This window comes from Mesorhizobium sp. C277A (assembly GCF_040324395.1).
Classification (GTDB): Bacteria; Pseudomonadota; Alphaproteobacteria; order Rhizobiales; family Rhizobiaceae; genus Mesorhizobium.
In genome coordinates this window covers 402,848-460,518 of record NZ_JAMYVW010000004.1, presented here as the reverse complement: position 1 = coordinate 460,518, position 57,671 = coordinate 402,848, and the positions used below count along the sequence as shown (strand labels likewise).

At 60.2% G+C, this 57,671-nt stretch carries 40 protein-coding genes and 1 pseudogene (1 of these 41 cut by a window edge); 18 read left to right on the top strand and 23 right to left on the bottom strand.

The genetic code is table 11. The features are described 5' to 3' along the window. From NKK52_RS31720 to NKK52_RS31660, 13 genes are all read right to left on the bottom strand, one after another. Positions 1-46: the start of a DUF2274 domain-containing protein gene (locus tag NKK52_RS31720; protein ID WP_023685997.1), read on the bottom strand. The gene continues 233 nt to the left of window position 1, outside the view; 46 of the gene's 279 nt are visible here — the first part of the coding sequence; the start codon lies at positions 44-46; its stop codon lies off the left edge, out of view. Positions 47-59: 13 nt separating this feature from the next. After that, on the bottom strand, positions 60-1,277 hold the full coding sequence (locus NKK52_RS31715) for a TraB/TrbI/VirB10 family type IV secretion system protein (RefSeq protein WP_023685996.1): 1,218 nt from the start codon (positions 1,275-1,277) through the stop codon (positions 60-62). Positions 1,278-1,287: 10 nt separating this feature from the next. Further along, a complete protein-coding gene (gene trbG / locus NKK52_RS31710) occupies positions 1,288-2,316 on the bottom strand; it encodes a P-type conjugative transfer protein TrbG (RefSeq protein WP_031204545.1) in 1,029 nt (342 codons plus the stop codon). Next, positions 2,306-3,037 (bottom strand): conjugal transfer protein TrbF, encoded by a 732-nt coding sequence (gene trbF, locus NKK52_RS31705; RefSeq protein WP_023685994.1) that lies wholly within the window; start codon positions 3,035-3,037, stop codon positions 2,306-2,308. The genes trbG and trbF overlap by 11 nt, the downstream gene beginning before the upstream one ends. After that, on the bottom strand, positions 3,038-4,357 hold the full coding sequence (gene trbL, locus NKK52_RS31700; RefSeq protein WP_352463428.1) for a P-type conjugative transfer protein TrbL: 1,320 nt from the start codon (positions 4,355-4,357) through the stop codon (positions 3,038-3,040). Between the two features lie 36 nt (positions 4,358-4,393). Continuing rightward, positions 4,394-5,119: a P-type conjugative transfer protein TrbJ gene (gene trbJ, locus NKK52_RS31695; RefSeq protein ID WP_023685498.1), complete on the bottom strand. Its 726-nt coding sequence runs from the start codon at positions 5,117-5,119 to the stop codon at positions 4,394-4,396. Further along, positions 5,116-7,566 carry a conjugal transfer protein TrbE gene (gene trbE / locus NKK52_RS31690; protein ID WP_023685499.1) on the bottom strand — a complete coding sequence of 817 codons (2,451 nt, stop codon included), beginning with the start codon at positions 7,564-7,566 and terminating at the stop codon, positions 5,116-5,118. Before trbE ends, trbJ begins: the two co-directional genes overlap by 4 nt. Further along, positions 7,560-7,832 carry a VirB3 family type IV secretion system protein gene (locus NKK52_RS31685; RefSeq protein ID WP_023685500.1) on the bottom strand — a complete coding sequence of 91 codons (273 nt, stop codon included), beginning with the start codon at positions 7,830-7,832 and terminating at the stop codon, positions 7,560-7,562. Before NKK52_RS31685 ends, trbE begins: the two co-directional genes overlap by 7 nt. After that, on the bottom strand, positions 7,832-8,140 hold the full coding sequence (locus NKK52_RS31680) for a TrbC/VirB2 family type IV secretion system protein (RefSeq protein WP_023669260.1): 309 nt from the start codon (positions 8,138-8,140) through the stop codon (positions 7,832-7,834). The genes NKK52_RS31685 and NKK52_RS31680 overlap by 1 nt, the downstream gene beginning before the upstream one ends. Positions 8,141-8,151: 11 nt before the next feature. Further along, complete coding sequence (trbB, locus tag NKK52_RS31675; protein WP_031204376.1) at positions 8,152-9,120, bottom strand: P-type conjugative transfer ATPase TrbB; 969 nt, start codon at positions 9,118-9,120, stop codon at positions 8,152-8,154. Continuing rightward, entirely contained in the window at positions 9,117-9,530 is a 414-nt protein-coding gene (locus NKK52_RS31670; protein WP_031204377.1) for a hypothetical protein, read from the bottom strand. Before NKK52_RS31670 ends, trbB begins: the two co-directional genes overlap by 4 nt. 118 nt (positions 9,531-9,648) lie before the next feature. Continuing rightward, positions 9,649-11,679: a conjugal transfer protein TraG gene (locus tag NKK52_RS31665; RefSeq protein ID WP_031204378.1), complete on the bottom strand. Its 2,031-nt coding sequence runs from the start codon at positions 11,677-11,679 to the stop codon at positions 9,649-9,651. Positions 11,680-12,475: 796 nt separating this feature from the next. Further along, the gene (locus NKK52_RS31660) at positions 12,476-13,942 is read right to left on the bottom strand and encodes a serine/threonine-protein kinase (RefSeq protein ID WP_023685505.1); all 1,467 of its coding nucleotides are present in this window, start codon (positions 13,940-13,942) and stop codon (positions 12,476-12,478) included. A 179-nt stretch (positions 13,943-14,121) separates the two neighbouring features. Here NKK52_RS31660 and NKK52_RS31655 point away from each other — a divergent pair, with 179 nt between their 5' ends. The 8 genes from NKK52_RS31655 (at position 14,122) to NKK52_RS31620 (ending at position 25,442) form a co-directional block, all read left to right on the top strand. After that, positions 14,122-15,894, top strand: coding sequence for a KAP family P-loop NTPase fold protein (locus NKK52_RS31655; protein WP_023685506.1), 1,773 nt, complete (start codon positions 14,122-14,124; stop codon positions 15,892-15,894). Between the two features lie 54 nt (positions 15,895-15,948). After that, positions 15,949-16,665: a Qat anti-phage system associated protein QatB gene (locus tag NKK52_RS31650; protein WP_031204379.1), complete on the top strand. Its 717-nt coding sequence runs from the start codon at positions 15,949-15,951 to the stop codon at positions 16,663-16,665. Next, positions 16,662-17,972: a Qat anti-phage system QueC-like protein QatC gene (gene qatC, locus NKK52_RS31645; RefSeq protein ID WP_023685508.1), complete on the top strand. Its 1,311-nt coding sequence runs from the start codon at positions 16,662-16,664 to the stop codon at positions 17,970-17,972. Before NKK52_RS31650 ends, qatC begins: the two co-directional genes overlap by 4 nt. Beyond that, positions 17,969-18,703, top strand: a complete 735-nt coding sequence (qatD, locus tag NKK52_RS31640) for a Qat anti-phage system TatD family nuclease QatD (protein ID WP_023753792.1) — start codon at positions 17,969-17,971, stop codon at positions 18,701-18,703. The genes qatC and qatD overlap by 4 nt, the downstream gene beginning before the upstream one ends. A 310-nt stretch (positions 18,704-19,013) precedes the next feature. Continuing rightward, on the top strand, positions 19,014-19,901 hold the full coding sequence (locus NKK52_RS31635; protein WP_245263155.1) for a restriction endonuclease: 888 nt from the start codon (positions 19,014-19,016) through the stop codon (positions 19,899-19,901). A 364-nt stretch (positions 19,902-20,265) separates the two neighbouring features. Then, positions 20,266-21,252, top strand: coding sequence for a hypothetical protein (locus NKK52_RS31630; protein ID WP_023796275.1), 987 nt, complete (start codon positions 20,266-20,268; stop codon positions 21,250-21,252). Continuing rightward, entirely contained in the window at positions 21,245-24,862 is a 3,618-nt protein-coding gene (locus NKK52_RS31625) for a DEAD/DEAH box helicase (RefSeq protein WP_156939305.1), read from the top strand. The genes NKK52_RS31630 and NKK52_RS31625 overlap by 8 nt, the downstream gene beginning before the upstream one ends. A gap of 331 nt (positions 24,863-25,193) precedes the next feature. After that, positions 25,194-25,442 carry a hypothetical protein gene (locus NKK52_RS31620; protein WP_023685513.1) on the top strand — a complete coding sequence of 83 codons (249 nt, stop codon included), beginning with the start codon at positions 25,194-25,196 and terminating at the stop codon, positions 25,440-25,442. A gap of 199 nt (positions 25,443-25,641) precedes the next feature. On the opposite strand, the gene NKK52_RS31615 is transcribed toward NKK52_RS31620, so the two are convergent. Both NKK52_RS31615 and NKK52_RS31610 read right to left on the bottom strand, forming a co-directional pair. Next, positions 25,642-27,057, bottom strand: a complete 1,416-nt coding sequence (locus NKK52_RS31615) for a mannose-1-phosphate guanylyltransferase/mannose-6-phosphate isomerase (RefSeq protein ID WP_023753786.1) — start codon at positions 27,055-27,057, stop codon at positions 25,642-25,644. 212 nt (positions 27,058-27,269) lie between these two features. Then, complete coding sequence (locus NKK52_RS31610) at positions 27,270-28,256, bottom strand: nodulation protein NodZ (protein WP_023685515.1); 987 nt, start codon at positions 28,254-28,256, stop codon at positions 27,270-27,272. A gap of 995 nt (positions 28,257-29,251) precedes the next feature. Between NKK52_RS31610 and gmd the strand changes: the two genes are divergently transcribed. The 3 genes from gmd (at position 29,252) to NKK52_RS31595 (ending at position 33,038) form a co-directional block, all read left to right on the top strand. Then, the gene (gene gmd / locus NKK52_RS31605) at positions 29,252-30,322 is read left to right on the top strand and encodes a GDP-mannose 4,6-dehydratase (RefSeq protein ID WP_023685517.1); all 1,071 of its coding nucleotides are present in this window, start codon (positions 29,252-29,254) and stop codon (positions 30,320-30,322) included. Further along, entirely contained in the window at positions 30,322-31,266 is a 945-nt protein-coding gene (gene fcl, locus NKK52_RS31600; protein WP_023685518.1) for a GDP-L-fucose synthase, read from the top strand. The genes gmd and fcl overlap by 1 nt, the downstream gene beginning before the upstream one ends. A 350-nt stretch (positions 31,267-31,616) precedes the next feature. Then, on the top strand, positions 31,617-33,038 hold the full coding sequence (locus tag NKK52_RS31595) for a phosphomannomutase (RefSeq protein ID WP_031204385.1): 1,422 nt from the start codon (positions 31,617-31,619) through the stop codon (positions 33,036-33,038). 186 nt (positions 33,039-33,224) lie between these two features. Here NKK52_RS31595 and NKK52_RS31590 read toward each other — a convergent pair whose 3' ends face one another. The 4 genes from NKK52_RS31590 to pdxR all read right to left on the bottom strand — a co-directional run bounded on the left by NKK52_RS31590 (position 33,225) and on the right by pdxR (position 38,785). Further along, positions 33,225-35,621, bottom strand: coding sequence for a transketolase (locus NKK52_RS31590; protein ID WP_023685520.1), 2,397 nt, complete (start codon positions 35,619-35,621; stop codon positions 33,225-33,227). 51 nt (positions 35,622-35,672) lie between these two features. Beyond that, positions 35,673-36,623, bottom strand: a complete 951-nt coding sequence (locus tag NKK52_RS31585) for a PDR/VanB family oxidoreductase (protein WP_023685521.1) — start codon at positions 36,621-36,623, stop codon at positions 35,673-35,675. Positions 36,624-36,629: 6 nt separating this feature from the next. Further along, entirely contained in the window at positions 36,630-37,121 is a 492-nt protein-coding gene (locus tag NKK52_RS31580; protein WP_023711837.1) for an MOSC domain-containing protein, read from the bottom strand. A 158-nt stretch (positions 37,122-37,279) separates the two neighbouring features. Continuing rightward, positions 37,280-38,785 carry a MocR-like pyridoxine biosynthesis transcription factor PdxR gene (gene pdxR, locus NKK52_RS31575; RefSeq protein ID WP_033000523.1) on the bottom strand — a complete coding sequence of 502 codons (1,506 nt, stop codon included), beginning with the start codon at positions 38,783-38,785 and terminating at the stop codon, positions 37,280-37,282. A gap of 74 nt (positions 38,786-38,859) precedes the next feature. Here pdxR and NKK52_RS31570 point away from each other — a divergent pair, with 74 nt between their 5' ends. The 5 genes from NKK52_RS31570 (at position 38,860) to NKK52_RS31550 (ending at position 48,082) form a co-directional block, all read left to right on the top strand. After that, on the top strand, positions 38,860-40,092 hold the full coding sequence (locus tag NKK52_RS31570) for a trans-sulfuration enzyme family protein (protein WP_023685524.1): 1,233 nt from the start codon (positions 38,860-38,862) through the stop codon (positions 40,090-40,092). Positions 40,093-40,144: 52 nt separating this feature from the next. Next, positions 40,145-41,047, top strand: a complete 903-nt coding sequence (locus tag NKK52_RS31565; protein ID WP_023685525.1) for a dihydrodipicolinate synthase family protein — start codon at positions 40,145-40,147, stop codon at positions 41,045-41,047. A 1,158-nt stretch (positions 41,048-42,205) separates the two neighbouring features. Next, a complete protein-coding gene (locus tag NKK52_RS31560; RefSeq protein ID WP_023689394.1) occupies positions 42,206-42,664 on the top strand; it encodes a (2Fe-2S)-binding protein in 459 nt (152 codons plus the stop codon). A gap of 3 nt (positions 42,665-42,667) precedes the next feature. Beyond that, positions 42,668-44,878 (top strand): xanthine dehydrogenase family protein molybdopterin-binding subunit, encoded by a 2,211-nt coding sequence (locus NKK52_RS31555; RefSeq protein WP_023685528.1) that lies wholly within the window; start codon positions 42,668-42,670, stop codon positions 44,876-44,878. Positions 44,879-46,018: 1,140 nt separating this feature from the next. Beyond that, entirely contained in the window at positions 46,019-48,082 is a 2,064-nt protein-coding gene (locus NKK52_RS31550) for a carbamoyltransferase family protein (RefSeq protein WP_023685529.1), read from the top strand. 644 nt (positions 48,083-48,726) lie between these two features. On the opposite strand, the gene NKK52_RS31545 is transcribed toward NKK52_RS31550, so the two are convergent. After that, entirely contained in the window at positions 48,727-49,365 is a 639-nt protein-coding gene (locus NKK52_RS31545; protein WP_023672382.1) for an FMN-binding negative transcriptional regulator, read from the bottom strand. Positions 49,366-49,414: 49 nt separating this feature from the next. After that, complete coding sequence (locus NKK52_RS31540) at positions 49,415-50,059, bottom strand: helix-turn-helix domain-containing protein (protein ID WP_031197303.1); 645 nt, start codon at positions 50,057-50,059, stop codon at positions 49,415-49,417. 89 nt (positions 50,060-50,148) lie between these two features. Here NKK52_RS31540 and NKK52_RS31535 point away from each other — a divergent pair, with 89 nt between their 5' ends. Continuing rightward, positions 50,149-51,294, top strand: a complete 1,146-nt coding sequence (locus NKK52_RS31535; protein WP_023685532.1) for a trans-sulfuration enzyme family protein — start codon at positions 50,149-50,151, stop codon at positions 51,292-51,294. Positions 51,295-51,842: 548 nt separating this feature from the next. Beyond that, entirely contained in the window at positions 51,843-53,489 is a 1,647-nt protein-coding gene (locus NKK52_RS31530; RefSeq protein ID WP_023704122.1) for an MFS transporter, read from the top strand. A 407-nt stretch (positions 53,490-53,896) separates the two neighbouring features. Here NKK52_RS31530 and NKK52_RS31525 read toward each other — a convergent pair. Next, a pseudogene (locus NKK52_RS31525) lies at positions 53,897-54,291 on the bottom strand (nodulation factor fucose acetyltransferase NolL); the annotation flags it as partial. A gap of 1,293 nt (positions 54,292-55,584) precedes the next feature. Further along, a complete protein-coding gene (gene rlxS, locus NKK52_RS31520) occupies positions 55,585-57,552 on the bottom strand; it encodes a relaxase/mobilization nuclease RlxS (protein WP_023685536.1) in 1,968 nt (655 codons plus the stop codon). Positions 57,553-57,671: the final 119 nt, after the last annotated feature.

Below are 57,671 nucleotides of genomic sequence, written 5' to 3'. Positions count from 1 at the left end.
TCGAAGGCGTCCGGTCCGGAAGTTTTCCGAGTTTCAAATTAGCCATCAAGTCCTCCTGTTCACCCCGTATATGGCCGCAACACGAGGTCCTTGTGCACGACGACGCGCAACGGCCAACCAGGGCGGACGGTGATCGTGGGTTGGACGTTCAGGTTCTTTTCCGTGATCCGTTGGCCGGCTTGACTGACGTTCTGCTGGGCGGATTCACGAATTGCCTTGACCAAGTCGCTTTCATTTTCCCCAAAGCTCAACTCGGTACCAACCCCCAGCAATGTGGCCACCGCGACGCCCTTGATCAGCTGCCAAGTATGGAAATCCACTTTGTCCTCGAGCCCGGCATAGCCGGCCGCGTCGGTCACGGGCAGATTGTCGATTTCGATAGATGAGCCGTCCGGCATCACGATGCGTTGCCACACCAACAGAGCGCGCCTTTGCCCAAAGGCTACAACGCTGTCGTAGGTGCCGATCAGCCGTGAGCCCTGCGGGATGAGCAGGATGCTGCCGGTGACGCTGTCGTGCACATTCTCGGTGATCTGGGCGACGACAAGGCCGGGCAGATCGGAATTGATGCCGGTGATCAGGCTTGCAGCGATCACGCTACCGGCCATGATCTGATAGGGCGAAGCCGGCGTCTGCAGTGTATGCGGGTTGTAGATCCCGCCGGTGTTCCGTTGATCGATGAAATCGAGCTTGCGCTGTTGATTGTTCGGGTCGCCCTCGGCCGGCGCGACGGAAGCTCGCTGGCCTTCTGTATTTGGCTGCGGAGACGCCGTCTCGAAAGGCGAACGTCCGCCCTGCCCATTGCCAAAAGCTTCCGTCTGCTGGGGCCGGTTTTCGATGCGGAAGAGGACTTGCGACTCGCGCGCCTCAACCGCTTGTTGTGCAAGCCGCTGGGCCTCGGCGGAAACGTCTTGCCCTGGTGCGATGCCAAGCTGGCGCTGGTGCTCGAGAATAGGACGGCCGAGATCCCCAGGCAGCGGCGGTCCAAGCACCGGAGCCTTCGGCTTGCTCCCGGAATAGTCCTTGGGCAGCGTTTCAAGTCCCTCGGCGGTCGGCTTGCGGTCCGTGCTGTAGAGCTCTTCGGCCTGCTGTTTCAGGCGCAATGCGGGTCCCCGCAGCGCCATCATCGTGACGCCAAAAACAGCGCCGGAACCAACAGCAGCGATCGCAACGATTATGCCGCGCCTGAACCGCACCGCTCGGCGGGGCGAGGCTCTCAGCTGCAGCTGTTCGGGATTGAGCTTCGGCAGAGCATTCGGATGGGAAGTATCGTTCATGAGCCTCCCCTTATCTGCCAACACGCGAAAACAGCGAAACCCGCCGCGGCGGTTGCCGACCGTCGGTTCTCGTAATGCGCACCACCTGCTGCTGTTTGGTGCCAAGCCGCAGTTCGGCGGCAGCAAAGAGGCGATCGACGACGTAGTAGTTGCCGCGCATCCGGTAGTTCACGAGCTGGTTATCGCCGTCGGCTCCGACGATGAAGAGCGGCGGCGCCTCACCTTGGTCGATGCGGCGCGGGAACTCGATATAGACCTTGCTGCCATCATCGAAGGCGCGCGTCGGTCTCCACGGCGGCGTGTCGCCGGTGATCGAATAGCGGAAGCGGATGTTTTCGAGTGCCACGTTCGAGGCCGCGGGCATTTCAGCCTCGGCCTGAGCGTTGCGCCGCCGAAGCGCCACGAGTTGGTCTTCGCTGTAAATCCAGGAGAGCGCCGCCATGGCAGTTTTCTCAGTGCTTTGAAGCTGCAGGTGATAGGATCGCCTGTCCGTCGTGATGACCAGATTGGTGGCAAGCCCCGGCGCGAATGGCTTCACCAGCACATGAGTGCGCTGGTCATCGCCTGAGCCACTAACGGTGTCACCGATCACCCAACGGACCGTATCGCCGGCTGAGACCGAGGTCAGCTTCTCGCCCCGCTGCAATGAGATATCGGTGACGCGCTCCGGCGCGGCGTAGAGCTGGTAGAGCGCGCCGTCGGCAAAGGGGTAAACCTGCACCGCATTGACATAGCCAAACTTGGTGGGTTGTTGCGTCGCCGCCTTGTTGGCATCGGCGACCTGTTCTTCCGGCGAGCGCTTATCTGGGGCGGGCTTGCCGGGTGCGGGCATCAACTGACCAGGCAACGGTAACGGTTTCGGCACTTCCACGACCTTGACCGGCTTCTCCGGCGCCTTCTCGATCGCGGCTGGTTTGAAGTCCTCGTGGTCATAGGAAATCTGAGGCGGCGGCACTGGCTTCGAGGCACAGGCCGAAAGAACCGCAACAGACGCCGACAGGATCGAGGCAGCACGAAGCAATGGGGCTCTATTTGTCATTGGCGGGCTCCTTAGGGGAAACGGGGGTTGGCGCGGCGCTGTCGAGCTCGCGCGACCAGTCGATGGCGTTGATGAAGACGCCGAGCGGGTTCTTGCGCAGCTGCTCGGTTGTCCTAGGCGGGCGGATGAGGATGGTGAGGATCCCGATCCAGCGCGTCGTGCTGGCGAGGCTGCCGCGCTCGAACACCTGCTCGGTCCATTTGACCTGGAACGAGCTGTCGGAAGCCCTGACCACGCTGGTCACCTGTACTGACACGCTGCGCGTGCCGATTTGGCCGAAAGGGTCGTTCGCCTTGGCATATTCGTTGAGGAAGAGCGCCGCTCGGTCGGTGGCAAAGTCGTAGGCCGACAGCCAATTCTGCCGCACCAGAACCGCATCGGTGGAAACCGAACGAACATTCTGGATGAAGCGGCTGAGATGCCAGGCGATCTGGGCATCGTCGGGCTGGTAGTTTTGGACTGCCGGCCCGACCGCGTGCGCCTCGCCAAAGCGGTCGACCTCGACGACATAAGGCACGACGCGGCCCTGCATCGACTGCCACAGAAGCCCACCGGAAAGCCCCGTCGTCAGAGCCAGGCAGCCAAAGGCCATGAAGCGCCAGTTCTTGGCCTGGACGCGCGCCGTGCCGATGCGCTCATCCCAGAGTTGGCTGGCCTTCTGGTAGGGTGTTACGGGTTCGGGCGTCTTTCCATAACGCTGAACGGGTCGCTTGAAGAGCATCTAGTCTTCCTTGTCATTGAGGGAGGGATTGGCGCCGCTTCCGCCCCGATCTCCATCGCGCACCGCCTGCGTGGCAGCATTGCGATGGGCGCGTGCGGTCTGTTCGGAACGCAGACGCCTTGCCCAGGCAGGCGCGGCCGCGGGAGCTACAACTGGAGAGCTTCCGCTCATCGAGCTGGTCGGCATGCCGCCGGTCATCCAGCCGGCATCGCGACCGGCGTCGGCACTACGGCGGAATGGTTCTGCTGCGGATCGCATTCCCCGCATCGCGGCGCCGCTAGCGGCACTCGCAACCCCCTGCAGCCCAGCAGCTACCCCGGACAGCCCGGACTCGGGCGATGTCGCGCGCCCCGTTTGCCAGGCGACGGTGGCAGCGGACCCCATGGCGGCGCCGGCACGGACTGCGGCGAGGCCGCCGCCTGTTGCCATGCGCGCGCCGGCAAACGCAGCGCCTCCGGCAACGAGCGTTGATCCAGCTGCGGCCGCCGTTGTTCCAAGTGCCGCGCCGGCGCCAAGCTGCGGCGCGCCGGAAACGAGACCCGAGGCAATCCCGGGGCCGAAAATGCCGAGCCCAAGCAGCGCCAGCGCACCCAGCACCTGAGACATGGCCGCCGCCAGGTCCGGCTCCTGGCCCTGCAGGGCGGAAGCGAACTCGCCAAAGAGCGTGGAGCCGATGCCGACGATGACGGCAAGCACCATCACCTTGATGCCCGACGAAATCACATTGCCGAGCACGCGCTCGGCCAGAAACGCCGAACGGTTCCAGAGCGCGAAGGGCACCAGGACGAAGCCGGCCAGCGTGGTGAGCTTGAACTCGAGGATGGTGATGAAGAGCTGGATGGAAAGAATGAAGAAGGCGATGAGGACCAGGAACCAGGCCAGAAGCAGCACGAAGATGGTGAGCGCGTTACCGAAGATCTCGGGGAAGCCTACTAGCTGGCTCGCTTGATTGAGGAGCGGCCAGGCGCCCTCGAAGCCGGCCGCGGCAATGCGGCCTGGCCGCAGGAGACTGTCGGCGGACAGGTTGCCGGCCGATGCGTTGATGCCGAGACCGGCAAAGGAGCGGTAAATTATGTCGGCGAGGTTCTTGAAACTGTTCAGGACGAAGGCGAAGGCGCCGACATAGAGCACTTTGCGAACAAGCCGGCCGAGAATGTTGGGCTCGCCGCCGAACGCCCAGACCAAGCCCGCGAGCGTGATGTCAATGCCGATCAGAATTGTGGTGAGAAAGGCGACGTCGCCCGAAAGCAGACCGAACCCGCTATCGATATAGCGGGTAAAGGTCTCCATGAAGCGATCGATGACTCCGAGGTCGTTCATGTAGCCGCCTTCCTCGTTGTCTTAAAGAACTGCCGATCAGTTGCCGGGATAGGCCGTGCCGGTGCCCAGGAAACGCTTCGTCGTCTCGCGAGCGGCTTCCTCAGACTGCGCCTTGCGCGCCGCATCCTCGGCCTCGGCCCGGAACTGGGTCGCAAGCAGCGTCTGGATCTGCATCTGCTGCTTGGTCGAAAGCGCGATCAGCTGATTGGTAGCCTGGCTTGCCTCGAGGGCACCTGCCGCGCCCTGACTACGATTGACGAGATCGGTAAGCAGGTCGCCATCGGCCTGCACGTTCTCGACGATCTGCGACTGCGCGCTCATGGTCTGGCGGAACGCCTGCATGGCGCTCTGCCAGCGCTCGCGCGCGGCGCTCGCCACATCGCTGACCTTGATGGTGGCGTCGTAGCTTTCCGGATATTGCTGGAGCCACTGGTCCTGCAGCTTGTCGAGATCGAAGCTCAGGCCGCTCGCCTGGGTCATCAGACCGTCAATCCGTTGGAGCGAGCCGGTAAGCTGGCCCACGGAAGAGAAATCCAGGCGCTGAAGGTTGCGCGCCATGTTCTGCAGCATGGTCGCCTGGTTCTGAAGCGACTGGATTTGGTTGTTGATCTGCTCCAATGCGCGTGCTGCCGACAGCACATTTTGCGTATAGTTGGACGGGTCAAACACGATGAGCGCATAGGCCGGCTGGACGTAGTCAGCCATCGGTTTGGCAATCAGGGAAACGGTGACCAGGCTAGTAAAAAGGCGGCGTCCGATCATGACGATTGCTCCTTGTTAGGTTGAGGAAATTGCTGGAGAAGCTCGGCAGCCCAATCCAGGCCGCGCGCACTGAAGAAACGGGCGGCAAAGCTGCCCTGCCCTTCTTCGGAAAGAATATTGTCGATCAGGGTCTGCGCGGCCGGGTCGGAGGCGCCGCAAAGCGCAAGAGCGATCGGGCCTAGCCCGAGCTCGAAGAGGCGATTGCCGCGGCGCGACTGCAGATAGTAGTGGCGCTTCGGCGTGGCGCGGGCGACCAATTCGATCTGTCGCTCATTAAGACCGAAGCGCTCATAGGCTGCCCGTGCCTGCGGCTCCACCGCACGATCATTGGGGAGAAAAATGCGCTGCGGGCAGCTCTCGATGATTGCGGGTGCGATAGAAGAGCCGGCGATGTCGGCAAGCGACTGCGTCGCGAAGATGACGGAGACGTTTTTCTTACGCAGCACCTTAAGCCATTCGCGGATGCGGGCGGCAAAGAGCGGGTTGTCGAGATAGACCCAGGCCTCGTCGAGCATGAGCAGCGTCGGCCGCCCGTCAAACCGGTCCTCAAGACGATGGAACAGATAGGTGAGCACAGGCAGCACAGCGCCTTGGCTGTGCATCAGCTCCTGGGTTTCGAAACACTGCACATCCGAGATGGCCAGCCGGTCGTCATCGGCATCGAGCAGTCGGCCGAATGGTCCGTCGAGCGTGTAGGGCATCAATGCCGATTTGAGCGCATTGGACTGAAGCAGGACCGACAGGCCAGTCAGCGTGCGTTCCTGCGCCGGCGCGGTGGCGAGGCTGGTGAGCGCCGACCAGATTGCCTCCTTCACCTCCGGGGTGACGGTGACATTCTCGTGGGCAATGAGGCCGGCGATCCATTCGGCCGCCCAGCTCTGTGTGGCCGGGTCGTCGATGTGGCGCAGCGGCTGGAAACCAAGCGCACCATTCGCACCCAACGCATGGTGGTCGCCGCCCATGGCAAGCGCGGCGGCGCGGGCCGAATTGCCTTTGTCGAAGACATAGATTTGCGCGCCAGCGTAGCGCCGGAACTGCAAAGCGATCAGGGCAAGCAGAACCGACTTGCCGGCACCGGTCGGCCCGACAATCAGCATGTGGCCGACATCGCCGATATGGGTCGAAAGCCGAAACGGCGTCGAGCCGCTGGTTTCGGCGAAAAGAAGCGGCGGAGCGTGATCGCCGGTGACCTCGGCAAGGTGCTCGTTCTCCGCTGGACCTGCCCACACGGACGACAGCGGCACGAGATGGGCAAGGTTAAGCGTGTGAACGAGCGGCTGGCGAACGTTGGCGTAGACATGACCCGGCAATGAACCAAGCCACGCTTCGACGGCATTGATGCTTTCGCGAATGGTGGTGAAGCCGAGCCCGTTGACGATCCGCTCGACGGCGCGAAGCTTTTCCGCGGCGGCTTTACGGTTCTGATCCCACACCGTCACCGTTGTGGTGAGATAGCCGAAGCCGACATGATCGCCGCCCAATGCCTGCAGTGCTGCATCGGCATCGAGCGCCTTGTTGTCGGCGTCGCTGTCGACGAGAGGCACCGGTTCGTTGGTCACCACCTCGCGCAGAATAGCCGCGATCGATTTGCGCTTGGCAAACCACTGCCGCCGGAGCCGAGTCAGCGTCTTCGTGGCTTCCGCCTTGTCGAGTGGAATGAAGCGCGTCACCCAGCGATAGGCGAAATCCTGGTTATTGAGCGCATCAAGGATTCCTGGCCGGGTGACGTTCGGAAAGCCGAGAACTGTGAGCGTGCGCAGATGCTGCTCGCCCAGCATCGGCTCTAGGCCGCCGGTCAGCGGCGCGTCAACCAGGACGCCGTCGAGATACATTGGCGTTTCCGGCACGGCGACCGGATGACGGCGTGTCGAGATCGTGCCGTGCAGGTACGTCAGGGTCTCGGCATCGTCGAGCGCGCGCACCTCGGGCACGAAGCCCGAAAGAAGATCGAGAACGCGGTCAGTCTCGTCTCGGAACCGGGCAAGCTCCTGGCGCCAGTCTCTTTCCCCTCCCAAGTCATGCGAGTCGACGAGAGCACTTTCCGCGCGCGCTTGGCCATCGGGCCCAGGCATGAAGACCAAGGTCAGATGATAGATGCTCTCGAAATGCGCGACCTTGCCCTCGAAGGCCGCGCGCCGTTCCTCATCGATCAGCCATGAGGCAGCATCGGGAAGGGCCGAGCTCGCATAGCCCAGCGCTTCGATGCGCTCGGCCTCGAAGAATAATGCCCAGCCAGAGCCGAGCCTTCTCAGCGCATTGTTTGCCCGCGCGCATATGCCGATGAGTTCGGCCTCCGTCGCGCTTTCAAGGTCGGGGCCACGAAACCGCAATGTCCGTTGGAAGCTGCCATCCTTGTTGAGCACGATGCCGGGCGCGACGAGTGCTGCCCAGGGCAGATGGTCGGCAAGCCGGTCGGCTTTGCCGCGGTATTCGGAAAGCTTCAGCATGCAAGCCAGCCCTTTTGACGAAGATGACGGACAAGCACGCTGGCAAAATCCGGATCACGCCGTGCGGCAAAGACCGCGAGCGTGTGGCCGGCGATCCAGAGGATCAGACCGGCAATCCACTGCTGCAGGCCTAGGCCGATGGCCGCGGCCACCGTGCCATTGAGGATCGCCACCGCCCGCGGCGCGCCGCCGAGCAGGATCGGCTCGGTGAGCGCCCGATGGACCAGAACCTCGAAGCCTTCGATATGCTGCTCTTCGGTGCTCATCAGACGACTGCCCCGCCGCCAAAGGAGAAGAAGGAAAGAAAGAAGCTCGAGGCCGCGAAGGCGATCGACAGGCCGAAGACGATCTGGATCAGCCGGCGGAAACCGCCCGCCGTGTCGCCGAAGGCAAGGGTCAGACCGGTGGTGATGATGATGATCACCGCGAGGATCTTGGCGACCGGCCCCTGCACCGATTCCAGAATCTGCTGCAGCGGCTGTTCCCACGGCATGCCGGAGCCGGCAGCGTGGGCCTGGGCCGTGAGAAGAAGCGCGACGGCGGCGAACGAAAGAAAGCGAAGCTTCTTGCGCATGAGGTGACCTTTCAGAGCTGCTGGAGTTGCGGAAGTGTGAGCGGGGTGACGGCGTAATCGCCGCTGCCGTCGAGACCCGTGACCTCGGCGATCGCGTCAACGCGGCGCGCGGGTCCTCTTCCGGCAATAAAGATGACCAAGTCGACGGCATCGGCGATCAGCCGGCGGGGAACGGTGACAACGGCTTCCTGGGCGAGCTGCTCAATACGATAGAGTGCGGAGCGTGCCGAATTGGCGTGAACGGTGGCAATGCCGCCGGGATGTCCGGTGTTCCATGCCTTCAGCAAATCGAGCGCTTCCGCGCCTCTGACTTCGCCGACGATGATGCGGTCGGGCCTCAGTCGTAAGGTCGAGCGTACGAGATCGGCGAGTGTGATGGAGCCCCGCCTCGTCCTCATGGCAACGCAGTCCTTGGCCGCGCATTGCAGCTCGCGGGTGTCCTCAATCAGGATCACCCGCTCATCGCATTCGGCGACTTCTGCCAGTAGAGCATTGGTAAGTGTCGTTTTGCCCGACGATGTGCCGCCGGCGACCAGGATGTTGCGCCGCTCGCGCACTGCCTTCCTCAGGGCATCAGCCTGCAGCGGGAGGATGACGCGATCGGCGACGTAGTTGGCCAGCGTGTAGAGTTTTGCCGCCGGTTTGCGGATGGCGAAGCATGGCGCCAGCACGACCGGCGGTAGCAGACCCTCGAAGCGCTCGCCTGATGGCAATTCGGCACTGACAATCGGACTATCTGCATGCGCCTCGGCGCGTACATGGGAGGCGACGAGCCGGATGATGCGTTCCGCCTCGGCAGGATGCATATGCACGCCTGTATCGACCCGGCCTTCTCCCAACCGGTCGAGCCTCAGCGCGCCGTCGGGGTTGACCATCACCTCGATGACGGTCGGATCGGCAAGGGCCTCGGTGATCGCGGCGCCCATGGCTGTGCGCAGCATGGCTCGGCGGCGGTGGTCCGCTGCGGGATGAGAGCTCATCCTTCGCCTCCATTGCCATTGCCGTTGCCAAGCGAGCGCTTCCCGGAGGCTATCTGGCGACCGACCTGCTCGACGAATTTGTCAAAGCGCTCTTGGGCGATCGCCTGTGTCGCCCGATCCGGAATTGGCGTGTGCGCATGAAGCGTGATTGAAAAGCGGATTAAGAGCGCCAGGCTCTCCAGAGTTATTTCGGCGTCGCGCCTGACATGGTCGAGATCGCGGGAAAGACGGTCCAGCCGCTTGCCGTAGCGCTGGTCGAGCTCGTTTTCACCACGCCGTTCGATGAAGGCCTCGACCGCTTTCGCGACGATCGCCGATTTTGTGGTCGACGGGTTGCTACTGAGGGTTTCCAGCTTCGCGCTTAACGCGGGTTCGAGCAGAAACTGGTGGCGAATGCGATGCGGCTTCATGGGGCTCGTTCCGACTGGCCGGCCTGATGCGCCGGCGGCGGCAACGAACATCGTCGAGATCCGCAAAATCGCTTATGGGCGTTATCTACGCTGAGCTACGCCTGAGCTGCGAAAGCGCTTAGAAGCCGGGGATGATGTCCTTGTCGTCGCCCCTTCCCTCGTTGATACCGTAGGCGCTGGCTGCGGTGGAAACCCGGTCCATGACGCGCTTGTCTGCGAGTGCCTCGGCGTCATCGTCCGCCAGATTGAAGAGGTCGTCTTGATCAGGCTCCTGAGAGACGACGACGTGTTCTTCAGGCAGGCCTGGATGACGCTGCTGTTGCACGCCGCCCTCTTCTTCGATTGCCTCGCCGGCGTTTTCGTCATCGGCAGCGAGACGGCGGTCAACACTGCGGACTAGTCCGCTCCAATCGTCGGGGCGCGACGCAGGACAGTCCGCGTACAGACCGTCGCGCAACACCGGCGCCGGCAGCACCCGTTCGGTGAAATTCGGATCCTGATAATAACGCAACTTCTGGGCGCGGATCGGCGGCAACCCCGAAACAAGGATTAATTCGTCAGCTTGCGGCAACTGCAGCACCTCGCCAGGCGTCAGCAGCGGGCGAGCGGTCTCCTGGCGACTGACCATGACGTGCGAGAGCCAGGGCGCCAGCCGGTGGCCGGCGTAGTTGCGCATGGACCTGAGTTCCGTCGCCGTACCGAGCGCATCCGAGATGCGTTTGGCCGTGCGCTCGTCGTTGGAGGAAAAGGCAATGCGCACATGGCAATTGTCGAGAATGGCGTTGTTCTCGCCATAGGCTTTGGAGATCTGGTTCAAGGATTGCGCGATCAGATAGGCGCGGATGCCGTAACCCGCCATGAAGGCGAGCGCGGTCTCGAAGAAGTCGAGGCGGCCAAGAGCCGGAAATTCGTCCAGCATCATTAGCAGTTGGTACTTGCGGCTCTTCTTCGGGTCACCTTCCAGCCGCTCCGTCAGTCGCCTGCCGATCTGATTGAGCACCAGTCGCACCAGTGGCTTGGTGCGCGAGATATCCGATGGCGGCACCACTAGATAGAGCGACATCGGTCGTTCCGCATCCATGAGATCGGCAATGCGCCAGTCGCAGGCCGATGTTGCCGCGGCCACGGTCGGATCACGATAGAGACCGAGAAACGACATGGCGGTCGAGAGAACGCCTGAGCGCTCGTTCTCTGATTTGTTAAGCACCTCGCGAGCCGCCGAGGCCACGACGGGATGGACCCGAGGTTTGTCCGCCGTGCCGAGGTGGTTGGTGGTCATCATCCGCAGCAGTGTCGTGGCAAACGAGCGTTGCGGATCCGACAGGAAAGTGGCGACGCGGGCGAGCGTCTTTTCTTCTTCCGCGTAGAGCACGTGCAAGATGGCCCCGACCAAGAGTGAATGACTAGTCTTCTCCCAATGATTCCGCCGCTCCAGCGCGCCTTCCGGATCGACGAGAATGTCCGCGATGTTCTGAACGTCGCGGACCTCATCTGAACCCCTGCGCACTTCCAGCAGCGGGTTATAGCGCGCCGTTCTCGAGTCGGTCGGATTGAACAGGAGGCAGAAAGAGAACTTCGACCGCCAGCCGGAAGTCAGCTGCCAGTTCTCGCCTTTGATGTCGTGAATGACGGCCGAGCCGGTCCAGGAAAGAAGCGTTGGAACGACCAATCCCACGCCCTTGCCCGAACGTGTCGGCGCAAAGGCCATGACATGTTCCGGCCCGTCATGTCGCAGATAGTGATCCTTCAGTTTGCCAAGGAAAACGCCGGCCGGCTCAAACAGGCCTGCCTTCTCGATTTCCCGAGCCACGGCCCATCGTGAGGAACCGTAGGTGGTGACCAACCCCCTCTGCCGCGCGCGCCAGAGGGAGCCAGCTATTGCGGCCGCACACCCCAAGAATCCGCTGGCTCCGGCAAGCATGCCGGCCTTGTCGAAGACCTCAGGCGCATAGGCGTCGAAGTGAAACCACCATTCGAACAGTTTCCACGGCTTGTAGATCGGCCGGGCCGCCGCGGCAAACCATGGCGCGCCAAGCTGCGGCTGATAGTCCAGCATGTGGGCGCACCATTGCGTTGCCGCCCATACGCCAACGATGACGATGGCGAACACAACTACGATCTGGCCGACAAGGAGCTTCGTCGGTGTCACGGGCACAGCCTCCACTGTTTGGTAGTAGATGGAAGCAGCATGACGTGACGTTTCAGAATATCGAAGATACCCAATATACGCGCCCGTGCGATGCAGTGAACGTTGCAGGCTTGGAAGACTGGGGCGCCAAGAAGTGTCATCGCGAAGGGCGACGAGCGAATAACTTGTATGGGCCGGGAGCGGACCGACTGGTTTCGGCCAGCAAAAGCTGTAAGGAGCCTTAAAACGGCGCCTTCGATGCTAAACTGAAAGCCAAGAAATCGTACAGTATGGCCGCGATTTCATTGATCAGCAGTCTGCACGTCGATTTTGAGGAGTAGCCGCTTCTCTGGGCCTGCCCCAGGCACGATTTGCCATTTCGTGAACCCGACGCCACCGTCGTAGGTAGCTGGCAGGTACAATGTGCCTAGGCTCATTCGACCACAAGCCCATGAATGCCCAAAGCAAGCGAACACGATACGCTCCAGAGTAGCGTTGTAGTGGTCTACATCATACAAATTTGATTTGCTGTTCAATGCTATGATTGGGTTTGCCCAAGCCCCCGTCTCCTTCCGGGAATGACGCAGCTGAACTCAGCGTCCGAGATCAAGTGCATTCACGGCTCCACTCTGGAAGTGGCGCCGTTTCTGATCCGATCTCAAAGCAGGATCTGGATGGCTCGCAGGTTTCCGGCCGCCTTGTTGGACTGCGTGCCCTATTTCTGAGGTCGAAGCCCGATCACCGCGATCGATTCGTTTACGCGACTTTCGCTCAAGGCCTCTGAGAGTTGCAACGATACGACCAGCCTCTTAGAGCCTTACCGACGCTCTCTTGGCCCATCGGGCTTAGGCATTTGATGAAATTGGTTCCAATCTCCTTTCACGAGGTCCGGAAGTGCTGATGTCGCCTCCTCGGCGAAATCGCGAATGACCTGGTCGTCGCCATCCCACCCTTTAGGGTCTATTTCCAACACGGTTGGTGAATCGGTGACTTCGAAACTCGGATCCGATTTGGAACCTGTTTTGCGAAGAAAGGCCGAGCAACCCTTCACGGGCCGTCCGTCAGATTCTCTCAATTCGAGGTATGGCAGAACGAACAAGCCGCCGCCATGGAAGCCTATCTTTCGGCAGACAAACATCTGTAGGGCCCAAATCCTTGCATATTTCCCAACTGCGTTCTGAAATGTAATTTCGATGCCACTTATTGGCATGAACAGATAGCGACCAATCTTGATTTGGGATCCAATCCTCACCTCTTGAACGATGGAGTTGATGGCACCGTCCGTGTGGATTGCAGCGGCTCCCGCCTGGAATTGTCGCGTCAGCGCCGCCAAAATCGCCGCGGCGACCGCATTGATCAGGTCTTCGGATCTTGTGCGCTCGGCGCTCTCCTCGAGCTTTCGCTGCGCTTCTGTTGCCGCTGTCTGCTTGAAGTCTTCCAGCGCGGTTAGACCCCGCTTTGAAAGCCCCGATCCTCCACCATTTCGGATGCTCTGGAGCTGGTCGAGGCGCATAATGATAGTGTCCATGGTCGATATCCGCGGAAGCGGGCAGATCATTTGCGTAAGCAGCAGGCGAAGGCCTTCCAAGCCAGGTGCGGCGAGCGTCGGGGCATATTTCGGATCGCTTAGGCTCTCTCGAGGCAGCCGAACGCCTGTGAAAAGAAACAAGATGACCTTGCCAAGCGAATAGACATCGGCGGCAGCCGTCACATCGAGCTGCCCGCCGTGCTCGAGCTCCGGCGCCATGAACAGCGCCGGCCCGACAACTTCGCCCGACGGGGTATTGCGTTGTCTACCGTCCTCGATCAGGCAAATGCCGAAGTCAGATATCCAGACTTCATCGCCATTGCCGGTTAGTAGGATGTTGGCTGGCTTGATATCTCTGTGAATGATCGAGGCGTCGTGCGCAGCCTTGAGGCCCGCCGCTACCTGCTTCGCAACGCCGAGAGTGCGCCCAAGATCGCCGACGAACTGGGCCGCCGATTTGCCGAGGTCGCCCCCTTCTGCAACCGGCATGACGATATACTGCTTCGTCCCGTCCTGCGGCTGTGCGTCGAGAGCAGAGTGATCCAGCAGCTCGATCACATTCGGATGCTTCAGCCGCTTGATCGCGTCCACCTCATTGCGGAAGCGGTCGGCCCGCTTTGGGTTTAGAATGCGCTTGAGGGCGAAAGGGCCATCGCCCGGGTTTTGCCGATCGATGACCTTTATGACGTGACCTTGTCCTCCTTCGCCAAGGTTCCCGTCTATCCCCTCCCACCGATTGCCGTAGATTCTAGCCATTCTTCACCCTCAAGCTGCTCAATGCTCGATCAGTACTCGCTCGGTCGCATGTTGAGCAAGCTCCAATACCCCAATCCCCTACAGCAGCGGCCATAAATGCTAATATTCAAAAGCCGGGCTGCCAATTGACACATGGCCGGACAAGCAGCACAACCGCCGCTTGGGCTTGGAAACTTCTTATGTGGTCCGATTCGGATACCGACGTCGATTTTTTGAACTATTCGGAAGTTGCGGAGATGGTCGTAGACCTTCTCTCTGACCTGAAATTGTTGCCACTTTCTGTCGGCGTGTTCGGCGGTTGGGGAATCGGAAAGTCAACTACACTTCGCCTTGTCGAGCGCGAATTGGACAAGGCTCCGGATCGCTATCTCGTCATCAAGTTCGATGCTTGGATGTATCAGGACTTCGACGACGCGCGCGCCGCGCTGATGTGCGTGATCTCCGGGGCGCTCGTAAAGGCTGCCCCCCCTGCCCTGAAAGACCGAGCGAAGTCGTTGATCGGGCGCGTGAACAAACTGCGGTTCTTGGGCGTGGCGCTTGAGGCCGGCGCCTGGGCTATGGGTGTGCCCACCTTCGGAGCGATCTCCAAAGGTGTGACAGCCGCGGGCGCGCTTTTTTCGGGGTCGGAAGACGACAAAAATCTCGAAGCCGTCAAGGAAGCCGCCTCAGACGTAGAGTCACGGGGCGCGTCGCTGTTGCGCGAGCCGGAAGAGAGGGGCCCGCCCGACGAGATCGACGCATTTCGCGCAGAATTCAAAGGTATTCTCCAGGACCTCGGGAAAACGATGGTCGTCTTCATCGACAACCTCGACCGCTGTTTGCCCCGAAACGCCATCGAGACCATGGAGGCTGTGCGGCTTTTCCTGTTCATGCCCAACAGCGCATTCGTTGTGGCCGCTGACGAGGACATGATCCGACACGCCGTCAGTCAACATTTCAACAGTCCCTCGCAGCGCCACATCACCGACTATCTGGATAAGCTGATCCAGGTTCCGGTCAGGGTGCCAAGGGCGGGCATTCAGGAGGTCCGGGCATACCTTATTTTGCTGCTTGCGAGCCGGTCCGATCTGGACGACGCGGCAGTCGAGAAACTACGGCAATACCTCATCGACCGGCTCCGGACCTCGTGGAAGGATGATGGCGACTTCACAATCGAGGAGATGCTGACTCAGTCAGGCGTGCAGGCGTCGAAGGAGCTGGCGGCTGCGTGGGACATGGCCGACAGAATGGCGCCGATCCTGGCTCTGTCGCCCGGCGTCTTAGGCAACCCCCGCACCGTGAAGCGCATGCTCAACGTGGTGAGGATGCGGGCCAACGTTGCTCGTCGCCGCGCGATGCCTATCGATGAGGCGATGATCACCAAACTGGCGTTGTTCGAGCGTTGCACCGACATCGATGCGACGGAAGAGCTCCATAATCTGATCAACGCCAGCCCCCGCGGAAAGCCCGCTGTCCTGGCCAGCCTTGAACAAGCCAAGCCAGGCGAAACGATCGCTGACTTGCCCGAGAAATGGACGAAACATGCGCCATTTCTGATGGAATGGGCGAAGCTGGCTCCTGGCCTGGCTGGTGTTGATCTGCGGCCTGCAGTCTACCTCGCCCGTGAGACTGTTCCGCTTCGCATGCGATCCGGTTCTCTCGCCGGCGGCGCTGCAAAAGCCGTCGAAACGCTCCTTCAGATCCGGTCAGTGTCTTCGCCCGCTGCGAAGGCGGCGTTGGACAGCCTGCAGCCAGGGGACATGATCCTGGTGATGGAAGCGGTCATCGAGGTGATGAGAAAAGACTCTGATTGGTCGCGGGCACGAATGGATTTTCGGGGAGCGACATTGGTTGCCGACAGATCTGCAGCCTCGGCCGAATTGCTCAACCGCTTTTTCAGATCATTGCAGCTTCCAAAGACCCCGGGATGGGTCTCAACGATGCTCAAGGACAAGGCGTGGTGGGAGGAGTGAAAAAAGGGCATGGGGACATCTTCATCAGCTAAGGGGCGCAAGAGCACCAGCCCAATGGTCCCGCCGCACGCCGACGCCAATCCAGGCCAACCAGTGCCTGCGCCAGAGGGACAGCGGTTCCGGGGCTTTCGTACAGAGTTCGGCCGGGCTTTGGCCGGCGCCGGTGGCGGTTCGCTTTCAGCCGCGCTGGGCAAATATGCGCGAAACGCAACAGGAGGTGTCGCAGTCGGGCCGAGGCGGTTTGGTACTGCATACACGGCCGGCGGCGCGCTCGTCGGGGTGCTCAACGATCTTCAGCAAGGCGGGACTGGCGCTGAGTTTGCGGGAATAGACCTATCATCGCTCAATGGCCGTCCCTTGGCCGAGGCGATTCAGGCCATTGCGCAGGCACTCGCCCCGGAGAATGCAGACGCTGACCTCATCCGGATAGCGGTACAAGAGGCCTTGGCCGAAGTGTTGCCCGAGACCGCGTCGTTCGAACCTGCCGACCTTGACGACGATGCGTTGATCGCCGTCCTAATCGAGTTTTTCACGAGGATCATCTTTCAGGACATTGTCAACGACGCGGGCGACGCCTGGAACAAGGCTCCCGACCAGGATCGCACGATAGAGGCGGAGAACGAACTCTTCGACATTGTCCATGCCGCGGTCGACCGGCACTTGTCGCCTGCTTTGGCCAACGGGATACAGAACATGACGCGGGCACAAGTTGAGGCGAAAGAGCGGCTAGCCATGGACGCCATCTGGGCCGAATGGGAGGGCAATGAGTGACGCTGTGCCGCTTTTTTTTGGACAAGAAGACTTTTCCCGCCGACTGCCCGCCCAATGAATTGCACGTTCTCCTTTATGGCGGTTCAGCCCCAATTGCAGGCGCCGTCGCCATCGGAAACCAGGTCAAAGACCTCTTTTTACGTTTCGGAGTGCAGCCGTCTGCGACGGCGGTGGATTTTGTATCTATCGCGCTTGCCGTCACTGCGGCCGACACATTCGTGCTGAGAGAGGACGCCGCGGACAGCTGGAGCAGGGATATCGAAATCTGCCTGCCGCTGAGAACTCCAGGACCGTGGAATGCGGTAAAACCCCGGCTCCAGCGTCTGCTCAGTTTTCTGAGCGGCGATCAGTGGCGTTTTCACTTTGAAGGCGGCGGAGAGGCTCCTCCCGTTCCCTCAGTCATCCGGCAGCATCAAAGTCGGATAAACCTTGTTGCCGGTGATCTCGTTTCTCTGTTCTCAGGCGGTCTGGACAGCACCATTGCTACGTTCCGCCTCGTCGAGGACAGCGCCCGCCCGATCCTGGTATCTCATGCCTACACCGGCGACAAATCGGTCCAAAACGGCATCGTTGGACGCTTGCCGCAGACCCTTCAACACGTATCGGTCAATGCCTGGCCAAACTCGGAGCGCACGTCGGAGATATCGATGCGCTCCCGAAGCTTTCTCTTCATAGCTATTGCTGCATTGGTTTGTGACGTGAAATCAAGGCTGGTTGGCGGCCGGCCGATCCCGCTGCAAGTCCCGGAAAACGGTCTGATTGCACTGAACGCACCACTAACGCCGAGACGGATCGGGTCGCACAGCACGCGGACGACGCATCCTTTTTTCTTAGACGGCGTCCAGGCTATTTTTGGGGTGGTCGGCATTCCGGCTACGATCGACAATCCATATGCGACCTGGACAAAAGGCCAGATGGTGCGATCGGTGAATGGCGTACAGCTTTTCCAAGCCATTGCCTCGGAAACGGTCTCGTGCGGGAAATGGAAGCGGGAGGGCCAACAATGCGGCCGCTGCGTTCCCTGTCTCATCAGGCGCGCGTCTCTCTACGAAGGCGACGTGGATGACAGGACACTCTACCAATCTGCCAGCCTTCTCGACGTGATGACCGTCGAGGATACTCGTGACGACCTGGTCGCCATGCTTACTGCCGTCAAACGCCTCGACGGTGCGAATCTTGACGCCTGGGTCGCCCAGTCAGGGCCTCTGCCTGCCGATATCGATCGCCGATCGGCCCTTGTCGATGTCCATCGACGCGGTCTAATGGAGGTCGGCAGATACCTCACGGACAGTGGCTTCAAGATGTGATCGATTTTCATTGCCATCTCGATCTCTATCGGTATCCCGAGCTTGCGGTCGAAGATGCGGACAAATCAGGGGCCTATGTCCTCTGCGTGACCACGACGCCAAAGGCGTGGAAGTCAACGTCAGCATTGTGCGCGAACCGGGCACGAATCCGCACAGCCTTGGGACTGCACCCCGAGCTCGCCCTTGAGCGCGAGGGGGAATTGCCCCTGTTCAGGCATTTTGCATCCGAGACAAGGTACTTTGGCGAAGTCGGCCTCGATGGCTCCGAGCACCTGCGAACCTCGAAGGCGGCTCAAGAGCGCGTTTTCTCCGCTATCTTGGCCATCGCAGCTGACCTCGGCGGCAAGATCCTGTCTATTCACAGCCGCCGAGCCGCTGACGAGGTTCTGGATTGTCTATCCAAACAGGCCGCGGCCGGCATTCCCATCTTGCATTGGTTCAGCGGATCTCAACGACAGCTTAGGCGGGCGGTCGACCAAGGGTGCTGGTTCAGCTGCGGCCCTTCCATGTTGAAGTCAGAAAATGGGAAGGCGATTGCAAGAGCCTTGCCGCGCAACCGCGTTCTCACGGAGACCGACGGTCCATTCGCTCTAGAAGGCAGCCGGCCACTTCAGCCAAGGGATTCCTGGCAAGCATTGAAGATGCTATCCGACATCTGGCAAATCCCCGAAGCGGAAGCCGCTGGAATTCTCAAAGACAATCTCGTGGCGCTGACAACGGGAAAGTCCTAACGGCGGGACGGCGCTTTGGTCGGCCACTTCGAGGCTGAGCGATCTGCTTGCTTTTACCTCGCCGATGCGGGAGCTTTTAGGCCGGAAGCGGACTGTCGGGTTTCGGGTTTTGCACAGAGGAAAGTTGCCGTTCTGCATCCGACCCCTTTCCGCCGTCCAAGCTGATCTCGCTGTATCCCGAAAGCAGAATAGCCGATCAGTGGTCAGTGCGTCGCGTGTAAGTGACCCTGGAGACTCGCGTATCCGAATTGCGCGGCCGACGTCCGCCAGTCCAAAATCAAAGAGGGGCGAGGATAGGTAGGACGAGTCGGTGGTAGAGGATATCAAAGCGGTAGATTTGAAGTTGGTAGGCGATCTGTTCGGCGACGGCTACGTGATGGACTTCACCAACCGGACCTACCAGGAGTTCTTCCGAGATGAAGTTGGTGTCGACATCTACAACGACGCCTACTTGATTAACGACGGCAACTCGAAGGGGAAGCGTCTGCGTGCGTTCATGCAGAAGGCGCAGAAAGGGGCCATCGTCAAAGCGCTCCATGGTCTGTGGGAGTATCTCGTCGCCTACATGGCCGGGCACGACGATCCAGTGCCGCAAGGTCGCCAGCGGCTGAACGCCTTAGTTGTCAGGTTCGGCGGCAAGCCCATCCCGGGAGCTGTTGACACCACGTCGACACATGCGCCGCCACCCAAGTCGAATGCCCCAGGGGAGAGTGTCCAGGCCGCGCTGGAAGCAGGCTTCAACATGTTGCACGCGATCAACGACGCGCCACATTCCAGAGGTTATGCCTTCGAAGGCTTCCTCAAAAGTTGGTTCGACGCCTGGGGCTTGCAAGCGCGCAAATCCTTTAAGATCGGCCATGGCGAGCAGATCGATGGATCGTTCGTCCACCGGAATTCGGTCTTCCTCATAGAAGCGAAATGGAAGAACGCCGCGACGGACGCCGGCGCATTGCATGCATTTCAAGGCAAGGTCGGTGAGCGGTTGGAGGGTGCCCGCGGTCTCTATGTGTCCTATGCGGGCTTCACACCGCCCAGCCTCCGTGACTTCACCGCGAAGCGGATACTTCTGATTGACGGCATGGACATTGTGGATGCGCTAAGCCGGCGGCTGTCCTTGGACGAGATCATCGCCGCCAAGCTGCGCATTTCGATCGAAGAGCGTAAGCCTTTCGTCCGAGTGCGCGATTTGTTTCCCTGATCTATGCCCTCAGTCGGCATGGCAACAGTCGTCGATGGACATGCTTTTGGGGCGGCATAGATGAATCTCGACTATTGAATGCGCCAGCGTACCGATATAATTCGTTTTTTACGACAAGGCACGCACGCCGTTAGAGTAACTTAAGCGTCACATCGAGGAAGAGGTGCGGCCATGGGAGCCGCCACTGTTCAACCCGGAAACGGATGATGCCGAGCCGCCCTTCTGGTAGAGTGGTGCAGGTTGAACAAACCCGTGGGCTCGTCGCGCGCACTCAATCGGCGCAGTCAATTTCGCATCAAGTATGGCAATCTTTCTGCCCTTTATGTAAGTACGACTGAGGTGAATACTGACGAGAATATTAAATATGCATACTGTCAAACCTCCTCAGGAGCTACTCGATGAGTGGCTGGAACCCTTCCCGTCTGTTGAAGGGCAGTACGGCCACACCCTTCTCGAACAGCTGATCCCTTCAGACGACCATGTTCGTGCGGGGCTCACACCGTATTTTGAATCTGCCCATCTGGATGCACGAACGTGCTTCCACGAATTCGCCAGCATCAGCCTTCACCCCGACGATGGCGAGTCCGGCTGTAACGCACAGTACCCCAACGCACTTCCTCCAATTTCGAGGCGTGGACTTTTTGGCGAAGTTATTTCTGGCTTGGTAACACAGGCCTACAGTTTTGTCGGGGAGCATGAATGGCTCCTGCCAGTCTTCCTCTTCCGCAATCACGAGGACGCACGGCAATATCTGTTCCAGCTTGTGCGTGACCCCGCCCGCCAACGCCAAGTACAGGGTCGCAAGGGCGATGACTTTATTGCCATCTGCGTTGATGAAGATGGAAAAGTCACAAGGTTTATCGCGGGGGAAGCGAAGTGGCGTGCGACGTGGAATAACTCCGAACTCGACAAGGTTATGCTGGGCGATACCGTGAAGGACCCGGATACAAAGAAAGCGCAACGCGACGACGACGGCAAGGTCATTCGGGATGGTCGAGGTGTCTGGTTTGAAATCAATCGTGCCATCAAGGTGCCTACTGGTGTGAAGCAACTCCAGATGATCCTTGAAGAGTGCGCCAAGGCTGAGTTTGAGACCGTGATCGAGTCACTCGACCGCATCCTGCTCCCGACTGATCCCGATCCATCAGAGCGAACCGACCTGATCCTCCTGGCTGGCGGAACCGGGCCCGCGCGTGCCAAAGGTTCCCCACTGATAGACTGGGAGGAAATGCCGACTGAATATACCGCTGGCCGCGATCTTCAGGTTGTAGAGCTGCTTCTGAAGGACGGTGATGCGCTGATCGATGCCATTTATGATGGCCTCTGGGCCGATGATGATGACGATGACTGACGCTGCCCGTGTCGAAATTGCCGAGAACGTCCGTGCGGCCCTTGCAGAAGACCAGGTTCTGACACCGCTGCAGGCGCGTTCGTTTGTGCGCTCAATACAGACCAGCTGGCGGGTGGATACTCTCGAGTGGCCCGCGGCGGACTCTGCGGAAACCCTGTCCCAGGCAATGCGCCTAATACACGCCGCTCAGATTCTGGGCACACTTGAAGGAGGCAGCGACTCTGAGGCAAAGCTCGCCTACAGACGTGCTGGCGAACTGTTCGAGTGGCTGGCACGATCAGACGACGAACTCCGCAATACGATCCCGCTCGCGCTCTTTGGGGCCGGCGCATATCAGCTGGGCGGTCTTCCTGCGATGGCCACCGGCCTACTTCGTCAGACGGATTATACCGACATCGGACTTCAACTCTTTGCGACCTTCCTAAGCGCTAATTTCAATGTCGTTGTCGAAAAGTGCGCAGCTTTCTGGGACGCCCATCCGCAGCTGACAACACGCGAAGCCGGAGCTACCTACTTCGCAGATGCCAGCGCCGAAGACATGTCATGGCTGGCAACCGTCGAACTCGTGCGCTGCCTTGGTCTTGCTTCTCATTCCCTCCGGAGAGGAGATGACGCTCGCTTCGACGCGGCCCTGAGCCACCTTCGGCGCATTGAAAAATTCCTCGTACGGGCAGCGCCCGATGACGTGGCGGTCCTCGCGTTCTTCCTGCGATCAGCGTGTGAGCGCTATGGAAAATCCACGATCTATGGGTCCATGCGAGCCCTGGGTGCACTCAGACCGGTAAACAGTAATTATCTCGAGCGCTTCGCGCGCGTGCAGTATGAACGCGGTCGCGGACTCCTCTGGTCATCACAGCAGCAGGGCATTGAACGGCTTCTCAATGAGTCGTCTTTTGCCTTATGCACGCCTACCGGATCAGGCAAAACGATGATCGCCAACATGGCAATCGTCAAAGAACTTCTGCTCATGGCGCCGAACGATGGAATAGCCCCTCTTGCGCTGTATCTTGTGCCGTCCCGTGCGCTTGCAGGTGAGGTCGAGGCCAAGCTCACGTCAGAACTGGGACGTGAGTTTCTGGTCACCGGGCTATACGGCGGCGCCGACTGGGGCATCACCGATGCATGGCTCATAACAAACTTGCCTACCGTCCTGATTGCGACGGTTGAAAAGGCCGATGCGCTTCTTCGCTATGTTGGCCCCATGCTTCTCGCGAGGCTCCGTCTGCTTATTGTGGATGAAGCACACCAGGTCGTGGTCGAGGGCAGTGTGCGTGACCAGGAAAATCTGGCTAACCACAGTAGCCGTGCTTTGCGCCTCGAAAATTTGGTTTCGAAAATCATCGCGCGTAAGCCGGATATCGTGCGGATCGCACTGACGGCTGTTGCAGGCGGAGCTGCGGACCCCGTGGCACGTTGGATACAATCTGATGCCGAGGCGGAAGCAGTTGGAAGTTACTATCGCAGCACCCGCCAGGCGGTTGGCATCTTTGAAGTGCGCAATAATAACAGGACCCCGCGTCTCACTCTCGACATGCTGAATGACAGGCTGCTCGCAGTGCGCGGGCGAGAGGAAGGCCTGTACATCTCGCTTCGCATACCACCCATGCCGCAGGCCCCACCGCGTATACGCAACAGTCTCAACCACAACACCCAGAATGCCCTTCTATGGTACGCGCTGCATCTCACGGACCGACGCATTCTCATATCCATTCCGCAGAGCCCCGAAGATACCATGCGATGGTTCGCGGAGGCCCTTTCCCTCGACGACTGGGCGGATGCACCGCGCTTTACTCCGCCGCAGGATGGCGACGACGCCGCGCTCTTCGCTGAGGCACGCGTCGTATGCATAGACTACTGCGGGGAAGACTCTCACGAAGTCAAATTACTCGACCACGGTATCGCGACGAACCATGGCCAAATGCCACAGCGCCTGCGCCGCATGATGGTTGCTCTCATCGAACGGTCCATCTGCCGCATTACGGTCGCAACGGCCACTCTGACCGAGGGCGTTAATCTGCCGTTCGATATCATTTTCCTCCCCACGCTCAAACGGACACGGTTCATCGGCCGGCCCCGTCCGAGGCAGGAAGAGATCCCGCTGTCCACGTTCGAGTTCAGGAACCTCGCCGGCCGGGCCGGGCGACCGGGAGCGGCAAACGGCATGGAGGGTATGATCCTTGTCGCCATACCCGTGGGCATATCTACGACAGCTGCTGGGCCGAGGCAGACACAGATCAATCAGATGAATGCCTGTCAACGGGAATACGATGCACTGCTCCGTCGCCTCACCGCAGACGCCGCAGGCGGAGGCGAGCACAACAGCCCGCTGGCACTACTGCTCCAGACGTTACACGACGAAGCTTCGCGCTTGGAAGGTATCGACAGCGACGACGATTTTCTCACGTGGCTGGAAGAGACAGCTCCACTTGATGTTTCTCCAGATGCTGGAACGGCTCAGGAGTCTGGACATGCGCAGCTGGCCGACACCCTAGATGAGCTCGATGGCTTAATCCTGTCGGCGATCGAGGAAATTCGCGCAATAGATGGCGCAGAATTTAGCGGCGATCAGGCAGAGGGCATTCTTGCCAGTATCTGGCAGCGCACATTTGCACTTGTATCAAGCGGTCTGGAAGATTGGATGGAGCGGGCATTCGTCAAACGCGGGCGCGGCGTCGTTGAAACTGTCTACCCGGATGCAGCAGAACGGAAAAAGCTTTATAGTTATGGGTTCACGCCACAGGTGGGCCGACGTTTTGATATCGTCGCCGACACGCTGCTTGAGCTACTCGAAGATGCCGATGCGTATGGCGACCTCCCTGACAATGAACGGCTTGCAATCTTCAATGGCCTTGGCAGAGAAGTCGCAACCGATCAAGGTTACGGATATCTGGTGCGCGATAGCATCACATCACAGAATCTCTTCAATAACTGGCGGGGAGTGCTTGGTTGGTGGATGAAGGCAGCTGGGGCGGCCGGCCCACAGCCGGACAATCTCCGCGACTGGCAGATTTTCGTAGCTGACAATTTTGAGTTTCGTCTCGGTGTGGCTGTCGGTGCTGTTGTTGCGCGACGCTGGACGGAGCGGTCTGCAGATCCGTTTGAAGTTCCGAGTCTCGCAAACTGGAAGGATGTAACAGAGCTCCCATGGTTCGCGTTCTGGGCTAAGGAACTGCTACGCTGGGGTACACTCGAGCCCCTCGTCGCGTTTATCCTCTCACAGGGAATGGCAAGATCACGCGCTGAGGCCGAGCAACTGCGACCCGCTTTTGTCGATTGGTTGAATCAGCAGCCCGGACTTGAGGAAGCTGGTGGCGACGATCTCATCGATCCAAATCATTATCTGGAATGGGCGCGTAGCCGTCGTCCCGCTGCGGGCCCCAACCTTCCAGTGCGTAGGGTCGATGTCAATCTGACGGGAACGACGGGCAATCGAGGCACATACGCTGTTCTCCCAATTCTGAGGGATGGACGGATGGTTTGGCTTGATCCATCTGGATATGAGATCGCAGAGGGTGAAAATGCGGATGGCTTTGTCGAGGCGCGCCCATATGCACATGACTACGAACTTTCGACCGATGATGTGACTTCCCGCGTACGCCGAACTTTCTGATTATGATCTCGTTGAACTCAGCCGCTGCCGCAGCGCGGATCGCAAAACAAAGGGCCGCTTTGGGGCGCAAGGCTGAAAGCACGCACCCAGGCACTATGGTGTTGACCAGAGCTCCAAGTTCCCTCCGATTTCGATGAGAGTCCCTGGGATTTTTGACGTGCGGCCATCGTGACTGGCAGCTTTCGGGAGTTGGTTGCGCCGACCTGAACGATCGAAAGTGGGCGCTTTGCGGTCCGTCAGGAATGTCGCGCACGCCCTGCGCCTGGCACCACTCGAGGAACTGGCCGACTCCCAGCTTGGCGATGGAAGTCGTCTCCTTCGAACCGTGCCGATGGCCTTTCAATCAGCGATTGCCGGGATCATGCTTGCCGCAGACCTGGTCAAGCATAGTGCGGGTTTTCCGATGAGTCCGACGACCAGCACTCGCGTGAATCTACCGCGCCCCTTTGGTTCTTACCTCCATGATCCGAAAGCCAAAGATTCCAGCGGCCGCTGCATCTGCAGCGATGAGGATTTCGTTGCCGCCTACAGGCTGAAATACGGCTGTGCCGTTGAACAGCTGAGCAATGGGTCCGCCTAAGAAAGATCTGAAGTTTTCGTTACCGCGGACGGCGCGCTGTCAAGCGCTCACCGATGTTTCGACCACGATCGAGTGCCTGATGACAGTGCGGGGCGGATACTATGACACGCTCGGCCCGCTGCTTGCCAATGTCAGGCCCAGCACCCACGACAGAGATCCTTGAGCGACGGCTCGCCGTTAACGTTTTTTGTACTGTTATCTACGTTCGACCATATTCGTCGTCGAAGCGAACGATATCATCCTCGGCGAGATAATCGCCGCTCTGCACTTCAATGATAACCAGGTCAATTCTGCCTGGGTTTTCGAGCCGATGCTTATGGCCGCAGGGGATGTAAGTAGATTCGTTTGTCCCCAGGAACAACTCCTGCTCGCCATTGACGATTTTGGCGGAGCCGCTGACCACGACCCAGTGCTCCGAACGATGATAGTGCATCTGCAGGCTCAACTGGCGACCGGGCTTCACCTCGATGCGTTTGATCTTGAAGCGCTCGCCTTCCTCCAGAACCGTATAGGTACCCCAGGGCCGGTGTACCGTGCTATGGACCAGATGAGCTTCATGTCCCGAAGCCTTGAGGCCCTCGAAGAGCTTCTTAACGTCCTGAACGCGGTCGCGGGATGTGACAAGCAAAGCGTCCGGGGAATCCACGATCACCAGATCGCTTACGCCCACCGTGCCGATGACGCGCTTGTCGGAGCTCACATAGGTGCCGGTCGTGTCGACCATGTGCACATCGCCGCGTATCCTGTTCCCGCTTTCGTCGGGGGCGATCAAATCGGCCATTGCGTTCCAAGATCCGATGTCGTTCCAATCCATGTCGCAGGGAATCACGGCAAGTCTGTTAGTCTTCTCCATGACAGCGTGGTCGAGCGAGATTCGCGGCGCGGAACCGAAATGCTCAGGCGCGAGTTCGATTTTGGCAAAGCCTTGGCATTGACTGGCGCGGCCGTTCTCGTAGCTGTCGGCGACGGCCTGGAGCACCTCGGGACAATGCAAAGCCATCTCGTCGAGCATGGTTTGCGCACTGAAGCAGAAGATGCCGGCGTTCCAGAAGAAGCGTTGAGACGCGACATAGGCCTTGGCTGTATCCAGATCCGGTTTTTCAACGAAACGGACGACGTTCTCACCATCTGCTTCGATGTAGCCGAATGCTGTGTCCGGTCTGGTTGGGGTGATGCCCAATGTGGCGATCCGCCCGAGCTTCGCATGTTCCATGGCCAGGCCCATGACGTCTAGAAACGCAGGCAGGTTGCCAATCAGGTGATCGGCCGGGAAGACGCACAGGATCGCGTCAGGGCCTTGCGTTGCCCTCGCATGGATCGCGGCTGCAGCCACGGCGGCGGCCGTATCCCGAGGTTCGGGCTCGAGCAGAAAGGTGCGTGGCAGGACCACGGAATCCAGTTCGTCAAATTCGTCCTTGGTCAGGAAGAGGTGTTCCCCGGATGTCACAGCGACGAGTTCCACGACACCTTCTATCGAAGCGACGCGCAGCACAGTGTGCTGAATGAGAGAATATCCATCCGCTACTTTGAGGAAAGGTTTGGGGTGCGATTGCCTTGAGGCGGGCCATAGCCGCGATCCGGCTCCGCCGCTGATGATCACGGGAATGACTTTCATAACCAACCTCAATCTCGTCTCTGGAGTGATCGCCCGCGTTGTTTCGAGCGTCAGCGTCACGATCGCCGTCGCTCTGGCTTGTCTGCGGCCGCGCGTAACAGCGAAGTTCTGGTGCGTTGCAGGCGGCGTCAGATGACGACGCTATCGGTAATGTACGACGCCTCCACTGATGCCTGTTGGTTGCCTCTGCCGAATTGCGCAGGTGGCGGGTCTTAACTGAGATCAGAGACTTGGCTGTCTTCTATCAAAGTCAAACGACTTGGCTCCTTCAGATCGAATTCAAGTACCCGTGGTGCGAATAGACGTGCATATCGTGTAAAGGCGCTCGTCGGGGGAAACCGAATTACGGTATCGCAGCGCCCGAGAAGATACATCTCAACGAGGGCGGAAATTCCGCCGTCAATCCCGAGTGCTGCAGTGTGTAAGGGGCCACCTTGATTGGATCCGAAGTGCTTCGGGACAGTGAGCAGATCGGGAAACCTGGCCGCCAGAAGATCCAGTATCCGCGCGCTGTCCGTGCATAAGAACAGCCGCACAGGCCTGGGGTGCGGTAACGCCTTAGCCTTGTCAATTGCAGCGCACACTTGCCGAACGGCGAGCTCCGGATCGGCCCAGTAGGGCGCATGCTCCATGATGTCTTCACCGTTACCGTGCCGAACATGAATCCCGATGATGCTGTGCCCCTCAAAACATTCCTGATAAATGGCATCTATGCGGGCTTGAATTTCTGGCCGAGGCTGGACACTCTGGAACACCTGCCGCTCTGCATCCTCATCGCACCGCCACATCAGACAAGCGTCACACACTACTGTGTTCGCTTCGACATCGTGTTCGGCCTGAAAGAGCTCGCCCAACTCATCGCGCTCTTGGAAAATCTGCTCATCTGGCCGGTAAAGGCACTCGATCGCCGGCCTGTTCCACCACTCCGGGAAGAATGGACCGGGGAAGGAAACGTCGTTGATCCGGTCGTCGGAAATAGCCGGCACGCCAGCGATGTCATTGATCGGCTGGAAGAACACCGGAAACGCATTTGTGAAGGGTTGGTCGAGGTAGCAGGCCCCCCGCCAGTCGATGACTAGAGTTCGTCCCGACCGCTGCGCGTAGCGCCAAGCGGCCGCCAACGACCACAGACAATCACCGAACCCCGTACGCCTCCGAGAGACGACGAACCGGCGCTTTTCCACTCCACTAACATACATTTTCGGAAATCTCGTTTCGGAGAGGAGGTTGCATCCGGTTTGGAATCCTTAGTCGACACTAGTAGACCCTGACGCCGGGCCCTTGGCAGAGGCCGGGCCATAGGGCAGAAGAGCTCACTCAGCACTGCCCACTAATCCCGTGACGCTCGCAAAGCTTGAAGCCGATGCCCTCGCTTGGGGTTGCCCTCGCTTCCGGTTCAGCCTTCTCTACTGGGCCTCCGCCGCATATGTAAAATCTATTGAGTGGATGCCGGCCATCCATGTGTTGGATGCCATGATGAAGGGGCTCGGCTGACGCGGGCCCGGTCAATAGAGCCGAAACAGCCGGAAACGCTAAGACACTGCCTGCCGAAGCAAATCATTCCGTCGACGCCGTACGCCAAGGGTGCAAGGCTGCATACAGCAACCGGTACCGGGCGAGATGAGGTCGACGGCTCGACGCGCCTGGAACCAGCTGATCGACAGAATCCGCAGTCGGCTCCCAAAGTTCTGCACGACCTGTGCCGGATGCTGTGGTGCGGCTCGCGGCCACGAACTTTGTCCTCGCCCCGAACGGAAGCTCGCGCTACGACTCCGGGCCGGCGATGCGCCCCCGCTGCTCGCTCAGACAATCCATTCTGTGGATGCACTTTATCCAAACAATCGATTTCACGGATCCAAACAATCCCCATTAGAAGACGCTGAAGCAAGAAAGAAAGGCGTCCTCACTCGCTGATAGAAGAGCAAATCAGCTGCAAGGTGCTGGGAGTACATGTCGCTCAGGGCGTGAGCTGAGCGGCACTCAGACCGCATGTACGAGTCCGACAGGTTAGCGGGGCGACTCTATTTTTGCTCGTGACTCTAAGCAGAGCAGGTGTGCTCGGCTGGCGGACCGTCAATGACGATCTTCGCGCCGCACCTGTCGAAGTGCTCCATAGGGCACCGGGCGGGCCGCACATTGTGTCGGCGTGGCGAGCCGGAGCCGAAACTTTAAACTTTAATAGAGCAGGAATAGAATGGGTGATAGCAGGAAAGTTGCTCTTATTACGGGCATAACTGGACAGGATGGTGCCTATCTTGCCCGTCTTCTTCTCAAAAAAGGCTACATCGTTCATGGGATTAAGCGACGTTCCTCTTCCTTCAACACCGGTCGTATCGAAGACCTCTACCAAGACCCGCACGAATCCGATCCGCGCTTAATCTTGCATTACGGTGATCTCACTGATTCGACTAACCTCATCCGCGTGGTTCAGGAATCTCAGCCAGACGAAATTTACAACTTGGCTGCTCAGAGCCATGTCCAGGTGTCGTTCGAAACACCTGAGTACACAGCAAACGCGGACGGTATCGGTACATTGCGACTTCTTGAGGCGATTCGCCTCCTCGGTCTGACGGACAAGACCCGCTTCTATCAAGCCTCGACGTCAGAGCTATACGGCCTCGTGCAGTCCGTACCGCAGAACGAAACGACGCCCTTTTATCCGCGCAGCCCTTACGCCGCCGCCAAGCTCTACGCCTACTGGATGGTCGTCAATTATCGCGAGGGCTATGGTATGCACGCTTCCAACGGCATTCTTTTTAATCACGAAAGCCCCCTTCGTGGCGAAACTTTTGTGACGCGCAAGATCACCCGCGCTGCCGCTGCTATTTACCTGGGCAAGCAGGACAAGCTTTATCTCGGCAATCTCGATTCTCAACGCGATTGGGGCCATGCGCGTGAGTACGTGCGAGGTATGTGGATGATGATGCAGCAGGATCAACCGGATGATTACGTGCTGGCTACGGGCAAAACGACTCCTGTCCGCCAATTCGTCGAGTGGGCTTTCGAAGATGTCGGCGTCGAGATCGAATGGCGTGGCAAGGGTGTCGACGAAAAGGGCTATGATCTAGCGAGCGGCAGATGCCTAGTCCAAGTGGACCCACGCTACTTCCGCCCCACGGAAGTCGATCTTCTCCTGGGTGACGCTACCAAGGCGAAGGAGAAGCTCGGCTGGGTGCATGAGATATCCGTGCGCGACCTTGCTGCGGAAATGGTCCGCGAAGACCTGAAGGTCATGCAGACATCTGTAGTCATGAAGGAAGCGTAATGTATGATCTGAACGGAAAAACCGTGTGGGTCGCTGGCCATAAAGGTATGGTGGGCAGCGCTGTTGTACGCCGCCTCGCGTCCGAAGACTGCAAAGTTGTGGCCGCCCCTCGGGGAGAGCTAGATCTCAAGCGACAGACCGAAGTTGAAAACTTCGTGGCAGTGATGAAACCGGACGCTATCGTTATGGCGGCGGCAAAGGTAGGCGGCATTCTCGCGAACGCCACCTATCCGGTCGACTTTCTTTACGACAATCTGATGATCGAGGCCAATATCTTCGCGGCAGCCCACGAAAACAATGTCGACCGCGTCCTCTTCCTCGGCTCGTCTTGCATCTATCCGAAGATGGCACCACAGCCCATTCCTGAAAGCGCGCTTTTGACCGGCCCACTAGAGCGCACCAACGAATGCTACGCCGTCGCCAAGATCACCGGCATCAAAATGGCTCAAGCCTATCGCGAGCAATATGGCCGCGATTACATCTCCGCTATGCCGACGAATCTCTACGGGCCAGGCGACAATTATGACTTGCAGTCAGGCCACGTCGTCCCAGCGCTGATCCGGAAAGCGCATGAAGCTAAGCTCATAAGTGATAAGCAAATCACCATCTGGGGCACGGGCACACCACGTCGGGAATTCATGCACGTCGACGACTGCGCCGACGCATTAGTCTTCCTTCTGAAGAACTACTCTGACCATGATCACGTCAATCTCGGCTGCGGACAGGACATCACGATCCTAGAGCTGACAAGAATGATCTGCCGTGTAGTCGGATTTACTGGGGAGATTGCGCATGATCACTCTAGACCTGACGGTACACCGCGAAAGCTGATGAGCGTCGACAAGCTGCGCACTTTGGGATGGGCAGCAAAGATCGCTCTCATGGAAGGCATCGAGAGTGCCTATCATGCATTTCTGAACGGGAGCTACACCGAACGGCGATAAATAAAAGGATTTGCTGCGTCTCAGGCCTGTACGCGCTTTCGGGACCCAGAGCTAATGTGGACTGAGACAATCACTCGACGGCGAGCGCTCATGTGAGCCAGCCGCGAGGAGCCCTGCCGGATCTCAACCCCATCCGCTCCAACCTCGTCGCCATGAAGGTCACGGTGCGCTGCCCACGACGACGCCGACCGCGCCAATCCTCACAAGGGTAACCGTACAGAACCGAACGCGTCTACGCTAACGGAATGTACTTCTTGTTCTCGTCCGAGGGATCTGTCGATGGGCATTCCGGACGAGCCAAGGTTTGAGCATGTCACCTTTAAAAACCAGTTAGCAACGTCGGATTTGGTATGAAATTCGGAACAAGTGGATTACGGGGCCTAGCGACAGAATTGGCAGGAGCCGCCTCTGCCCTATATGCAACGGCATTCGCGACATTCCTGCTGGAATCCGGCCTGGCCAGAATTGGCGACGAGATACTCATAGGGCGCGACTTTCGCGCCTCGAGTCCGGCCATCGCCGCCGTCTGTGCGGCGGCACTGTCGGCGCTCGGCTTCATCGTAGTCGATTGCGGCGCAGTCCCCACCCCTGCCCTGGCACTGTATGCTCAGGCGCGTAAGAGTGGTTGTTTGATGATCACAGGCTCGCACATTCCGGCCGACCGTAATGGAATAAAATTCTATCGACCCGACGGTGAGATCGACAAAGGTGATGAGCGGGAGATAACGCGCATCGCCTTGCAGTTGGAGAAGCGCGGATACGTCCTTGAAGGTGCTGTTGCACGTCGGCAGCACCGGGAGGCCGAATGCAAGGCTTTTTTCATGGAGCGCAATCGGAAGCTTATGGAGAATAATGCTCTAAAGGGCTTAACGGTGGGCGTATATCAGCACAGCACAGTCGCGCGCGATCTCTTGGTTGACATTCTCTCATGTCACTGTGCGACGGTCGTAACCCTGGGACGTTCGGAAGGTTTCATTCCTGTCGACACTGAAGCGGTCCCTGACGAGACTGCTCAACAGTTCAAGCTCTGGGCCAAAGAGCATCGACTTGATGCGATCGTCTCGGCAGATGGCGATGGTGACCGCCCACTGGTAGCTGACGACCACGGAGACCCCCTTCGTGGTGATTTGTTAGGCCTGGTTACGGCGAACTTCCTGCAAGCGAAGACGGTCGTCACGCCGGTCACATCAAACTCTGGTATCGAGACCGCAGGTTCTTTCAAAGTTGTACGTACTAAGGTTGGATCGCCATTTGTTATTGCTGCCATGCTCGATTTGGTTGCGTTGGGTCACGAGCGCGTGGTTGGTTTCGAAGCAAACGGTGGTTTGTTGACCGGCACGGACTTTGACCCGAACGGAACTAAACTGCGAGCGCTACCCACACGCGACAGTTTTCTCCCCATCCTTGCGGCACTTTCCCTTGTTAATACAAGTGGGCAGCCACTGTCGGAGATTGGCAGTTCCTTTCAATTGCCAGCGGCGGTGGCGGATCGCTTGGAAAATTTCTCCGTCGAAAGCAGCACTCGCCTCATGACATACCTTCGTACAGCGGAAACTAACATCGCCGCCTTCGTCGGGTCGATTGGAGTGGTAAGCAAGGTTAGCGATGTTGACGGAATTCGTATCACTCTCGCGGATAAGCGTGTCTTGCATTTGCGTCCATCCGGAAATGCCCCGGAAATGCGGTGCTACGTCGAAGCCGAAAATCGGGAGGACGCGGAGCTTTTGCTCCGGACTGGATTGGATCGAATTCGTAATTGGACGCAAGGCTAAATAAAAGCCGCCTCCCTGCGTATTCCAGGTGACCCTGGGGGTCGCACGAGCTACTCTAGCGCGATCAGAACGTCCACAGTGTCCCTGGCAGCTGTCGCTTTGAAGCGAACCGGAACGCCCGTGGAAATGGCGGGGCGGTGGACGTGAGCCGATCCGTACCGGCCCGAAGCGTCCGGTAGCTCATGGTCAAGGCAGCGCCTTCCGGTAGCGAACAGCCGGTCCCGCACTCACCGCCTGTGCCGCATGTACGATGGCGTTGGTGTCCAGGCCGTGGTGACGGTAGAGGTCCGCAATAGTCCCCGTCTGGCCGAAATGCTCGACCCCGAGCGCCTTCACGCGATGCCCGTTAACCCCACCGAGCCACGCGAGCGTCGCCGGGTGGCCGTCGATCACGGTGACGATGCCGCAGTCACGCGATAGCGGCGCGAGCAGCCGCTCGATATGACTCAGGGCGCCAATCGCTCCACGCTGCCGGGCTCGTTCCGCCGCCTGCCAGCCCGCATTAAGCCGGTCCGCGGAGGTGATCGCGAGCAGCCCGACATCGCGCCGGTCCTCCGCCAGAAGACCCGTCGCGGCAATCGCCTCCGGCGCGACAACGCCTTGGTAAGCAATGACGACACTCGCGTTCGGCCCGGGCGGACGCAGCCAATAGGCGCCATTGACGATGTCCCGCGCGAGCGCCGGTTTCATGTCGCGCAGCGGCTGCTCGAGCGGCCGGGTTGACAGGCGAAGATAGACCGATCCTCCGGTCTGATCACGCAGCCACGTCGTTTCATCCGGATTCCCCTCGCCATTACGTTGCATGTAATCGAAGGCAAAGCGCATGATCACGGACAGTTCGTCGACGAAGGCCGGTTCGAAGGCGCAAAGCCCATCCTGCGCCATGCCGATCAATGGGGTGCCGATCGACTGGTGTGCCCCGCCCTCGGGCGCCAGCGTCACGCCCGAGGGCGTTGCGACCAGCATGAAGCGCGCATCCTGATAGCAGGCGTAGTTTAGCTGGTCGGCCGATCGGTAGATGAAGGGATCATAGACTGTCCCGATCGGCAGTAGGCGCACGCCATTAATCGAGTGCGAGAGACCGAGCGCCCCGAGCATGATCATCAGGTTCGACTCGGCGATCCCGAGCTCGAGGTGCTGCCCCTTCGGCCCAAATTCCCAGGTAAAGGTCGACGGAATGCGTTCGGCCTTGAAGGTGTCCGCCATGGTCTCCCGGGCGAAAAGGCCGCGCCGGTTGACCCAGCCACCGAGATTGGTCGAGACCGTCACATCGGGCGAGGTGGTGACAATGCGGTCGGCAAGCAGACTGCGCTCTCGTGCGATGTCGTTCAGGATCTGGCCGAAGCCCATCTGGGTCGAGAGCGGCTTGCCGGGCTGCCCCGGTGACGGAAGGGTTTCGGGCACCGGCACCGACGGCGCAGACAGCCTCCTACGGCCCTCACTGAAGAACGGCGCCTTTGCGAAGAAGGCGTCAAGTTCCGCTTCCGGCAAGTTGGCGGCCGCCCATTTGTCCCACTCCTCACCCCGCTTTACGCCCATCTGCAGGCGGTAGTCTTCCATCTGCGTGGGCGTCATCTGCCCCGCGTGGTTGTCCTTGTGTCCGGCAAGCGGAAGACCGTAGCCCTTGATGGTGTAACAGATGAAGCAGACGGGACGGTCATGCTTGGACGCCGCCTCGAAGGCTTCGAGGAGGCTCGGCATGTCATGCCCGCCAAGGTTCGTCATCAACGCCTGCAACTCGTCGTCGGAGCGGCGTTCGATCAGAGTGGTTACCCGCCCTTGGTCTCCGATCTCGTCGAGCAGCCGCTTGCGCCAGGCAGCACCCCCTTGGAAGGTCAGCGCCGAATAGAGCTGGTTCGGACAGCGCTCTATCCACTCGAGCAGCTTCTCGCCCCCCGGCTCGGCAAAGGCAGCCTCTTGCAGAGCGCCGTGGCGCAGGACCATCACGTCCCAGCCGAAGTTGCGAAAAATCTGCTCGAACCGCTGCCAGAGGCCCTCCCGGATCACGGCGTCGAGCGACTGGCGATTGTAGTCGACCACCCACCAGCAGTTCCTGAGCCCGTGCTTCCAGCCTTCGATCAGGGCCTCGTAGATGTTGCCCTCATCCATCTCGGCGTCGCCGATCAGGCTGACCATTCGGCCCTCGGCACGCTCCTTCATCCAGCCGTGACCCGAGACGTAGTCCTGCACCAGCGACGAGAACAGCGTCTGAGCAACGCCGAGACCCACCGACCCGGTCGAGAAGTCGACATCGTCGACATCCTTCGTCCGCGAAGGGTAGCTCTGCGCGCCCTTGTAGCCGCGGAAGTTCATGAGCTTTTCGTGAGTCTGGTTGCCCGCCAGATACTGAAGTGCGTGGAAGATCGGCGCCGCATGGGGTTTGACCGCCACCCGATCCTGCGGGCGTAGGACCGAACCGTAGAGCGCGGTTATGATGGTGCTCAGCGACGCGGACGAGGCCTGATGCCCCCCGACCTTGATCTCATCGCCCTCGCGGACGTGGTTGGCGTGGTGGATCGTCCAGGCTGCGAGCCAGGAGACGCAGCGCTCGATCTCGTTCAGATATTCCAGTTTCCTCGTCATTCAGTTTCCTGCAAATAAGCTGCCGGTCTCACAGGACCCCCGCCCAAATGGTCAAAGATCGAGTTTCAACAAACCTGTCGCGCGCGACACGCAGGGGATGAAGCGGTGGCCGCGTGCCTCCTTGGACAGGACGGCATCCCGATGGATCGGCTGTCCCGCCAGCATTGCGCATTCGCAGGTCCCGCACACCCCATTCTCACACGAGGCCATCAACGGCACACCGGCCCCGCGCAGGGCCGCGAGCGCCGTGGTCTGCGCCGAAACCTCGACCATCCTGCCCTCACCCAGTTCTATGACGAATGGTTCCGGTGGCGCGCCATCAAACTCGGGAGGCTGGAAAGTTTCGAAATGAACAGTACCCTCGGGCCAGTGTTCGGCCGCGCGCCCCACAACCGCCATGAAGCCAGGCGGCCCGCAATAGTAAACCTGAGCCTCGGCCGAACGGTTCGCCAGCAGCGCGGCGATGTCCTGCCGGGTCTGAGGCTCGTCGTCGAAATGAATCCGCACATTGCCGCCGGGAAGATCGCGCCCGATCGCCGCCAAGAGTGGCGTGAGCGCACGGCTGCGGGTGAAATAGTGCAACTCAAAGGGCTTGGCCTGCCGGGTGAGCGCGCGCGCCATGGCCAGAATCGGGGTGATCCCGATTCCCCCTGCCAGCAGCAAAGTCGGCCCCTCGCCTGGCTTGAGCGCAAAATGGTTGCGTGGCGCGGAGACAGGCAGTGCGGAGCCGACGGCAATGGTTTCGTGGATCCACGCCGAGCCGCCACGGCCGTCATTCTCGCGCTTCACCGCGATGGTGTAGCGGCCCAGCTCGGTCGGGTCGCCGCAAAGTGAATACTGACGCACCTTCCCTTCAGGCAGATGGACGTCGACGTGAGAACCCGCTTCGAACGCCGGCAGCACAGGTTTGCGTGGGTGTTTCAGGTCGATGACCAGCACGTCGCCCGGCTCCTTGCGGACGGCGGTCACGGTCAGCTTCATGATAATACGCGGCGAGGCCATGGCGTTTCACTCGTCGATGGGCAAGATCAGATCACCAGGGCGGATCACGCCCCCGACGTCGATTGTGCAGTTCAGGCCGGAGCGGTTCAGAAGCCCCTCGTAGAGACCCGAAAGCCCGAGCAACTCCTCGATATACTTGCACGGCACATTCATCCGGGCGGCCCTGAGAATCGTTTCCCCGACCCGGAAGCGTTTGCCGACAAGATGGCTAAGCGGAACGCCTCGTGTCGTAAGATTGCGCCGGTGATCTTCGGGTGCGAGCTTGGCCTTGAAGCCCGGAATTCTGGGTTCGCCCTGCGCGATGGCGTCCAAGACTTCAGCTTCGATCAGCGTCACTTCGCGAACGTCAGGACGCGCGGAATAGGTCCCCGTCCCCAAGTAGTAGCGGTCTCCGACAATGCCTTGGCCGGCAATAAGCTGCGCCTGCGCCAGCTCCTCCATTTCATAGGAGGCGGCAGGCGCGATATGGACGTGAAGCAGCTTTCCTCGCCAGGTCATCATCACTCTCGGAAATTCGTCTCGTGGAACCTGCTGCAAAACTGGCCTGATCAACAGCGCCAGTTGCATGGCATTTTCCCGGTCCAGTTGGCTGTTTGGAAAGAAATACGGGGGGCCCTCGGACCGTTTTCAGCGCCAGCTTTCGGCGTCGCCCCGGCTCAGTTGTTCCGCGCCGGCATCGCGTCTTGCACCTGCTTGACAACCTCTCGCAGGACCTCAACGCCCTTCCCGATCTGCCGAATGCTCAAGGCGGCATAGCCCATGACAAGTCCGACGCGATCGGTGCGGCCTTCGTCCGATGGCCGTTCGTAGAGCGGCGAGATCAGGTGTAGCCCAAGGCCAGCGTCGCGGGCGGATTCGACCAAGGCCGTTTCCCGCGATCGTGGCAGGTCATTGAACCAAACCGCGACGTGCAGTCCCGCATCTGCTCCCTGGACAGTGATGCGATCCCCGAAGCTGTGCTGCAAGGCACCCAACAACGTTTCCCGACGCTCGCCGTTCAGCCTGCGCACACGGCGCACATGGCTTTCGTAGCCGCCGCTCTCGATCAACGATGCCAGCGCTTCCTGTTCAGCGACCGGCGAATGCCGGTCTGCGAATTGTTTGGCGGTTGCGAAGACCTCCTGCAATTCGGGCGGGACGACGAGGTACCCGATGCGCAGCATCGGCGAGAGCGTTTTGGAGATCGTGCCGAGGTAGATGACAGCCCCGTGGTCCTCGAGACTGTGCAGCGGAGGGACCGGATTGATGTCGTAGCGATATTCGCTGTCGTAGTCGTCCTCGATCACATAGGCGTTGTTGTGCCGCGCCCATTTCAGAAGCTGATGGCGGCGCGCGATCGGCATGACGCCGCCCAGCGGAAACTGATGCGATGGCGTCACATAAGCCAGTCGTGCTCCGATCCCCGCCAGCAACTCGGTCCTCATCCCGTCTTCGTCGACGATGACCGGGATGGGTGAGGCACCCGTACTGGCAAAGACCTGACGCGCCATCCTGTAGCACGGATCCTCGATGACGAAACGGTCGGCGGGATCGAGAAGCAGGCGCGCGCACAGATCAAGGCCCTGCTGCGAACCGTTCACAACTATGATCTGGTCGAGGTCGCAGCTCAGGGTCCGGGCGCGCCAGAGATAGCCCTGAAGCGCCTGGCGAAGCCGGCGCGAGCCGCGAGGATCGTCATAGGCAAGACGCAGCGGGCGCTGCCCCATCGCCTCGTTCATCGCGCGTTTCCAGACCAATGAAGGGAAATCCGACGGCGCGAGGTCGCCATAGCGGAACTCGACCTTCAGCCCAGTCGGCAGATAATCTGGCCAGGGTGACGTCGCGCGCAGCCGCTCGCCATATGCGGACAGGTGGATTGGGCCGACCGGTTGCGCGTGAGTGCGCCCCGTCCCATGGCCCATCAACGAAGACGCAACGCGAGGTCGTGCGCCTTGACGGACTTCGATGAAACCCTCCGCAGCCAGTTGTTCATAGGCGACCGTCACCGTGGTTCGCGAAACGCCGAGGTCATTTGCCAGCGCCCGGGAGGATGGCAACTGACTGCCGGTTTCGTAGACGCCGCCGAGGATTTGCTCGCGAAGGGCTTCGTATATCTGGCGTGCACCCATCGCGTGCGAGCGCGCTGCAGACCCGGCACTTGAAGACTGGACCATCTCTTTCATCGCCAACTGGATATTTCACATTGGCCAGGTTGCCGTCAATCTTTCGGAACCCCAAGAGAGATCGCAGAGGCCGAATGACCAGCTCCCATCAATCCGAAACCGATGCTCCCACGGGGTCGCTCAACCGAACCAGCCCCGGATTTGCCACCCGGGCGATCCATCATGGCTACGATCCGGCCGGCTTTTCCAATGCCGTCCAGCCGCCAGTGTTCCTGACGTCAACCTATGGGTTCGAAAGCGTGGCAGCAAACGATGCCGCCGCCGCCCTTGGTGGAAGGCTCTATGCGCGCGAATACAATCCCACGACCGAGATCCTCGTGCAGCGGCTCGCGAATCTGGAAGGAGCCGAGGCGGGGCTGGTTGTTGCCTCGGGGATGGCGGCCTTCGGCACTCTGATCCTGTCGCTCCTGTCCCAGGGCGATGAACTCATCGTCCACAAGACGCTTTATGCGAACACGCTTGCCATGGTCGAACAGGCGGTCCCCCGCTTCGGCATCAAGGTCGTCGCGGTCGATCTGTCAAATCCCCACAATCTCGATGCTGCGATCACCGAGCGGACGCGGCTGGTTTTCTTCGAGACGCCGGTGAATCCGCTGAGCCGCATCCTCGACATAGCGGCAATTGCCGAGCGCGCTCACGCGCGCGGTGTAAGGGTTGCAGTCGACAGCACCTTCGCCTCGCCCGCGCTCCAGCGACCGCTTGAGCACGGGGCGGACATCGTGCTCCATTCGATGACCAAGTACATCAATGGTCATGGCGATGCCCTTGGCGGGGCGCTTCTCGGCGACGCCCAGACGCTCCGTACGCTGCATGAAACGGGCCTGCGCTACATCACCGGCGCAGCGCTCTCGCCCATGTCAGCTTTCCTAATCCTGCGCGGTCTCAAGACGCTGACGCTGCGTATGGAACGGCACAGCGCCACAGCCCTTGCGGTGGCTCGGGCGCTGGAAGCGCACCCGGCGGTGGCATTTGTGAGTTATCCGTTCCTCGACTCGCACCCTGATCAGGTGACGGCGCGAAAACAGATGTCCAACGGATCGGGCATGTTGGCCTTTGGCCTCCACGCTGGATACGAAGGAGCGCGCCGGATGATGGACCGGCTCAACCTGATCATTCGCGCCGTCAGCCTCGGCGATGCCGACAGCCTCATCTATCATCCAGCAAGCCTCACCCGTGCTCGGCAGCCGATCCGCAAGGATGCCCATTTGGCCGATGGAGTCGGCGAGGATCTCATGCGTCTCTCGGTGGGGCTTGAAGACGCTGATGACCTGATCGCCGATCTGCGGCGGGCTTTGGACGTCTTGTAATGACCTGGCGTGCGGCCACCTCTGCGCTCACACATAGATCTGGAGCCTTGCCATGGCATTCCTGAGCGGTCTTTCCGCGTTCCCCATCACCCCGACCAATCGTGACGGCCGCGTCGATAGCGTTGCCCTGCGCAGGCTGATTGCTCGGCTTGGCATTGCTCAGGTCGATTCCATCGGTCTTCTCGGCAGCACCGGCACATACATCTATCTGTCGCGCGAGCAACGGCGGCGGGCGCTCTCCGAGACCTTGGACCAAACGGCGGGGCAAATGCCGGTCGTGGTGGGTGTGGGCGCGCTGCGCACCGATGAAGCCGTGGGGCTCGCGCAAGACGCCAAGGCCCTTGGAGCAGCTGCGGGTTTGCTTGCCGCCGCCTCCTACACCCCGCTTACTGATGACGAGGTGTTCGATCATTTCTCCACTGTGGCGCGCGAAAGTGGCCTGCCGATCGTCGTCTACGACAATCCAGGAACGACGCATTTCCATTTCAGTCCACCCCTTGTCAGCCGCCTGGCAAAGGTGGCTGGGATTGTCGCCATCAAGAATCCGACAGACAAAAGCGATGCGATCAAGAACCACCTGACCGCCCAGAGGCGCACACTGCCGGAAGGGTTCTCGATTGGTTACAGCGGCGACTGGAACGCCGCCGAGGCCATGATCGCCGGCGCCGACACATGGTACAGCGTCCTCGCGGGCATCCTGCCCGAGGTCTGCATGACGATCGTCACAGCGGCGCAACAGGGCGATGCGGCCGAAGCGCGACGGATCAATGCCGCGCTGGTCCCGATCTGGAGCCTCTTCAAGGAGTTCTCGAGCCTTCGCGTCGTCTATGCACTCGCTGAATTGCTCGACGTTTGCAGTGCCGAACCCCCGCGTCCCATCCTGCCTCTGCCCCCAGCAGCGAAGCGCCAGATCGCCGCCGCGTTGAAAGGTTTGCCATCGGATGCCAGCCGGTGAACAGCAAACCCCGTTCGGCAAGTGAAAGGTATTTACCCGCTCATTTCGAGAACTGATCGAAAACAACGCACTCGGCGTGCTGATAGCCATGGCTGGAGCGGTCTCGACGCCAATCACACCCCCTTCGAACTCGACAATCGACTGCGGAGGTACAGACTGCGCAGGGCACTCCGCCCATGCCGTTCGCCTTCAAACTAGGAATCGGTGGTTTATCCATTGGAATGGCATCGAGCCGGCGCTTTACTTCCGGCCCGGTGCGCGCATTGAAGCCGGTACCAATGCCGCCGGCGAACACCAGATTTCCGTCCTCGACATTCGCCAGAGCACGCTTCCCGACCGCCGTAACTGTTGCCGGGTTCGCAGCCGATGACGATGAACTCATCACTCAGCACGCATTTTGTCTCACCCATTCTTGGCGCCGGCCGGATCGATATGGACTGACACGCAGCTTGGAGACGATGCCCATCGAGGCCGAACTGGGAGACTTGCGCGAGAATGTCGCTGCCGCCGCTGATCTCGTCGCTCAGAACGATGCCGTTTGGCGGCGTCTCAGCAGGTTAACTAGCGCTTTGCGCCGATCGACGAGTGGCCGATCGCGAAGACCCTCGCCGTCGATCTTGAGCAGGTCGAAGCCGGCAAGCATGGTCCTGACGTCTCCCGCCGCGGCCAAGAGCCCGCTGAAGACTGGGAATGCGCGACAAGCCTTCTGGTCAACGACGAACGCCTCACCGCCTATTATCGCGTCCGAGGCGCCGAGCTCGGCCACCGCCCGGGACGATAGCCGGAAACCTGAGGGTCCAGTCGTGGAGGTTGCGGGTCGAGGTAGGCCACCATCGATAGTAGTCCCATTTCATTTCGTGTAGCCAATCAGGGCCCTGCCGGACGCGGCCGACCAGCGGTCGATGTTCGCGACGACCCGAATGTCCAGTCTCGTGTAACCCAGCCTAAAGCGGCCTGTCCGCCCAAAAAATGACATTCAGTTGCCTCCAGCCTTTCGACACGACCCACTTCACGATCTCGTAACTCGCCAACCTAGCGGCTTGTTGCTTGAGCTGCGCGTTCCTACGGTGTGGTCGCTAGGCCTCAGCAACAAGAGCTCGGTTGCCAGGCGGGCGGAGGCTCAACGAGATAGCCAGCTCAGGACAAGGAGAGCAAGCAATGGTCGCTTTTACCCTCAATGGCGAGGCGCGAACACTCGACGTCGATCCAGAGATGCCGCTGCTCTGGGCGGTCCGTGACGTCATCGGACTCACGGGAACGAAATTCGGTTGCGGGCTTGCCCAGTGCGGCGCTTGCACGGTTCACGTTAACGGCATGCCGACGCGCTCGTGCCAGACCGCAGTCGGCGACATCGAAGGAGCCTCGATCACCACCATTGAGGGTGTGTCGGGCAAGATAGGCGAAACGGTCCAGGCCGTGTGGGCCGAGTTCGACGTACCTCAATGCGGCTATTGCCAGTCTGGCCAGATCATGTCGGCCGTGGCCCTCCTTACCGAAACGCCTAAGCCGACGGACGATGATATTGATTCGGCGATGAGCGGCAACCTCTGCCGCTGCGCCACCTATCATCGCATCCGCGCGGCCATCCACGAGACCGCCAACCGGCTGGAGACTTGAGGCATGTCGCAGTTTCTCTCGAAGCATACTGCCGTGCGGCCCACGCGCCGCTGGTTCCTCGTCGGCGCGGGCGTCACCACCGGCGGCCTCGCAGTGGGCTACCGGCCAGTGCTGGCCGCGCCCGACATCGCACAAACGACCCCTGCAAAGGTTCCGGCGAACCCCTTCCAGACCTATGTCGAGATCACAAAGGAGAACCGAATCATCATCCACTCCTCGCAGTTCGAGATGGGACAAGGCTCCTATTTCGGCATCGCCACCCTGGTTATGGAAGAGCTCGACGGCGACTGGGCGCAGGTGGACGTGGTCGGCGGATATGGCAATACCGCGTTCTACGGCAATCTCGCCTTGGGCGGGGCCGCACAGGCAACTGGTGGCTCCACGTCGATGGGCTCGTCGTGGGAACGCTACCGCAAGGCGGGTGCTGCCGCACGGGCCTTGCTGGTGGCGGCCGCGGCGCAGCGGTGGGACGTGCCAGCCGGCGAGATCAAAGTCGCTTCCGGGGTCGTGTCGCACGCCTCAGGGATGCAGGCGCGCTACGGTGACCTGGCTGAAGCCGCAGCGGGAATGCCGGTTCCCGACGACGTGCCGCTAAAGCCGCGCGACAAGTGGGCCCAGATCGGATCGGACAGCCTCAAGCGCTACGATTCCGCCGGCAAGACCAACGGCGCGCAGACCTACACGATCGACCTCATGATGGAGGGACTCCAGACGGCCGTTATGATCCATCCGCCGAAGTTCGGCGCCGAGATCGAGAGCTTCGACGCAACCAAGGCCAAGGCACTCGACGGCATTGTCGATGTCGTCCAGACGCCGCGAGGCCTTGCCGTGGTTGGCAGGGACACCTGGACGGCGCTGAAGGGCCGCGACCTCGTGGAGGTGACCTGGAACGAGGAGAAGGCCGAAGAGCGCGGCACGGCCGAGATCATGGCCGAATACAACAAGGCAGCAGACGATCTGGGCGCGGCCACCGCGCGCGACGACGGTAACACTCCCGCAGCGTTCGCCAGTGCTGAGAAAATCATCGAGGGGCACTACGAATTCCCCTATCTTGTCCATGCTTCGATCGAGCCACTCAACGCGGCCGCCCGAATCAACGAAGACGGCACCATCGACGTCTGGGGCGGACACCAGATGCCCGACCTTTATCAGGCGGCTGCCGCTCAGGTAGGCGGCACCACGCCGGACAAGGTGAGGCTGCACGTGATGAAGACCGGCGGCAGTTTCGGCCGCCGCGCGGTCTTGGATGCAGATGTCATTATCGAAGCTGTTTCCACAGCGCGTGCACTGGGACGCGGCAAGCCAGTGAAGGTGCAGTGGACCCGCGAGAATGACATGCGGGGTGGGCGGTACCGCCCGGCCTATGTGCACGCAGTCAAGGCGGGGCTCGACAAGAAAGGCAATGTCGTCGCTCTCCATGACCACATCGTGGGTCAATCGGTCTTGGGCGGTTCGACCTCTGCGGCGATGATCAAGAACGGCATCGATCCAACCTCCGTAGAGGGCGCCACCAACCTGCCCTATGCGATCCCGAACCTGAAGGTCGAGCTGACCACCACGGACGTGAACATCCCGGTGCTGTGGTGGCGTTCGGTAGGCTCCACCCACACCGCTTACGCGGTGGAAACCCTGATCGATGAGCTCGCCGCCGCTGCGAACCGTGATCCGGTCGACTTCCGCTTGTCAATGCTCGGTCACCATCCACGGCATGCCGCCGTGCTTAAAGTGGCTGCTGAGAAGGCAGGCTGGGACAAGCCTCTGCCGGAAGGCCGTTTCCGCGGCGTGGCCCTGCATGAAAGCCTCTCGACCTATGTCGCCGATGTGGTGGAGATCACCCTCAACGATGAAAATGGTTTCAAGGTCGACCGCGTCGTCTGCGCGGTAGATTGCGGCACCGCGATAAATCCTGACCAGATTCGCGCTCAGATGGAGGGCGGTATCGGATTCGGGCTAGGTGCGATCCTCCAGGAGGAGCTGACCCTGAAGGGCGGTGTCGTAGACCAAGAGAACTACGATACCTATACACCGCTCAGGATCGAGCAGATGCCGCGAGTCGAGGTGCACATTGTGCCGTCCGAGGAGCCGCCCACGGGAGTTGGTGAGCCAGGTGTGCCGCCGATCGGCCCGGCCGTCGCCAACGCGCTACGGGCGGCGACGGGCAAGACTATCCGCAAGCTGCCGATTATAAAGAACATGTCAGGAATGACACCATGAAACAGCCGCGATGAAGATCGCGCCGTTTTCGAACGCCTCCTGACAGGCGCTCATTTCCATGGGTCAAATTCCGGCGGCTGCCCGCTCCAATATCCGGTTTGGAGACGGCACCCCGTGTTCTGAACGACCACAGACGGGCCTTGGCGCCGGTTCCACTGAAGAACCGCTTTCGAGACGCAAACGCGTCCACTCCATGAAGAGCACAACCGTATAGCACCAGGAAGGCTAGCTACCTCCATCGCTTCGGAGACCCAGGAACCCTCAGAAAACCGAACCTCCCGAGCTCAGAGGCGCTCGTGATCACAATCGCGCTGGTGCGTGGATCATTGTTCAAGGGTTTGTCAATAGGCAGGCGAGATGGCCGATCGACATGATCTTCGCCCGATGCCCTACAAACACAATGCCAGCCGCTGTCACGGAGTCGCGAAGACGAAGGCAATGAGGGTCGACGCCGATACTCATCGTTTGGTTGGCAGAGCGCTTGGAATGCCATGCGCTTCACATCGGAGTAGCCATCCGGGAAGCCTGAAGCGCTTTGAAAAACGCATGTGCTGCGGCTGTTATTCATAGCGTGGATGACTTTGATCAAAACAATCGATTTCATCACTCTTCCGGAATCGTGCATGGACAAAAAAGAGCCTCACGCACCAATCACACGCTGCTCTAACGCGTGACGAAAGCTGCCTTAGGTATAATCCAAAGGAGAAAATCTTCGATGCGCCCTGACGTGCAGTGGAGGTCGTGCCGAGAAAGTGAGTTGCAACTGGCCGACAATGTCGGGCGGTGCGACCATGGTCGCTTCGGAGAATGAAATCGGGCCAGTTCACGGGGGCGGTACTGTTATTCGTCGACGGCCGCCCTTCCCAAGAACAGGCGGCATCGCAAGTTGGTTCTGCCGATGAAAACGACATCGCCGGATACATGTCAGCAGCCGCTCAGGATTGGATGATCCAGCCAAGCTCTCGGCGTGATGGCACTGTAGGCGTCACAGTCGAAGCATCTCATTGATCGTTTATGAGGCTTTCTTCGATGCCGCTGATGCCTGACGGGCGGTCGCAGCTGCAGGCGACAACACGCCTATTTAGTTCGAAACAGTCGAGGTAAGCCAATTTGGCTTCCCGTTACTATTTGGAGAAAGAAATGCTGTGCCTAGGAATCAGCGGCGGACTTGACCAAGTCCATGAAAACCGATTCGAGCGTCCGAACGCCTTTATGCACGATGGCGCCGCGGTGCTCGTCCGAGACGGAAAGGTGATAGCCGCCGTAGAAGAGGAACGCCTCAATCGAATCAAGCACTCGAACAAGCTGCCAAGTGGTTCGATTCAATACTGTCTCTCGACGGCGGGGGTTCAGCTCAGCGACATTGATCGTGTCGCGGTCTACGCCAGCGAGCCCTATGCCAACGCCATGCTTGAAGGTATGTCCGCTTCCCAACCGGACATTCTCTCCACTCCGTTGGATGCTAAAATGTTGGTGCAGAACCTGTTAGCGCGTGAGTTCGGCACTAAGTTGGACAGTTCGCGTATTTCATTCGTAGGTCATCATCAGGCGCACGCCGTGAGCGCCTTTGCAATGTCGGGCTTCGAACAAAGTCTCATTCTAGCGATTGATGGCTGTGGTGATTTCCTGTCGGGCCTTGTGGCGGTAGGGTCTGGCACAGAAATTACGCAAATCGAGGCTTTCCCGGAGGACAATTCTCTTGGGCTGTTTTATCTCGAGACGATCCGCTGTCTCGGCTACGGCATGTTCGACGAGTATAAGGTAATGGGACTCGCGCCCTATGGCGACCCCGCTCCCTATCGCGAGCTCTTCGAGCAGTTCTACGAGCTCTCCGCCAACGGTGGCTACCGTGTTCACCTCGACCGCATCGGTCCGGCGTTGCTCCGCAACATCGAGATCAGGCGAAAGGGAATGCCTTTCACCCAGCAGCATCGAGATGTGAGTGCGTCACTGCAGGAAGCGCTTGAGCGGATCGTGTTCCACATTCTCCGGCACCACCGTGAGGCCACCGGCATGAAGCGGTTGTGTCTGGCGGGAGGGGTAGCCCACAACTGCACGATGAACGGCAAGCTGCTGTATTCAGGGCTTTTCGAAGACATCTTCGTGCAACCCGCGTCTCACGACGCTGGCTGCGCATTGGGAGCTGCGCTGATAGTCTCTAACGAGATGGGCCGCCCCGCGCCGCGTGAGCGACTGCAGGAGGTCTATTGGGGTCCTGATCTCGGGAGCGACCGCGCCGTGGAACAGGAACTGAATGCATGGTCCGGACATCTCGAGGTTGAACGCTCTTATGACGTAGCGAGCAGTGCAGCCCACTGGATCACCAACGGCGCCGTGATCGGCTGGGTGCAGGGTCGTTCGGAGTTTGGGCCACGTGCGCTGGGCAACCGCAGCATTCTTGCCGACCCTCGGCCCGCTGCAAACAAGGACCGGATCAATGCCATGGTCAAGAAGCGCGAAGGCTATAGGCCTTTCGCACCATCTGTGCTGGAAGAGGATGCGAGCGAATTTTTCGACCTCCCGGACGGTAAGCACGAATTTCCATTCATGAATTTCGTCGTTCGCGTGCGTGACTCAAAGCGCGCCTTGTTGGGTGCCATTACGCACGTCGACGGTACGGCTCGGCTGCAAACAGTATCGCGCGATGCCAACCCAGCTTACTGGGAGGTCATCAATGCCTTCAAGAAGCGGACAGGCACTCCAATTCTGCTCAATACGTCCTTTAACAACAATGCTGAACCGATCGTGGATACGGTTGCAGACGCGATTGCCACATTTTTGACGACAGAGCTGGATGGACTTGTGGTCGGGCCCTTCCTGGTAAAAAAACGGGCTGCAACGCTGCAGGATTGGACTGCGCTTGCGATTTCATTGCCTCCCTCAGTCTCCCTCCATCAAACCCGTGCTTACACAGCGCGAGATCATCAGGAGACTGTCTGCGAGATTATTCCGAACCACTCCAGCATTGACAGTGTGCGAATTTCAAACGACTTGTTTAATCTACTGATGCGGATCGAGGGCGAAGCCGTGTTGCGAGATCACCTCAATATGATTGAGCCGGATCAGGCCAGGCATGCAGCTCTAATGGAGGGCCTGCGAAGACTGTGGGAGCAGCGCCTGGTTCGGTTGCATCCCTCACAAGCTGGTCGGATGGATCATGCGTCCGATCAAACGCTGGACCAGCCCAATAGGCAATCAGCCTGATAGAGATGCACCTCAAGCTCGGCCAATCAAGGGTTTTTGTCGACCCCGCCTGCGAGCTCCCGCTGTGATTACGGGGTCGTCGCCTACGCGGCGGCGCCCACCAACATCTCCATCAGTCGCTTCGGCGACAAAGCCAATCATCTCCCGTAAGAGCAAGTGCTTTCGGGCAAGGTCTGCAGGTTCAAGGAGTTCGTTGAAGGCGCCGCCAGCTGGAGCTGCGTCGAGCGCATCATCGCGCATGGTCGAGCTCGGCGCCCAAGGGAAATCGCCCAATTCGACACGCGTGCGTTTGCGCCTCATTCAAAACCGCTGCGCGGGTGGTCGAGGTGAAATCGGAAGTCCGTCTGTGCCAGCCGACGACGTTCCCGCAGCGCATCCTGCACATCGCCCTCGATCGCATTCCTCAACTCGCGACATACGACGGGGCGCAGGCGCCGGAAACGAACCCGCCCACCGCAAGCTGCAAACTCCCGCCTGTCCTCACGACGGAGCAATCCTGTCGCCTGACCAGGCGCGTGGAAAAGCATCACAAGGGTGACCACAGCGTCGCTTCAGGCCGTCAAACGCTATTGCCGTGCGTCAAGGCGGACTAGGTGACCCGTCGGGAAGCCGGCACCAGCGGCTTTGTCGGGACAAGACACATGCTATTGGGATTTGACCGCCGCAGCCGCGAGCATCGCTTCTCCCATCGCAATGGCCCCTTGGGCACGCAGCATTTCGCCAGGGTTCTGAATGTCGCGCAACTCTTTGTTCTGGCTGAGTTTTGATTTTCCAACCAGGCCGGTGATCTCGATCTCCAGGGCGACGATTGCCCTGACCATCGTGTCGATGAAGTCCTTCGGCGCGTCGCCCATCTTCCATGGGACCGGCTGCGAGGCTTCTTGCATGTGAGTGAGCTTCGCCACGTTGCGGCGCACATACCGCTCATCATCCCGGACAGTGATGCGTCCGTGGGCATGGACGACGAGATAGTTCCAGGTCGGCACCTGCTTGTGGAATTCATGCTTGCTCGGATACCAGTTCGGCGAGATGTAAGCGTCGGCCTCACGGAAGATTACGAGAACCTCATCGCCATTGGCGACTTCCTCCCAGACTGGGTTCTTGCGAGCGACATGGCAATTGAGAACGCCCTTGTCTCCCTTCGAGCGGTCAAGCTCGAAAGGGAGGTGGTTCGCGTCCAGCGTGCCTTTGCTTTGGGTGACGAGGATACCGAGCGGGTGTCTCTCGATAAGGTCGAACAGGGCGTTCTGATCAGGGACGGCAAAATGAGGCGGAACGTACAACGGTTTATCTCCTGTCGCGAATGTGCGGTTGTTAGTAATCGGCGGGGCCTTACGGAACGTGCCCCTGAATCTTCGCTGCCGTCGACGAGTGCCCCGGATTTCGGTGTCCACCACGCTCAAGCACCGCCATCGTGAAGTGGGCGGGCACATCAGATGCCGCCGCATATGAGTGAGGTTGGTCAGTGACAAGCCGCGCACTCTCGCCTTCGCTTAAAATTTCCACGTGGGTACCTACCACAACGCTCAGGGCACCCTGACTGACCGAGATCAGCTCGCGCGTATCCGGACTATGAGCGTCCGCGGAAAACACGTCGCCCGGCATCATGACCCAGCTCCACAGTTCGAACATCGTGCGTCCCGAGGTCGACGAATGCAGTTGCGCAGAGCTTCCCTTGGCGCTCGTCCAAAGCCTCCTGGTCTCTGTCCGCTCGATGGGAAGGCGCACCGTGGAAGGGTGCTCGTTCAACAAATCGGCCACCGAGAGCGAAAACGCCGCCGCCAGCCGACACAGTATGCCGATACTGGGGTTTGCCCTAGCCTGCTCCAGCGCGACCACGGTTCCCTTCGATAGGCCACTTAGTTTAGCCAGGCGATCCAGGGTCAGGTTTTGGTCACGCCTCAAGTCTCGGATCCGGGCTGCTATCGCTTGCCCAAGCGCTTGCTCGGCATCAAACGCTTCCGTAACATTGGTCATTATATTGACTTGGGTCCTCGGCTCGCGTATTGCGGTCAGTATAGTGACCGGCACGAAATTGCAACTGCCCGTTAGGAAGGAAATAGCCGATGCGTTTTGAGACGAAGGCGATCCACTGCGGCCGAGGTGTCGACGCGTCCACGGGGGCCGTATCCATGCCGCTGCACACCAGCACCACGTTCGAACGAGGCGCCAACGGGTCATTTCCGTCCGGCTTCGAATACACAAGGGATGGAAATCCGACACGCAATGCGTTCGAGGCGGCCATGGCGACGCTTGAGGGAGGGGGAGACGGCATCGCCTTCGCTTCGGGCATGGCCGCAATCGCTGCAGTTTTCGAGAGCCATCCGTCGGCGGGTCGGATCGTTCTGCCGGATGACATGTATTTCGGCATTCGTTCGCTGATCGAAGAGACCGACATTGGGTCTCGCTTCGACTTTGCCCCCGTCGACATGCGCGATTTGGACGCTTTGCGCGCCGCGGTGACATCGAAGCGGACTGGCCTCGTCTGGGTCGAGACGCCGTCAAACCCGATGATCCGCGTTGTCGACATTGCGGCCATCTGCGCAATCGCGCACGAGGCAGACGCGTTGGCGGTGGTGGACAATACGTGGGCCACCCCAGTGCTTCAACTGCCACTCGAAATCGGGGCAGACGCGGTGATGCACTCGGCGACAAAGTACATTGGCGGCCACTCGGATTTGATGGCCGGTGTCGTCATTGTCCCAAACGCGTCACCCCTCGGTCGCCCATTGCGGATGGTCCAGAAACACAAGGGCAGCGTCGCAGCGCCCTTCGACTGTTGGCTGGCGTTGCGGGGCCTGCAGACATTGCCGGTCCGCATGCGCGCCCATTGCGAAGGCGCCCAGAAAGTGGCCGAGGCCCTGGCGTCTCATCCGCGCGTCGAAAAAGTGCTCTTTCCTGGTTTGCAAACTGATCCGGGACACGATCTTGCTACGCGGCAAATGAGCCATTACGGAGCGATGCTATCCTTTATCGTCGAGGGCGGAGCCGATGCTGCAATGGCCGTGGCCGGCCGCCTGAAGATTGTTGTCCGGGCGACAAGCCTTGGCGGGACGCATTCTCTGATAGAGCATCGCGCATCCGTTGAAGGTGCGAAGTCCAAAGCGCCAGGCGGATTGCTGCGAATTTCTGTAGGGCTTGAACATCCTCAGGACATTATAGATGACCTGATGCAGGCCCTAGGCGAAACCTGCAAAGCGGGAGTCCAATGACGGGTGCAAGAACTCTGGCGCCGCTTTACGTGACGGCTGGCGCAGCCGACGATCGGCAGAACAATGTTCCTGCTGAGTAGAACGCACGTCCTCTGGTGAACCGCTACCGCCGTGTCGCATTGTCTCGGGCGTGGTGGTCGCCTGGGTGATGAACGTCTTCGGGTTTCCGGACGATGGCCACGCGCTCGACCGGATAGCGGAAATACCCAGATTTGCCGTTGACCTACTGCTGCTCGACCTCGCCGGAGATCGCGGTCAACAGATGGGATGGATGTGCTGGCACTACGGCAGTTTGACAAGCCGGCCATCGGGGCGCTAGCACCGTCCAAAGCCAAGAGTCGCAGGGCAGAACTGACCGCACCCAGCGGGCTGCGGGACCCATCAGCTAACGGCCAGGTTGGTACCTCAAGGCGCATCAGCACCATGGATGTCACATTGTCCCTGTTGCGAGCGCGATTTCGGAACTTCGTTGTGACGCAGTCTGTGCACAGAGCGCACCGCTGTAAGCAAATGAGCGGAAGAACGACACCCAGTGGAGGAGAGAAGTGATGCGGCGTCAAGATCCTCCGCGCTTTGCGGCAAACACACTGATCCCTCTTCACAACCCGGTCTTTCGTTCTATCTGGACAGCCACGCAGATATCCAGCCTTGGCTGGCTGGTGCAGAGCGTGGCTATAAGCTGGCTCATGGCGACGATTTCAGCCTCCGATCTAATGGTTGCGCTCGTACAGGCTGCATCGACACTGCCCGCGTTCTTCTTGTCGATCCTTGCTGGAGCCATTGCAGACAGCTTCAGCCGCCGCGGCGTGATGCTTGCCGGACACTGCCTTATCGCACTGGCATCCACGGCGCTGGCACTCGCTGTGGGACTGGGCTTTGTTAGTCCATGGCTGATCCTGGGACTGAGTTTCTTGGCCGGATGCGGCTTTGCCTTGAACGATCCAGCATGGCACGCGTCGGTAGGCGATATCCTGGAAAAGCGCGACATACCCGCCGCAGTGACGCTGATGTCGGTGGGCTACAACGTGGTTCGGAGCATAGGACCGGCGCTGGGCGGTGTAATCTTAGCTTTGCTAGGCCCCCTTACGGCTTTCGCCCTCGCTGCGCTGAGTGACCTGGTCCCGTTGAGCGCTGTTCTGCGCTCAAAGTGGCAAGTTCGCTTTTCGCCTCTTCCGCGCGAGCGGATGACTACGGCCATTCATGATGGCATGCGATTCACGGCAATATCCTCCGAGATCAGAGTGGCGATTGTGCGTGCAACCCTATTCGGGCTGTCAAGCATCTCGATCCTTGCTCTGCTCCCCCTCCTGGTTCGCGACCAGCTGGCGGGAGGGCCAATTGTTTACGGGGTGCTATTGGCTGGCTTCGGCACAGGCGCCTTCATAGCCGGCATTGGCAGCAGCTACTTGAGACGCATTACGTCCCAGAACCGATTGATCACGCTCGCATCCGTTGCTTGCGCAACGTGTTGCCTTTTGATGGCCCTCACATCGTCGGTGGCTGTGGCGGCGATCGCGCTTGCAATCGGTGGCGCTGGCTGGGTTGTCACCTGGACCGGAACCGACGTGTGTGTGCAGTTGGCAAGCCCAAGGTGGGTCGTTGGTCGGACCCTGTCCATCTATTACGCCCTGACCTACGGCGGCATGGCAGCGGGCAGCTGGATCTGGGGTGCTGTCGCGCAGTACTATTCGCTGACGTGGGCTTTGGAAGGTGCTGCAGCGGCACTGTTGCTGGTCGCGGCTGTGGGAAAGCTATTGCCAGTGCGGCTATGGGAGGAATCGGATCAAGCGGCCGTCGACTTCAGGCCACCAGAACTGGCCCTCCCTTTGAAGCCCAGGAGCGGTCCGATCGTGATCAAGGTGGAGTACTCGATACCCGAGGAGAGTATCGATGAATTTCTGAGTTGCATGCGCGAAAGGCGGCGCGTTCAGAGCCGCGCCGGTGCGCGGGACTGGACCCTCCAGCGCGACCTTCAGAAGTCGACGCTTTGGACCGAGACATTCCGCACGCCGACATGGACGGACTATCTTCGTCTAAACCATCGGCTAACGGTGAATGACAGGGAGGTAGGCGAGCGCCTTGCCGCTCTGCACATGGGTGATTCTCCGCCTCGCATCTCACTTTCAATCGAGCGGTCGACAAGCCCCGCCCCCGGCAGCCAAGTCCAGCCTGTGCCTTTTGTATCGCGCCCGTGAGAAAACCAAGACTTGTCTGGGCTTGGACACGGAACGAGCTACTCCTTAATTTGTCGAGCCTGCCCGGATTGCAAATCGTTCCGGCCGGTTAGGCGAGCATGAGGATTCGCGCGGCAATTATGTCAATCACGGGTCCCATGTTCAGCCCGCCCCCCTCTGCCGCCAGATCGGCTTGAGCACGGATTCAGGTCGCCTGTCCTTTGCATAGCGGCGGGCAACGAATAGCAAGGGGGCGGAGGGTATCCCCGTCTGCGAAGCGGGCGGAGGAGGAATCCGCAAGGCGGGTTGCTGGGGAGAGGGGCCGCGCGCCTCTTTCCGCCTCACTTAGAAAACGTGCGGCCAAGCACGTTCATGTCGGCCGTGGGCGGCCGCAACAATTGCCTACAAGGCGCAAGCGTCGTCACATATTAAGCGTAGCCGCGCGACAACCATCCGTGGTCACGCGCAATCCTGCGAATTGTCAAGCGGAGACAACGATCGCGGCACCAAGCAAAGTGGCGAACCCGATTCTGCTCGGGAGATCCCAAAGCTCTCCGAACCCTATTAGATCCATGAAGCGAAACACGGCGCCCTGAAGCAGGTAAAGCAGCAGTGTGCTCTGACCAAGCTCCACCGCAACAAAGCGAGCTACGCGAGTTGAATGGCCAACTCTCCAGCATAGGAACATAAGCTGCATTGTGACTGCAGAAGTTGCTACGGAGCCAATGAACATCAGCAACACTTGTCTCGCCGACTCTCCATCGTAGATCGAAACGAGATTGTTGTAGACGTAAGTCTCCCTTCCCCAAACAAGAAAGCACACTCACGGCGTGCCAAGCAGCTTGGCCAAGGAGCCGCACTGGGGCCTCCGGAGTGAGTGTTATCGCTCAAGCAGCCACGTCGGCGCGGCCTAAAATCTTCGATGAGCGCGTCAGGAGAGCGTCGATCTCCACATTTCTTCCAGGAGATCGTCCCCACATCATCATGGCCACGGCTCTAACGGGCTGGTGCCCTCCCTTTCCCGTTTTTTGTCTCGATGCTCGGTTGCGCCGCCCGCCGGGGCAAGGCAAAAAAATCGTCGAGGCTGAGCCCCCACTGCGGCTTCGGCGAAATATTCATCCACGGGTTCGCATCACCGCGGGCAGCGGGCGAGTTCGTCGATAGGAGTGCGGATGGAAGTAGGCGATGCACATCGTCACCAGCGGCTCAGATTGTGTGAGGTCCACGGCTCGCTGGTTTCCGCCGACGACGGCGCGGACGGCATCGGTATGCGCAGAGCGGTCCGTCGGCTTGGCGTCAGTTTCGGGGCAAGGGGCTATTGCTGGTCGCGCGGCGCTGAGTTGGGCGGAAGGATCGACGGCGCAACCCGGGGCTCCCGCGCGACGAGCAGGTTTTTTTCCCGGTCTGACCTGGCCTCGACTCCAGATGTCGCGATGACCGACGTGGCCGGCGCGATTGAACGGGTCTCATGCCCAAAGCTGCCTCGGTGCCCAGTAGCGGCACCGCATGACCCACCCGGCGCTGCTCGAAGTAAACCGCGGCCAGCCAACATCCGAAGGTGCGCCAGACCCGATGTCGCGGCGGCCTTATGGCTCCGGCGCCGTGCCGCGGCAGAAAGCTGCCGATCTCGTCTGGCATGGTCGCTGACCGCATCGTCACCCGGGCCATCGCAGCGACTTTTCTCCGTTACAAAGTCCCCGCGGGACGGACTGCCAGTTCACGCCAGGGCCAACAGCACCCGCAGGGGCGACCGCCGCGTCTGCCGGTCCTGCGAGTAGAATAAGATCGGGAAGTGCGGCTTCATCCTCGATGCCAGAGCTCGCTTCGCCGTACCGCGGCCGCCATAGCCCCTTGCGCTATCACGAGTCAGCCCACCTTTCTAGCTGGCAGCCATCGGGAGCCGATCCGCAACCACAGGGCGGCACCTGTCGGCCCGGCCCGGCTTCCGTGTCAACGCAGAACATGATGCATATTCCCAGCGCTTTTTGACAGAGCGAACTACAAAATGCAGAACACTGACTCTCCGCCAAATGAATGCTGCGAGCAAGCAGCAGGCGGAGGAACTCCGTCTGGGCTGAGTACCTGTTTCAACGTGGACAAATAAATTGTAGCCAGTTCACGAAACGCCAGGCCCGCTCCTCTGCCGTCCGATCGTCCAGGAAATCCCCTCGGCGCGCGCCACGCCAGACACCTCCTTGCCGATATGATGCTCAAGCACCGGCCGCCAGGGCACCAGCGTGAACTCGCGCGATTTCTCGATGACAGCGTATTTTCCGCCGGCGAGCTCGACGCAGCCGCGCAGCGTACCGTCTATTCGATTGCCATGCTGCGCTTCAGAATACGAGAGCCCGAGTTCGTCCGAGAGCTGACTGGCAACACGGTTCAGCTCTCGTTGGCGCAGCATTGAAAGCATGTTGGCGCGATAGATGACCCGATCCTGCGCATCATGGGCAAGACCTTGCGCGATCAGCCACTGCTGTCGGCGGGCCTGGACCTGACGTACTTCTCGACCGAAGCCAGAGTCGCGCAAGGACTCAGGGTGGGCTGATACCAGCTCCTGGTCGATCCAGGTGGCGCCGTCAAAGCCTACTTGGCTCTCCAGCGGCATTGATGAGAGCTTTTCGACGACAACAGGCTGGGCCCTCGCTCGTTGACGCTCGTAATCCGCGACGCGGTTGAGATGGTCGGGCGCGACTGTCCATGTGCCGTCCGGCTCGCGCTCGACGCCACCGGTCGCACGGCGGATCGCCTCCAGTCGCCGCACGTGCGTTTCGGCAAAGCGTTCGGTGGCCGAGGGGTCATGCTTGAGATGGATATCGATGCTGTAGCGCCCGTCGTTGACCGTGGCGATGCCGGCAATTGTGCGGTCGACTTTTCTTGGCCCGGTGTCCCTCGGCCTGATCCGCACTATGCAGCCTTCTGGTGTCGGTTGGGTGGCCTCGCCTTTGCCGATATCAAAATAGTGGCTTTTGCCGTCCACGCCGTCGACGACGAGGTAATGGCGGTCAGTGATTTCGTCGGCCAGCCCGCGCCCGACGACACGTCCGACCACGGTTTGGGCCGACCCGTCGGATCGATCGTGGATAAGATAGTCGGCGGCACTGCGGACGAGCCCCTTGCCGGTCAGCTCGCGATGGATGGTCTTGACAATGTCGCCGCGCTCGCCGATGCGGCGTAGCGTGGCTTCGAGCTCATCCTCCAGGCGCCAGCGACCCGAAGGCATCTCCTCGGCAAGGCCCATCCGCTCGAGCTTGCGCAGGCGGCCCTGGTGCAGCGTCTGGCGAAAGGTGTCTCGGCTGGCTGGTGAGACATGCCCCTCGTCGCGCATGCGCATCAGCTGCCGGTCGATGCTGGTGAAGCGTTCCTGCTCCATCTCCTGGCGCAAGCGCTGCTCGATCTCGCGGTCGGTGCGCGGGCCAAGGTCGAGGCTAACCAGTTCGGCTGCGCGCTCGCGCAGGCCAGAGGAGATGTAGTCCCGCGCGATGACGAGGTTTTCGCCGTGATCGTCCCTGCCGCGCACGATGATGTGGGTGTGAGGATGGCCGGTGTTGAAATGGTCGACGGCCACCCAGTCTAGCCTGGTGCCGAGGTCTTCTTCCATTTGCGCCATGAGGCGCCGGGTGAGCAGCTTCAGGTCATCATACTCGATACCGTCTTCAGGGGCGACGATGAAGCGGAACTGATGACGGTCACCGTTCGCGCGATCGAGAAAGGCCCTGCCGTCCGCGTGGTCTTTGTCGGCAGCGTAGAGCTCGCCACGCTCGCCTTCCCGGGTGACGCCGTCGCGCTGGAGGTAGCGGAGGTGCGCACGTGCTCCGTCGACTCCCTTGCCGGCCAGCTTGACGATGCGTGCCTTGACGACTGCGCGCCGCTGCCGAAAGGCCGCGTGGCGGTCGCGTGCTCTAAGAACGGCGGCAGCAGCCCCGCCGCGCCCCACCCGGCTTCCGATGAAGCGGCTGCCGCGTCCGCTCCTGCCGCCTGCTCGGTTGACCGCGGCCTGGACCTGGCCAGCGTAGCGTTTGCCCGCCTTCGAGCCGCGCGAGCCAATTTTGCCGAGCCTCGGCGTGAATTCGTCATCCTGCATGCGGCCTCCGATGAACCAGCAGCAAAATCAGAGGCTTGCGCGCCAGACCCTCCTGGACCCGCAGGCAACCTCCCGGGAAAACGATGTGCAGACAAACACTTCGCCGCCTCAGGAGGCGA

What these genes read in the sequence shown, in the direction of transcription:
- NKK52_RS31655 (WP_023685506.1), top strand. Translation starts at nt 14,122, where the DNA reads ATGTGGTCCGATTCGGATACCGACGTCGATTTTTTGAACTATTCGGAA.
- trbE (WP_023685499.1), bottom strand. Translation starts at nt 7,566, where the DNA reads ATGCTGAAGCTTTCCGAATACCGCGGCAAAGCCGACCGGCTTGCCGAC.
- trbF (WP_023685994.1), bottom strand. Translation starts at nt 3,037, where the DNA reads ATGCTCTTCAAGCGACCCGTTCAGCGTTATGGAAAGACGCCCGAACCC.
- NKK52_RS31670 (WP_031204377.1), bottom strand. Translation starts at nt 9,530, where the DNA reads ATGAAGCCGCATCGCATTCGCCACCAGTTTCTGCTCGAACCCGCGTTA.
- NKK52_RS31540 (WP_031197303.1), bottom strand. Translation starts at nt 50,059, where the DNA reads ATGACCAATGTTACGGAAGCGTTTGATGCCGAGCAAGCGCTTGGGCAA.
- NKK52_RS31585 (WP_023685521.1), bottom strand. Translation starts at nt 36,623, where the DNA reads ATGGCCTCGCCGCGTATTATCATGAAGCTGACCGTGACCGCCGTCCGC.
- gmd (WP_023685517.1), top strand. Translation starts at nt 29,252, where the DNA reads ATGGGTGATAGCAGGAAAGTTGCTCTTATTACGGGCATAACTGGACAG.
- NKK52_RS31620 (WP_023685513.1), top strand. Translation starts at nt 25,194, where the DNA reads ATGGCCTTTCAATCAGCGATTGCCGGGATCATGCTTGCCGCAGACCTG.
- NKK52_RS31595 (WP_031204385.1), top strand. Translation starts at nt 31,617, where the DNA reads ATGAAATTCGGAACAAGTGGATTACGGGGCCTAGCGACAGAATTGGCA.
- fcl (WP_023685518.1), top strand. Translation starts at nt 30,322, where the DNA reads ATGTATGATCTGAACGGAAAAACCGTGTGGGTCGCTGGCCATAAAGGT.
- NKK52_RS31555 (WP_023685528.1), top strand. Translation starts at nt 42,668, where the DNA reads ATGTCGCAGTTTCTCTCGAAGCATACTGCCGTGCGGCCCACGCGCCGC.
- NKK52_RS31550 (WP_023685529.1), top strand. Translation starts at nt 46,019, where the DNA reads ATGCTGTGCCTAGGAATCAGCGGCGGACTTGACCAAGTCCATGAAAAC.
- NKK52_RS31565 (WP_023685525.1), top strand. Translation starts at nt 40,145, where the DNA reads ATGGCATTCCTGAGCGGTCTTTCCGCGTTCCCCATCACCCCGACCAAT.
- NKK52_RS31610 (WP_023685515.1), bottom strand. Translation starts at nt 28,256, where the DNA reads ATGTATGTTAGTGGAGTGGAAAAGCGCCGGTTCGTCGTCTCTCGGAGG.
- NKK52_RS31630 (WP_023796275.1), top strand. Translation starts at nt 20,266, where the DNA reads ATGCATACTGTCAAACCTCCTCAGGAGCTACTCGATGAGTGGCTGGAA.
- NKK52_RS31590 (WP_023685520.1), bottom strand. Translation starts at nt 35,621, where the DNA reads ATGACGAGGAAACTGGAATATCTGAACGAGATCGAGCGCTGCGTCTCC.
- NKK52_RS31580 (WP_023711837.1), bottom strand. Translation starts at nt 37,121, where the DNA reads ATGACCTGGCGAGGAAAGCTGCTTCACGTCCATATCGCGCCTGCCGCC.
- trbL (WP_352463428.1), bottom strand. Translation starts at nt 4,357, where the DNA reads ATGAACGACCTCGGAGTCATCGATCGCTTCATGGAGACCTTTACCCGC.
- NKK52_RS31650 (WP_031204379.1), top strand. Translation starts at nt 15,949, where the DNA reads ATGGTCCCGCCGCACGCCGACGCCAATCCAGGCCAACCAGTGCCTGCG.
- trbJ (WP_023685498.1), bottom strand. Translation starts at nt 5,119, where the DNA reads ATGATCGGACGCCGCCTTTTTACTAGCCTGGTCACCGTTTCCCTGATT.
- NKK52_RS31615 (WP_023753786.1), bottom strand. Translation starts at nt 27,057, where the DNA reads ATGAAAGTCATTCCCGTGATCATCAGCGGCGGAGCCGGATCGCGGCTA.
- NKK52_RS31560 (WP_023689394.1), top strand. Translation starts at nt 42,206, where the DNA reads ATGGTCGCTTTTACCCTCAATGGCGAGGCGCGAACACTCGACGTCGAT.
- pdxR (WP_033000523.1), bottom strand. Translation starts at nt 38,785, where the DNA reads ATGAAAGAGATGGTCCAGTCTTCAAGTGCCGGGTCTGCAGCGCGCTCG.
- rlxS (WP_023685536.1), bottom strand. Translation starts at nt 57,552, where the DNA reads ATGCAGGATGACGAATTCACGCCGAGGCTCGGCAAAATTGGCTCGCGC.
- trbG (WP_031204545.1), bottom strand. Translation starts at nt 2,316, where the DNA reads ATGACAAATAGAGCCCCATTGCTTCGTGCTGCCTCGATCCTGTCGGCG.
- trbB (WP_031204376.1), bottom strand. Translation starts at nt 9,120, where the DNA reads ATGAGCTCTCATCCCGCAGCGGACCACCGCCGCCGAGCCATGCTGCGC.
- NKK52_RS31680 (WP_023669260.1), bottom strand. Translation starts at nt 8,140, where the DNA reads ATGCGCAAGAAGCTTCGCTTTCTTTCGTTCGCCGCCGTCGCGCTTCTT.
- NKK52_RS31660 (WP_023685505.1), bottom strand. Translation starts at nt 13,942, where the DNA reads ATGGCTAGAATCTACGGCAATCGGTGGGAGGGGATAGACGGGAACCTT.
- NKK52_RS31685 (WP_023685500.1), bottom strand. Translation starts at nt 7,832, where the DNA reads ATGAGCACCGAAGAGCAGCATATCGAAGGCTTCGAGGTTCTGGTCCAT.
- NKK52_RS31625 (WP_156939305.1), top strand. Translation starts at nt 21,245, where the DNA reads ATGACTGACGCTGCCCGTGTCGAAATTGCCGAGAACGTCCGTGCGGCC.
- NKK52_RS31570 (WP_023685524.1), top strand. Translation starts at nt 38,860, where the DNA reads ATGACCAGCTCCCATCAATCCGAAACCGATGCTCCCACGGGGTCGCTC.
- NKK52_RS31530 (WP_023704122.1), top strand. Translation starts at nt 51,843, where the DNA reads ATGCGGCGTCAAGATCCTCCGCGCTTTGCGGCAAACACACTGATCCCT.
- NKK52_RS31535 (WP_023685532.1), top strand. Translation starts at nt 50,149, where the DNA reads ATGCGTTTTGAGACGAAGGCGATCCACTGCGGCCGAGGTGTCGACGCG.
- NKK52_RS31715 (WP_023685996.1), bottom strand. Translation starts at nt 1,277, where the DNA reads ATGAACGATACTTCCCATCCGAATGCTCTGCCGAAGCTCAATCCCGAA.